Genomic DNA, 55,554 nt, shown 5'->3' with positions numbered 1-55,554 from the left:
CGCCGGGCGCGCGTCGGCCATGCCCTGGAGATGGTGGGGCTCGCCGAACATGCCGGCCGCTGGCCGCGCGAGCTCTCGGGCGGCCAGCAGCAGCGCGTCTCCATCGCCCGCGCCTTCGTGGCGAACCCGCGCGTGCTCCTCCTCGACGAGCCGTTCTCGGCGCTGGACGCCTTCACCCGCAAAGACCTGCACGCGCATCTCCTCGCCCTGTGGCAGGAGACGAAGCCGACGATCCTCATCGTCACCCACGATGTCGGCGAGGCGGTGGCGCTCGCCGACCGGGCGGTGGTGATGCGCCCCAAGCCCGGCCGCCTCGACGATGCGATCCCGCTTGCGCTGGCCCGTCCGCGCGATCCGGCCTCGCCCCATAGCGAGGCGGCGACCCGGCGCATCCTCGCCGCCCTCGACCGATCGCTGAAGCCGGCCCAGGCGGCCGCGCCCACCGAGGCGGCGCAATGGTGGTGAGGCCGTCGCTGGCGTCCGCGCCCGTCCCGCGTTAGACGCCCGGGAGAATTGCACCGAGACGGCAATCGCCCCCAGACGATCGAGGAAGCCCCCGATGGACGCCACCACCCTGCGCTCGCTCCAGGCCCCGCTGAAGGACCAGTACCGCACTACGCCCGATTCCGCGGTCATCACCCTGAAGGCCAGGGGCACCCTCGACGACACCTCCATCGCCTGCAAGGTGGAGACCGGCCGGGCGCTCGCCGTCGCCGGCCTCCACCCCGCCACCGGCGGCTCCGGCCTCGAACTCTGCTCGGGCGACATGCTGCTCGAAGCGCTGGTCGCCTGCGCCGGCGTGACGATCAAGGCCGTGTCGACCGCCCTCGAGATCGAGCTGCGCGCCGGCACCGTGAGCGCCGAGGGCGACCTCGACTTCCGCGGCACCCTCGGCGTCGACAAGGAAGCCCCCGTCGGCTTCCGCGCCATCCGCCTGAACTTCGCCCTCGACACCGACGCGCCGCAGGAGAAGCTCGACCAGCTCCTCAAGCTGACGGAGCGCTATTGCGTCGTGTTCCAGACCCTGAACCACAAGCCGGAACTGGCAGTGAGCGCATCGAAGGGCTGACGGTCGAGCCGGCGACGCGACAGGACATCCGCCGGTGAGCGGTTCGCCCGCCGCGTCGCTCCACGCATGCGGGAACGACGATCGTCGCTGGTTCCACGGCATCCTCCCGAGAACCGGTTCCCGCGTTTCGGGAGGATGCTCCGACCCTCACGGCGCTGTCGTCACCCGGTCTGCATCGTAATAGACCGCCGCGACCTCGTCCTGGTGGAGGAGGCGCCAGCCTTCGAGGCGGCGCAGGTGGTCGGCGCTCGGGCCGTCCTTCCGCACGAGCGCCCAGGTGACGCCGTGGCGCGCCAGAAGGGCGGCGAATCTCTCGGTCCCGGGCGCATCGAGCGCCTGGTTGAGGCCGTGGATGAAGCCGCCGAGGAAGAGCTGATCGCTGCGCCCGTCGATGAAGGTCGGCACGCCGGAGCGGATCAGGAAGCCGCCGAAATCATAGTCGTTATAGACCGGGCCGGAGAGGCCCTTCACGCGCGCGGCATCGAGGGCGGCGCGCGGGGTCATCGCGGCGCTCAGGCGCGGGGAGACCAGCGCCACCGTGGTCATCGCGGTCAGCGCGAAGGCCAGGATGACGAAGCTCGAGCGGCGCGAAACGGCGATGGCCGGCTCGGGCCGCAGCCTCGGGAACCGTGCCATCGCAGGCCCCGCCACCAGGATCGGCGCCGCCAGGACGAACAGGTCCGCGAACCGCGAATGGCGGATCATCATCACGCCGAGGAGAACGACGACACCGAGCCGGAACAGGTTCTTTCGGGGGGCGGTCAGCAGCACCACGACGCTGCCGACCAGCATCGCACCGGCGATCACCCCCGCTCCATCGAGGCCGAGCGGCCGCCATTCCATGATGTAGGGCAGCGATTCGCCGCTGTTGAAGAGGCCGAGATTCACCAGGAACGGCGCATAGCCGTAGGGCGTCAGGCAGGACGCCGCGGTCGCCAGCGCCAGGAACCTCGCCCACCGCAATCCCCTGCCGATCCATTCGGACCGGGGGCCGGAGAACACGCCTTCGCCCGCGAGCACGCCGGCGATGACGAGGCCGATCGGGTAGCTGCCGTGCAGGTTGGCCCAGGCCGTCATCACCAAGGCGAGCCAGGGCGACGGCGCCCTCCCCCGCTCCAGCGCCGCCACGAGGCCCGACATCCAGACGAGGAGGATCGGCAGGGTGAAGACGTGCGGCCGTGCGAGCAGATGCGGGGCGAGGACGACGAAGGCAGCCGTCACGACCATGATGGCCGCCGTGCCGGACACGCGGCGCACGAGCCACAGGTGCAGGCCGGCGAGCGAGCCGGCGATGACGAGGACGGTGAGCATGCAGACGCCCCACCAGCCGGCGCCGGCATGGGCGCAATAGAGCAGCACCTGCGAGGCCCATTCCTTGGCGATCCAGGGAGAACCGGCGAAGGTGTGCGAGAACAGGTCCGTCCACGGCACCGCCCGATGGGCGACGATCCAGCGGCCGACCGCCATGTGCCACTGGCTGTCGGGATCGTTGAGGAGCTGCCCGGCCTGGGTCGCGAGCACGACGACCAGCCCCAGGAAGACCAGGATCGAGGACGCCGCCTTCGAGCGGAGCGCGAAAGGCCGAAACGGCGGTGTGCGCGCCGCCTGCTCAGCCGGGATGAATGCCAGGTCGGAGGTCATCCGGGCTGCCCCTCTCCCGGCGGCAGTGCCGGCGCGATGAAAATGTGCCGGCTCAATATCACGTAGTTCACGGCCGGAACCGCGACGCAGACGGTGAGGATCGAGTGCCAGGGAGGTCCGCCGAACATCCCGCCGACAATGGCGGGAAGGATCGCTGCCGCGCCGTAGCCGGCGATCGTCAATGCGGAGAATCGCAAGGCCGCCCGGCGTGCCGGCTGCCTGTCGCCGAAGGTCAGCCAGCGGTGACCCGCATAGGACCAGATCGACGCGAGCCCGTAGGACAGGGGCGAGGCCAGGGTGAGGGGAAGGCCGAGCGCCGTGGTTCCCGCCAGACTCAACCCGGCATAGAGCACGGTCGCGATCCCGCCCACGACGATCATCCGCGCGAGCCGCATCGGCAGGGTGAGCGTGCTCACCGGCAGAGGCCGCACGTCCGACCGGAATGCGGATTCGGGTTCATGGATGGGACGGACCGGGCTGGCGGCAGGGAAAACCTGCCCCGATCGTTAGGCACCCGCGCTTAAAGGCGGCTTAATCGCATCGGGCCGAATTCGATCAGGCCGAATCTGATCAGGCCAAAGCGGCGATCCGCCCCTCGATCGCATCCCAGACCGAGACCGCGAGGTCGGGCCCCCCGAGCCGCTTGATCGCGCGGATGCCCGTGGGAGAGGTGACGTTGATCTCGGTGAGGTTCCCGTCGATCACGTCGATGCCGACGAGGATCAGGCCGCGACGCTTCAATTCCGGGCCGATCGTGGCGCAGATCTCGCGCTCGCGCTTGGTGAGGTCGGACGGCGAGGCGGCGCCGCCGCGAACCATGTTGGAGCGGATGTCGTTCAGCGCCGGGACGCGGTTGATGGCGCCCATCGGCTCGCCGTCGACGAGGATGATGCGCTTGTCGCCCTCGGTGATCTTGGGAAGGAAGCGCTGGACCACCCAGGGCTCGCGGAACGTCACCGAGAACAGGTCGAACATCGAGCCGAAATTCGCGTCCTCCGGCAGCACCCGGAACACCGCCGCGCCGCCATGGCCGTGGAGCGGCTTCATGACGATGGCGCCGTGCTCGGCCCGGAACGCCTCGATCTCCGCCTTGTCGCGGGTGATCAGGGTCGGCGGCATCAGCTGCGGGAAATCGAGGACGAACAGCTTCTCCGGCGCGTTGCGAACCTCGGCCGGGTTGTTCACCACGAGGGTGCGCGGATGGATCCGCTCCAGCATGTGGGTGGCGGTGATGTAGGCCATGTCGAAGGGCGGGTCCTGGCGCATCAGCACCACGTCGACATCGGCGAGATCGACCCGCTCCACGGCGCCGAGAGTCGCGTGTGCGCCCTCCACGTCCTGAACCCGGAGGGGCTCGACCCGCGCCGTCACCACCTGTCCCTGCATCGAGAGCCGGTCCGGCGTGTAGAACAACAGATCGTGTCCCCGCGCCTGCGCCTCGAGGAGAAGGGCGAAGGTGGTGTCACCGGCGATCCTGATCGCCTGGATCGGGTCCATCTGAACCGCGACGGTCAGGGCCATGGCGCACGAGCCTCGTTCATCGTCCGGGTCGGAGATCGGCCCATCGCTGCGGGAGCATGGGCCTATAGCATCGATCCGAAGATCTGATCCGGCTCGAAACCAACATCACACATTCATTCCCGACGAACCGGCGACCAGCCCGTCGGGACGCGTCTCAGTTCTCGGAGGACCCGCGCTTCTGCGACTTGCCGCCGCTGCGGCGGTCGTAATCGCCGATGGCGTTGCGGCATTCGGCGGAGAGACGGGGACGGTTGCGCTCCATGCACTTCTCGGCATCGGGGCTGTTGGGATCGACGCCGGCGCAGAGCCGGAAATAATCGTTGGCGCAGCCGAGTTGCAGGCCCTGGTCTTCACGCTGGGCTTGAGCGGGGCCGGCTGCAAGGAGGAGAAGGGCGAAGGGTACCGCTTTCAGGGCCACGGACAGGCCCTTCGAGGGGCTGGAGGATCGTGTCGTCGCCACGCGCATTCTGCGTTGTCCTTCGCTCGGATCGGATTGAGGCGGCATATCGGGCGCACCCATGGGTTAGCAAGCGCGCGGGATGCCGCCGAGGTTCCGGCCAGGCATCGTCGGACGTATGCACGGACACATGAGCGTGTCGCGTCGGTCACACCCTTGCCACTGCCTTCGGCGGGAGCGGCCGCAAAAAAAGCCCCGCTCGAACGGTGAGCGGGGCCGAGTGCAAGGGAGGAAACGCCCGCCATGGGCGGTGAAATACCAAGCAAGTTGCAAGCCAGGGCCCGTATCCCGCCCCGAATCCGATGGGCGTCGCGGTTGCGGCGGATTTGTCACGTGGGCCGGTTCTCCGACCGAAAGCCCCTCCGCTTTCCCTCGAATCGCGGGACCTCGGAAACATTCCGTTAACCACCCCGTGATGATCTCCCCCTGCATCACGATGGATTGAGAGACCGAAGGGGCCGGGCCCCGACGGGATTCAGGCGGACGATTCCGGCCGGATCGGGTGATGCAGACCGAGGATCCATGGGATCGCCAGCGATGACGCCTGACCGTAAGTCCCATAGTGCCACGACGCATCTCGGAGAGCCGCTGGTCGGACAGGGCGACCGTTCGATGTCGCGCCCGACGGCGAGCATCGTGGCGTTCCAGCAGCCCGCCGCCCGCCGCTTCCGGCGCGACGACGAGGATGGCGGAGCAGCCCGCGGCGCGATCCTGCTGTTCACGGGCGTTCGCTACGAGCGCATGCCGGAGCCTGCGGCGCCCGCTCCCCGCCAGCGCCGCCGGTCCTGACGCCTCGGACATCCGTGAGACCGAACAGGCTCTCGCAGATCGAACAGGCTCTTGCAGACTTAAGGAAGCGTGATGCCGGCGTCCCATACCGTCAGCCCGACCGGGCGCGTGGTCCGGACCGCGTCGACCGCCGCCTCGCTCCTGCTCCTGCTGGGTGCGTGCGCTCAGGAAGGCGATTTCGGGCGACCGGCCCCGAGTGCCTGGAACAGCCTCGTCGCGACCACCGGCACCGTGGCCGCGCGCTATCGCAATGCGCCGGCCTCCTATTTTCCCTTCACCGATGACGAACGCACCCTGCGCGACCGGTCCTGGCGGTTCCTGATGCCGGCCGCCGAGCGCGAGGCCTTCACCGACGCGCTGGCCAACCTCACCCGCACCCGCGTGCTGCCGCCGAATTGGCGCGACGACGACGTCACCACCTACCACGCAGCGCTGATTGCAGAGCCCTTCCGCTCGCCGGTCTCGCGCTATCGCCGTCTCTCGGACGACATCACCGTGGATGCGCGCCTGATCCCGCTCTTCGTCGCGACGGCGGCGCGGGTGGCGGAGGCCGATAGCCTGCGCCTGCGCAGCCTGCCCTTCGTGAAGACCCTCGACGACGAGAACATCCGCCAGGCCGCCATGCGCGTGGCCGAGAACCGCTGCCTCGTCGCTTGGGTCCGGCTGGAAACGGGCGTGCGCTCGGAACGCTACCGCTACGCGCTGCAGCACCTGCTCATCGAGGTTCCCTCCACGGAGGCCGTGTCGGCCGAGCGCAGCCTCGCGGCGCTGGATGGCCGCCGGGCGATGCTCGATCCGCTGCTCCCGCTGGAAGCCGAAGCCCGCTGCGGCCTGGTGGAAGCACCGGCTCCCCAGGCCGCGCTGCCCATCGTCGCGAAATACTGACGGGCGCGTCTCGGCCGCCCTACCGGACCTCGATGAGCCTGAACCATGGCTCAGTCTCGGTGGAGACCCGGTATCAGCCGCCGGATTTCGCAGCGTCCTCGGTCGGGCTGTCGATGGTGCAGGAGACGGCCTGGACCGCCTCGTTCGCCGCCTGCCGCTGGCTCGGCAGGGCCGCGACCACGCGGGCCACGACGAAACCCTCCCGCTCGGTGGCGACGATGCGCACGTCGCGACTCACGTCGTTCTCGTCCTCGTTGGCCAGCGCCTCGTCATATTGAGCGCGGGTGAGGATCACGAGATCGAGGGCGCCGCGCACCGCCGCCTGATCGGTGACGGCATAGAAGGCTCCGCGTCGTCCGTGGACCGCCAGCGACAGCATGAGCGCCCCGGTCCGGGCCGAGACCCGCATCGGGCCGTCGGCCAGATTGTAGGCACAGATGCCCACCGCCACGGAGGGGTCGGGGATCGGGAGCCACGCCTCGGCGGGGGCCGGATTGATCCCGGTGGACAGGGTGTAGACCGGCATCGCGTGGTCGAGGGTCTCGCTGGTCCGGGCCTTGGTCAGGGCATCGGATTCCGACAGGCTCGGGATCGCCAGCACCACGGCGATATGGACCAGTCCCGCCAGGACCAGACCGAAGAGGGTCGCGAAGAGGAGGCGGCCGCGCGGGTTCATTCCGCACATCCCGTGCGGGCGATCGTGGGGACCGCGGATCGCTCCACCGTGCCGGCACTGGCCGCCACCGGCGTATCGTAGAGGCGAAGCGCCAGACGCACCGGCCCGTCGGCGCGGGGCATGGGGAGCCAGTTTCCGGGTTGGACGTCCGGGGCCAGCAGGATGGAGAAGCGCCCATCCGCCTCGCGCAGCACTTCTGTCGAGGTGAAGCCCTCGCGCAGCACAGGCCGCTCGGGATCGCGCTTGCCGCGCCCGGCGACGGTGAGGGTCCAGGCCCTTGCCGGAGGCGTCGCCCCCGCGATCCGATAGGTGCAGCCGGCCTCGAGGGCACGGCCCTGGTCGTCCTGCGACGCGGTGAGAAGGAGTCCCTCCCCGACGGCGAGGGGAATCTCGCCCCGCCGCGCATTGACCGCGCGGGCGTAGGGGTCGGCGCCGAGCGAACCGGTGCGCGGCCACGCGGTCCAGCTCCCCACCGATACGCCGCCGAACGGATACCCGCCCCGCGTCGCGTAATCGGCCGTCGCCAGCCCGAGGCCCGCTCCGAGGGCGAGCGTGTAGATCACGAGCCCGACATCGGAGGTGCGGCGCAGGACGGCGCGGAGGGCGCGGCTTCCCCGGCCGGCAGCGGCCACGACGTCCAGCGACGCGCCCGGCCGGGCAGGATTGGCGGTGGTGCTCATGCGGCGACTTGGATCCTGGGGCCGTGTGGACACCGTCGTTACGGAATGCCGATCCGGCCGCCGACCGAGCGGGCGCCATCGGCGACATCGCCGGTGACCTCGCCCGACGCGGCACGGGAGCCGGCCGGTCCACCCGTCTCGACCGAACGGAACAGGCCGTTCATGCTGCCGATGACCTCGAAGGAGCGCCGCGAGAGCTTGCCGGCCGCACTGGCGGCGGCGTTGACCGGCGCCGAGGCGGCCCCGGCCTGCGCCACCGGACGGGTGTTCTCCTTCAGGCCGGGCATCGGCTTCAGCTCGATGCCCTGATGCGCGGTTTCCATCACGTCGTGCCAGGTCATGGCGGGCAGCGAACCGCCGGTCATCTTGTTGGTGGAGGTGGAATCGTCGTTGCCGAACCAGACGGCGCCGACGTAATTGCCGGTATAAGCCACGAACCACGCGTCCTTATAGGCGTTCGTGGTGCCGGACTTGCCCGCGACCTTGATTCCTTCGAGCTGCGCGCGACGGCCGGTCCCCTCCTCCACCACCTTATTCAGCATGAAGTTCATGTCGGCCACGACCTGGGGGGAGAGGATCTGCTCGGGCTTCTCGTCGGCGTGGCGGTAGATCACCTCGCCCGAGGAGTTCTTCACCTCCATGGCCGCATAGGGCTTGGCCTTGCGGCCGCCATTGGCGAACACGGCATAGGCCGCAGCCTGATCGATGACGTTCACCTCCGCCGAGCCGATCGGCAGCGAGACGGAATCGGTGAGCGGGGTGGTGATGCCCATGCGATGCGCCATGTCGATGATCTTGGCGCGCCCGGCCTTGGCGGCGGGAAAGTCGCCCTTGATGCCGATGGCCTTGCCCAGGGCGATCGAGATCTGGATCGGGATCGTGTTGATGGATTTGGCCACCGCCACCGTGAGGTTGGTGGCGCCGGAGAACGAGCGTCCGTAATTCTGCGGGCACCAGTTGCCGAGGCAGACCGGCCTGTCCACGACCTTGGTGTCCGGCCGGTAGAGGCCGGAGGCGAGACCCGCCGCGTAGACGTAGGGCTTGAACGAGGAGCCGGGCTGACGCAGGGAATCGGTGGCCCGGTTGAACTGGCTCTCGCCGTAATCGGCGCCGCCGACCATCGCGCGCAGGGCGCCGTCCGGATCGAGGATGACCATCGCGGCCTCGTCCACGTCGTACTGGTCGCCGTACTGGCGCAGCGTGTTCTCAACCGCCTGGTCGGCGCGCTTCTGGATCGCGATGTCGAGCGGGGTCTTCACGATCAGCACGCGGTCGTTGCGCAGGCGGCCGGCATCGGCCATCCCCTTGATCTCGCCGAAGGCCCAGTCGAGGTAGTAATCGGCGGTGATGTCGCGGGTGCGGGTCACCGGCGTCGCCGGGTTGCGCAAGGCCGTCTGGATCTGACCTTCGGTGACGAAGCCGGCCTCCACCATGTTGTGCAGCACGTCCACCGCGCGGGCACGCGCCGCGGGCAGGTTCACGTGCGGCGCGTATTTGGTCGGCGCCTTGAACAGGCCCGCGAGCATCGCGGCCTCGGCGAGGCTCACATCCTTCAGCGGCTTGCCGAAATAGTAATCGGCCGCGGCCACCGCGCCGAATGTGCCGCCGCCCATATAGGCGCGGTCGAGATAGAGCTTGAGGATCTCGTTCTTGCTGAGGTGGCTCTCGAGCCAGAGCGCCAGGAACGCCTCGTTGATCTTGCGCTCCAGCGAGCGCTCGTTGGTGAGGAACAGGTTCTTGGCGAGCTGCTGGGTGATCGAGGAACCACCCTGCGTATTGCCGCCGCCGCGCGAGTTCGAGACGAGGGCGCGGGCCGTGCCGATCGGGTCGATACCCCAATGCTCGTAGAAGCGCCGATCCTCGGTCGAGACCAGCGCCTTGATCATGCTGTCGGGAAAATCGTCGAGCTTGAGCGAATCGTCGTGCTTGATGCCACGGCGCCCGACCTCGACGCCGTAGCGGTCGAGGAAGGTGACGGCGAGATCCTGCTTCTTCAGCCAATTGTCGCTGGTGAGGTTGAAGGCGGGCTGGGCGAGCGCCAGCATCACCACGGCGCCGCCGGTGCCCAGCGTCACCGCCTCGCTGGTGAGGTCGAGGGCGGCGCGCTTCCAGCCGCGCACCGAGAAGACCTGCATCCGTTCCTGGAAGCGCTCGTAGAGCTCGGCGGTGGAGCGGCCGCCATCGTACAGGCCCGCATTCACCCAGGCATCGAAGCCGAGGGCGGCGCGCTTCACACGCGTCAGGAGCGAGGCGGCTTTGGGCAGGCGCACGACGTGATCTCTGTCCCTCAACGCATCGCCGGCACCGCTCGCCGATGCCGCGGGTTCAGCACTACCAAGCTCCGCGCCCGTCCGCGAGGCCCTGCAATCCACACCGCCCGCACTTCCGGAACCGGAACGAGAACGGCCGGGAGCGTGGATCGATTCCCCACCATATTGCGCTTGGCGGAGGAGAAGTCGCGGCGTCGGTGAAAATAACTCTCCGTTAACCTTGATGGCCGAATGGGGCGTGGAGGTGGCGCGGCTTGCCGATCACGCCCACATGCGGCAAGGAGCCCACACGCTCCCCCCATGATGTTCCGAACCCCGAAGGTGCTCCCGATGAGGGACCGCACATCCCCCCACCTCGCCCTGGACCGACCGCCCCGTGAGGCCGTCGCACCGTTCTGGCGCGAGAAGACCCTCGACGAGATGTCGTCGGCCGAATGGGAGAGCCTGTGCGACGGCTGCGGCCGCTGCTGCCTGCTCAAGCTCGAGGACGACGATACCGGCGAGGTCTACCACACCGATGTCGGCTGCACCCTCCTCGACGGGCTGGCCTGTAAGTGCCGCGATTACGTCAATCGCCAGAGGCGGGTGCCCGATTGCGTCCGCCTGACGCCGGAAGCGGTGCGGACGATCCCGTGGCTGCCGCCGACCTGCGCCTATCGCCTCGTGCGCGACGGGCACGACCTCTACCCCTGGCATCCCCTCGTCTCGGGCCGTCAGGCCAGCGTTCACGAGGCCGGGATCTCGGTGCGCGGCCGCGTCTCGGGCAACGAGGAGGAATTCACCACCGACGATCTCCTCGAACAGATCGTCACCTGGCCCGGCCGCACGCCGGAGACCGAGGACGAGGATTAGGCGCCGCGACGGGCGGCTCACCGGTCGAGGCGGAAGCGATCCACGTCGCGCAGGAGCGCGAGGAAGGCACGAGCGCCGTGGTCGAGGGCCGCGAGGCCGGCCTCGGATGTGCCGAGGGTCGCGTTGCCGATGGCGCCGGAGGGGTGGAGGTCCTGCGCCTTCCAGGCGAAGGCGGCCGGACGACCGGCGCGCAGCTGTGCGAAGTCGCGCTCCATCGCCACCGAGCGGGGCTCGAAATCGGCGATTCCCTCCCGCCGCACGGCGTCGGGTTTCAGCGCCAGCATCAACGCCGTCTCGACGGCGCCGGCATGGATGCCGTGCCTGATCTCGTCCTCGGGAAACAACCCCGGCGGATAGCCGAAACGGCTCCAGGCCGTGGTCACGGCGAGCATGCCGAGGCTGCGAAGGTCGCTCGCCACGAGGTCGATCAGGCCGCTATTGCCGCCATGCGAGGTGACGATGACGAGCTTCCCGCATCCGGAGCGATGGATGCTGCGCCCGATCTCGACCCAGGCGCGCAGCGCCGTCTCGGCCGTGAGCGTGAGCGTGCCGGGGAAAGCGTCGTGCTCGTCCGATTTGCCGATGCTCTGGACCGGCAGGACGAGGATGTCGAGATCGCCCGGATCCAGCTCTGCCAGACGGGCGAGATAGCCTTCCGCGATGGTGACGTCGGTGGAGAGCGGCAGATGAGGACCGTGCTGCTCCACCGCCGCCACGGGGAGAACCGCGATGGACCGACCGATGGTGGATGCGATCTCGCCGGTCGTGAGATCGAACCAGTTCCGCACCGCCATGGCTGCCTTGCCTCGCGCGGCCCCGTGCCGCGAGCGCGAGCTTTAAGCCGGATGCGCCGTCACAAGAAGACGCATCCGAGGGTGCCGTCAGCGCGAGCGGCGCATGAGCCAACCGAGGCCGAAAGCGGCGGCGGCCACGAGTGCGAGGGTCACTGCCTTGTTCTCGTCGGCGCGTGACGCCACGGCCCGGCCATGGCGCGCGGCCTCACCCCGATAATGACGGCCGCGGCGCTGGGCCTCGTCCGCGAGGGCATAGCCGCGATCGGCGATGGCGTGGCCGCGCTGCTGTGCCTCGTCGGCCAGGGCGTGGGCGCGGGCGCTCGCCTCGTCGATGAAGCGCTCGCCGTCCCGGCGCAGGTCGTTCACCGTATCGCGGGCCTCGCCATAGGCGTATTGCGCCGCGCCGGCCGCCTGATCGTAGGCGCCTTCCACCTGCTGGCGCGCACGGCCCGTCACGGCGCCGATGGCCGACTTGCCCCGCCCCTGCAGGTTGCGGACGCCGCCGTCGAAATGATCTCTGTTCATGGATGCATCTCCTTCTCGTGAGCGGAAGACGGGGTCGCCCCTCGATCCACTCCGGCCGGGCACCGCCGCGAGGAGCAATCCCGGGCGGTACTCCGTTCCGTTGTTCGGTATGAGGTTTTTCGGGCCTCAGATCTTCTTGACGGCGTCGGCGGCGCTCTGAGCCGCGCCCTTGATCCCGTCCTTGGCATCGCCCACCGTCTTCTGGGCCTCGCCCTTCAACTCCTGAGCCTTGCCTTCGGCCTGCAGCTTCTCGTTGCCGGTGACCGAGCCGATACCCTGCTTGACGTTGCCGACGGCTTCGTTGGCGAGGCCCTTGATCTTGTCCGTCGTGCTGCTCATCGAAATCGTCCCTTTCCTGGTTCGGGTCCGCCCGGACGCTGGATGCGTCGGGCACCGCGAAGTCGAAAGCTGAACGGTATCGAATGCTGAATGTTCCGCGCCGGGCGCGGCCGAGTGTATCCTTTCCGACAAAGCCGGACGCGGCCCCTGTTCAGGAAAGCCACAGCGCCAAGCATTTGAATTTTTTATACACGTGATCCAAATTTTTTGTTTCGGACCGAACCGGTCTTGCCAGCAATGTTTCTTGAATTCAAAATATTCCCGGCTAGAACTCGGCAAACAACCAACAAGACACCGAGGAAGACGGTCATGACCGTTCGCGCCGCTGCCCCTGGTTCGGGCGGGACCACCGTGCCGGCCCCGGGAGCGGCCGTCGCACCGCCGTTCGGGCGCTGGGGTCAGCTGGTGATCGGCGTGATCTGCATGGTGATGATCGCCAACCTGCAATACGGCTGGACGTTCTTCGTCCCCGACATCCAGAAGAAGTTCGGCTTCGACCGCGCCGCGATCCAGTGGGCCTTCACCCTGTTCGTGCTGTTCGAGACCTGGCTCGTCCCGATCGAGGGCTGGTTCGTCGACAAGTACGGCCCGAAGGTCGTCGTCCTGTTCGGTGGCCTGCTCTGCGGCATCGGCTGGGTCATCAACTCCTACGCCACCTCGCTCAACATGTTCTATCTCGGCCAGGTCATCGCCGGCATCGGCGCCGGCGCCGTCTACGGCACCTGCGTCGGCTCGGCCCTGAAATGGTTCCCCGACAAGCGCGGTCTGGCCGCCGGCATCATCGCCGCCGGCTTCGGCGCCGGCTCGGCGCTCACCGTCGCCCCGATCCAGTGGATGATCGCCGATCACGGCTTCCAGGCCGCCTTCTTCAACTTCGGTATCGGCCAGGGCCTCGTCGTCTGCATCCTCGCCTTCTTCTTCGCCTCGCCGAAGAAGGGCCAGGTGCCCGAGGTCGTCGCCAACGCCAACATCATCCAGACCCGGCGCAACTACACCCCCGGCGAAGTCGCCCGCCAGCCGATCTTCTGGCTGATGTACTTCATGTTCGTCATCGTCGGCGCCGGCGGCCTGATGATCACCGCCAACCTCAAGCCCATCGCCGCCGATATCGGCGTCGACAAGGTGCCCGTCACCATCATGGGCATCACCATGGTCGCGATCACCTTCGCCGCCACCATCGACCGCGTCCTCAACGGCATGACCCGCCCGTTCTTCGGCTGGGTCTCGGACAAGATCGGCCGCGAGAACACCATGTTCGTCGCCTTCGCCATGGAAGGCTTCGGCATCTACATGCTCTACCTCTGGGGCCATGACCCGCTGTGGTTCGTGCTGCTCTCGGGCTTCGTCTTCTTCGCCTGGGGCGAGATCTACTCCCTCTTCCCCTCGACCTGCACCGACACGTTCGGCACCAAGTTCGCCGCCACCAATGCCGGACTGCTCTACACCGCCAAGGGCACCGCCGCCCTCCTCGTCCCCGTCGCCAACTACCTCCAGCAGAGCACCGGAAGCTGGGACGGCGTCTTCCTCGTCGCAGCAGGCGCCAACATCCTCGCATCCCTCCTCGCCATCGCCGTCCTCAAGCCGTGGCGGGCTCGCGTCGTCGCCCGGAGCGTCTGAACCATGGCCCGCTGGATCGGATATCGTCACAACGGAATCGGCGGCTTCGGCCGCCTCGATGGCGACGAGGTCGTCGTGCACGAGGGCGACCTGTTCGACGCGCCTCGGCCGACCGGGGAAACCCTCCCCCTCGGCGCCGTCGTCCTCGATCTGCCGTGCCGGCCGAGCAAGGTCATCGCCTTGTGGAACAACTTCTCCGCCATGGCCGAGAAACAGGGCCTGACCCCTCCGGTCGCCCCGCTGTTCCTGCTCAAGCCGGCCAACACCTACCGCCCCAGTGGAGCGGAGATCGCCGTGCCGGATTGCGCCGGGCGCATCCTGTTCGAGGGCGAACTCGGCATCGTCATCGGCAAACGGGGCCGCGACCTCGATCCGGACCGGGCCCGCGACCACATCTTCGGCTACACCTGCGTGAACGACGTGACCGCGCTCGAAATCCTGAAGGCCGATCCGAGCTTCGCGCAATGGACGCGCTCCAAGGGTCTCGACGGGTTCGGTCCATTCGGCCCCGCCATCGCCACCGACATCGATCCCGAGACGCTCTCGGTGAAGGTCCGGGTGAACGGGCGCGAGCGCCAGACCTATCCCCTCTCCGACATGATCTTCCGTCCCCACGAGATCGTCGCCATGGTGTCGCGGGGCATGACACTGGAGCCCGGCGACGTCATCGCCTGCGGCACCTCCAACGGCTCCGGCCCGATCCCGAAGGGCGCTACCGTCGAGGTGGAGATCGAAGGGATCGGAATCCTGTCGAACCGCTTCTCATGAACCGCACGAACCAGACCGACACGGCATCCGGACAATTAGGAAGACCAGCATGAGCATCGCGATCGTCGGCGCAGGCGCCATCGGCGGATTTCTGGGGGTTCGGCTCGCGAATATCGGCGAGGACGTCACCTTCATCGCGCGCGGCCCCAACCTCGACGCCATCCGCTCCAACGGCATGCGGCTGATCGAGGAGAACGGCTCCGAGATCCACGTGACCAACCTCAAGGCCACGAAATCCATGGAGGAGGCCGGCGTCCATGACGTCGTGCTGCTCACCGTGAAGGCGCATCAGGTCGGGCCGATCGCGGCCGACCTCCACCACCTCATCGGCCCCGACACCATCGTCGTGACCATGCAGAACGGCATCCCGTGGTGGTACTTCTCGGGCGGCCATGGCGGCGAGCTCACCGGCACGCATCTCGAAACCGCCGATCCGGGCCGCCAGATCGCCGAGTATCTCGACCCGAAGCGCGTCATCGGCTCGGTGGTCTACCCGGCGGCCGTGCTCACCGAGCCCGGCGTCGTCCAGGTGATCGAGGGCCACCGCTTCGGTCTCGGCGAACTCGACGGTTCCATGAGCCCACGGGTGCAGGCGCTCGCCCAGCTCCTGATCAAGGCCGGCTTCCGCGCGCCGGTGACGAGCGACATCCGCGCCGAGATCTGGCTAAAGCTCTGGGGCAATCTCAGCTTCAACCCGATCTCCGCCCTCGCCCACGCCACCCTCGTGGATATCTGCCAGTTCCCGGAGACGCGGGCGCTCGCCGCCGACATGATGCGCGAGGCCGAGATCATCGCGAACAAGCTCGGCGTGACCTTCAAGCTCGGAATCGAACGGCGCATCGCCGGGGCCGAGAAGGTCGGCGCGCACAAGACCTCGATGCTGCAGGACGTGGAGGCAGGCCGTCCGATCGAGCTCGAAGCCCTCGTCGGCTCGATCATCGAACTCGGCCGCCTCACCGACACCCCGACCCCGCATATCGGCACCGTCTATGCCCTGATGCGGCTGCTCTCCCAGAGCCTGGACCGTGCGCGGGGGCGCCTCTCCATCGCAAGCGACTGACCACCGATTCCCCGGCGATTCCCGATCGCCGACACGCGTGAACATGTGCCGCTCCCCACGCGGCGGACCGCCTTCGAGACCGCGAAGGCAAACGACGATGAGGAGATTTTCGCCATGGCCGAGCCCGCCACCACCCTCCACGCCCTGATCCAGGCCGGCGCCGACGACGCCACCGCCCTGTCGAGCCCCGGTGGCGTGCCGCTGACCTTCGGCGCCCTGCGGGCCTTGACGGAGCAGACCATCGCGGCCCTCAACGCGCAGGGCATCGGCCGGGGCGACCGGGTCGCCATCGTCCTCGATAACGGGCCGGAAATGGCCGCCGCCTTCATGGCGATCGCGGCCGGGACCACCTCGGCGCCGCTCAACCCGGCCTACAAGGCGGACGAGTTCGAATTCTACCTGACCGATCTCAACGCCAAGCTGCTGGTGGCAGCGGACGGCTCGCAGAGCCCGGCGGTCGCGGTGGCCGAGAAGCTCGGCGTGCCGGTGGTGCGACTGACGCCGACGCCGGAACAGGGCGCGGGCAGCTTCACCCTCGCCTTTCCCGACCGCGCTGCGACGCCGGCGGCACGGGGCGGCCCGGCCGAGCCGGACGATATCGGCCTCGTGCTCCACACCTCGGGCACCACGTCGCGCCCGAAGATCGTGCCGCTGAAACAGTCGAATGTCTGCGCCTCGGCGCGCAACATCCGCACCACCGTCGCCTTCACCGCCGAGGATCGCGGCCTCAACATCATGCCGCTGTTCCACATCCACGGCCTGATCGCCGGCATCCTGGCGCCGCTCTCGGCAGGGGGACAGGTGTGCTGCACGCCGGGCTTCAACGCCCTGAAATTCTTCGGCTGGATGGGTGAGGTCCGCCCGACCTGGTACACGGCGGTGCCGACCATGCATCAGGCCATCCTCGGTCGCGCGGCCCGCAACAAGGACGTGATCGAGGCCAACCCGCTGCGCTTCATCCGCTCTTCCTCCTCCTCGATGCCGCCGCAGGTGATGAAGGAGATCGAGGATGTGTTCGGCGCGCCGCTGCTGGAGGCCTACGGCATGACCGAGGCCGCTCACCAGATGGCCTCGAACCCGCTGCCGCCCCGGCCGCATTACGCCGGCTCGGTGGGCATCGCCGCCGGCCCCGAGATCGCCATCGTCGACCATGACGGCGAGCCGCTTCCCGCCGGCGAGACCGGTGAGATCGTGATCCGCGGCGACAACGTGATGGCGGGCTACGAGAACAACGAGAAGGCCAATGCCGACGCCTTCACCCCCCAGGGCTGGTTCCGCACCGGCGACCAGGGCACCCTCTCGCCCGAGGGCTACCTCTCGATCACCGGGCGCCTGAAGGAGATCATCAATCGCGGCGGCGAGAAGATCTCCCCCCGCGAGGTCGACGAGATCTTGATGGACCACCCCGCCGTGTCGCAATGCATCACCTTCGCGATGCCGCACGACAAGCTCGGCGAGGACGTGGTCGCGGCCATCGTCCTGCGCGAGGGCCACGACGCCCTGTCGGAAAAGGAACTGCGCAGCTTCGCCTCGGAGCGCCTCGCCCCGTTCAAGGTGCCGGCCAAGATCATCTTCCTCGAGGAGATCCCGAAGGGCGCCACCGGCAAGCTCCAGCGCATCGGCCTCGCCCAGAAGCTCGGGCTGGTCTGATCCGACCGACGACACCCATCGCGCGCTTCGCTTCCGCCATCCGGAGGCGGGCGCCTCGCGCCGGCCGCCAAGCGATGTCCCCTACGACGGCAGCGCCATCCTCAGGGTGAAATGCGCGCCCTTCACGTCGGGCGCGACGGTGAGCGGACCACCGAGCTGGCGGCCGAGATTGTTGATGATGCGCATGCCGAGGCTCGCGCTGCGGGCCTCGGTGGGGTCGAACCCGTCCGGCAGGCCGGCGCCGTCATCGGCGACGCCGATGATCAGGCCCCCCTCGGGATGCGGGCGGGCGGTGACCCGGATCTCGCCTTCGCCGTCGGGATAGGCGTATTTGATCGCGTTGGTGACGAGCTCGTTGACGAAGAGACCCAGCGGAATCGCGAGATCGGCCGGGATGTCGAGGCGGACCGCGTCGCAGCGAATCAAGTGACGCTGGGCGTTCTCCTGCAGCTTGCCGCTGAGCGCTTCGAGGAAGCCGGCGACGTCGATGGCGCCGAGCGTCGGCTGACGCCAGAGCTGGTCGTGGACCGCGGCCACGGCCTCGACGCGGGTGCGCGCATCGACGAGAGCCTCCTTCACCTTCTCGTCGTCCGAGCCACGGGCCTGGAGGGCCAGGAACCCGGCGACCACGGCGAGGCTGTTCTTCACCCGGTGGCTCATCTCGCGGGACAGGAGATCCTGGCGTTCCAGGGCGGCCTTGAGCCTCGCCTCGCCACGCTGCCGCTCGATGGCGCCGCCGAGGAGGTTGGCGAAGCCCTGCATGAAGGCGATGTCCGCCTCCTCGAACTTGCCTTCGCGGGTGTCATCCACTTCGAGCACGCCGTAATGCCCGTCGCGGTTGGCGATGAGCACGTTGATCGCCCGCCTGATGCCGTGGTCGGCCATGATCTGGGGCGTGTGGAACCGGGTCTCCGCCTGCAGGTGGTTCGAGATCACGGGCTTGCCGGTCTTCAGGGCGTAGCCGGCCGGGGAGGCGAGGTCGGCTCCCACCGTGGCCTTGCCGACGACGTCCGCGTCCCAGCCCACACCGGCACAGACCAGCAGGCAATCCTGCTCCTTGCGATATTCCAGGGCCTTGCAGAATTCCGCCTTCATGCCTTCCGCACAGAGCTCGACGGCGCGATGCAGCAGCGGCAGGAGCTCGGTCGCCCGCAGGGCCTCGACGCCGAAATCTGAGAGGAGCGCTTGCTGACGCAGCCGCAAGGCCAAGGCGGGGGAGGGATCGGTCATGGAAAACGGTCCTGCGACCGGCTGGACATGGGAGGGTGGGGCCAACCGGTCTTTGGGACGCTGGGACGCCGGACGCAAGGGTAGCCGGTCGATCGGTGGCACGATCGTCGATGCGAGGGCGGAACGATGCCGGGCTGCATCAGGCTCCTACTCTCGCTACTCTCGCGCGCGAAAGCGGCGGGAGCCCGATATCGCAACGCCGGACGGTCAGATCTCGATCTCGGTGCCGACTTCCACGAGCTGGCGGGTGGGGATGCAGAACTGGGCGCCGGTGGTTTCCGCGTTGCGCAGGAGGAAGGCGAAGATGGTCTCGCGCCACGTCGCCATGCCCCGGTCGTCGCTCTTCGGGATGATGGTCTCGTGGCCGATGAAGATCGTCAGATCGTCGAGAAAATCCTTCGGCAGCGTGCCGCTTTCCACGGCGCAGCGCAGGCCGTCGGGAATCGAGGCATCCTCCATGAAGCCGTAATGCAGGACGAGGCGGAAGATGTCGGGCGTGATCTGCGTGACCTCGGCCCGCTTGTCGCGCGGAATGCTCGGCGCTTCCTCGTAGAGCGCGGTGACGATCAGGATGCGCTTGTGCAGGGCATGGCTGCGCTCGACGAAGCGCGACAGGTGAAGCGGAATGCCGCTCGTCGCCGAGGACAGGAAGGCGGCGTTGCCCGGCAGGGTGATCGGAGGCTCGCGGCGCAATTGCTCGATGAACTGCGCCTCGGGCTGCCGCAGCGTCACGCGGGCATCCTCCACCAGGAGGTTCCCCTTGCGCCAGGTCAGCATCAGGAAGGCGACGAAGCCGGCGAGGACCAGCGGAAACCAGCCGCCCTCGAACAGCTTCACGCTGTTGGCGCCGAGGAAGACGAGATCGATGACGAGGAAGAAGCCGTTGACGGCGACGACCGCGATGGGGTTGTAGCCCCATTTCAGCGCCACCAGGGCGGCGAGCAGGGTGGTGATCGCCATGAGCGAGGACACGGCGATGCCGTAGGCGCCCGCCAGCTTGTCGGACGATCCGAAGGTGAGGACGGCGGTCAGCGTCGCCGCCGCCATCAGCCAATTGATCACCGGCACGTAGATCTGGCCGCGCTCGTCGCGCGCGGTGTGGACCACCCGCATGGGCGGCAGGAAGCCGAGCTGGATCGATTGTTGGGTGAGCGAGAACACGCCCGAGACGATGGCCTGCGAGGCGATGACGGTGGCGAGCGTCGCCAGCGCGATCAGCGGGTAATAGGCCCAGTCCGGGCTCAGGCGGTAGAACGGGTTCTCGATGGCGCCGGGCTCCACCAGCAACAGGCCGCCCTGGCCGAAGTAATGGATGACGAGGGCCGGCAGGACGAGGCCGAACCAGGCGACGCGGATCGGCTTGGCGCCGAAATGGCCGAGATCGGCATACATCGCCTCGCCGCCGGTGACGGCGAGGAAGGCCGCGCCCAACATGGCGAAGCTCACGTGCCAGCCCGCATGGACGAGGAAATCCACCGCGCGCCAGGGGTTGAGGGCGCCGAGGATCTGAGGCGCGTGCCAGATGCCGCCCAGGCCGAGGAGGGCGAGGACGATGAACCACACCACCATCACCGGGCCGAAGATGCGACCGATGAAGGCCACGCCTTTGCTCTGCACCAGAAACAGCCCGACCAGGATCGCGATGGTGATCGGCAGGACGAGATGGTCGAGTCCCGGAGCCGCCACCTTGAGGCCTTCCACCGCGCTCAGCACCGAGATCGCCGGGGTGATGGCGCCGTCGCCGTAGAGCAGGGCGGCGCCGACGAGGCCGACCACGAGGAGTGCCGCCTGGCGCGTGCCGGGCTTGGCGTGGCGGGCGCCCAGCAACGCCAGCATGGCGACGATGCCGCCCTCGCCCTTGTTGTCGGCCCGCAGGATCAGCACGGCGTATTTCAGCGAGACGATGAGGATCAGCGCCCAGAAGATCAGCGACACCGCGCCGATGACGGCGATGGGCGCGGGCGGTGCTCCGCCGCTCGCCGCCCGCACCGCTTCCTTGAAGGCATAGAGCGGACTGGTGCCGATATCGCCGTAGACGATGCCGAGCGCCCCGAGCAGCATGGGCAGGTTGGCGCGCGGCGCCCCCCTGCTCTCTGCAGGCGCCTCATGGGCCAAATCCCGATGGGCCAATGGGCGATCCTTCCGCGAAGAGCTTGGACGCATTCGGTGTCCGCAGAACGAACTTAGCGGTGGCGCGCCCGCCGTCCAGGGATGGATGTCACGGCGGCGGACAGTTGGAGGGAACCGTGCACACCCCTCACGGTGAGGACGCCAGCCCGCTCGTCACCGACATCGGCGGCCGGAATCGGCAAAGTTGAGATGGATATCGGTGTAACGTACTGTCAAAAATCAGCTTCTTCGAACGCGACGACCGGCAGGAATGACGGACCTTCTGGAAACGCCCTCGCGGATCGAGCCGTGCTATTTCGAATCCGACATCCCGCGCATCCTCGCGGATCTGGCGACTGACATTCATGCCGCTTCCGTCGACCTCGGCAGCGCGCTTCATCCCGGTTCCGGGAAGGAGCTCGCCGAGTTCGTCCGGATGATGAACTGCTACTATTCCAACCTGATCGAGGGTCATAACACCCGACCGAAGGACATCGAGCTCGGCCCTGGCCGGAGCCGAGATCGAGGAGGCACGGCGGCCTCTCGCATTGGAGGCGAAGGCCCATTTGGCCGTTCACCGCGAGATCGAAACACCCTCCTTGTCCTTCAGGCAGTGAACCGAGCGGTAGAGCTGAGGGCATCCTCCCGAAAAGGAGGAACCGGTTTTCGGACGAGATGGTGCGTCGTCGAGAGTCTACGGCATCGTCCCGGATACGGTTTCCGGGACGATGCCGTAGACCAGCCGCGCCAACGCGTCCGGGCATTCGCCGTCGCGGGCGATGCAAAGGACCGGGGCCGGCACGTGGCGGGCGATGGCATCGGCCACCGTCTCGGGGGATGTCGGTGCGCCGAGGCTTTCGCAGACGACGATGCCGAGCAGCGTCTGGCCGTGCAGGCGCAGGGTCTCGGCCGCCGTCAGGGCGTGGCTGATCGCCCCGAGATAGCTGCCGGAGACGAGGAGGGTCGGCAGGGCGAGGGCCTTGAGCCAGTCGAGCCCGGTCGCGTCCGGCGTGATCGGGCTCATCAGCCCGCCGACGCCCTCGATGATGACGATGGGGTCGGACGTCGCCCCGGTTTTTGCGGACGCCTCCCGGAGCCGGGCCTCGCACCAGCCGACGAGGTCGGAGAGATGCAGGCTCCGCCCCTCGCGCGCGGCGGCGAGGTCGGGGCTGAGCGGCGCGGTGAAGCGCCAGGGCGAGCAGGCTTCGACGTTCGCGAGGGTCACGGCGAGCCCCTGCGCGTCCAGCAGGATCGCCGTATCGCTGAACCGGAAATCCGGATCGCCGAGGGACGGAACGCCGCTCGCCAGGGGCTTCAGGGTCGACACGCTGCGTCCCTGGCGGCGCAGGGCGCGCGTCAGGGCAGCGGTCGCGTAGGTCTTACCGATCTCGGTCCCGGCGCCGGCGACGAAGACCGCGCGGGCTCGCGCGCTCACTTCTCGACGAAGGCCTTCTCGATGACGTAGTGGCCGGCCTCGCCGTGGTTGCCCTCGACATAGCCGCCGCTGGTCAGCATCTCGCGAGTGTCGCGGATCATGTCCGGCGAGCCGCAGAGCATGAACCGGTCGTTCTCGACCGACATCGGCGGCAGGCCGATATCCTCGAACAGCTTGCCCGAGGTCATCAGGTCAGTGATCCGGCCGCGGTTACGGAATGGCTCGCGGGTGACGGTGGGATAGTAGATCAGCCCGGCGGAGATGACCTCGCCGAGGAATTCGTGATTCGGCAGATCCTGCGTGATCGTCTCGCCATAGGCGAGTTCCGAGACCTGACGGCAACCGTGGACGAGGACGACCTTTTCGAACCGCTCGTAGGTCTCCGGGTCCTTGATGATCGACATGAACGGGGCGAGCCCGGTGCCGGTGCCGAGGAGATAGAGGTTCTTGCCCGGCATCAGGTTGTCGAGCACCAGCGTGCCGGTGGGCTTCTTGCCGACCATGATCGGGTCGCCGACCTTGAGGTGCTGCAGCCGGGAGGTGAGCGGGCCGTTCTCGACCTTGATCGAGAAGAATTCCAGCTCCTCCTCGTAATTGGCCGAGACCACGCTGTAGGCGCGAAGGAGCGGACGACCCTCGACCTCGATGCCCATCATCACGAACTCGCCGTTGCGGAAGCGGAACGCGGGGTCACGGGTCGTGCGGAAAGAGAACAGCGTGTCCGTCCAGTGGTGGACGCTCAGCACACGCTCCTCGTTGAACTTGCTCATCGACGGGTCCGTCTCAAACTTCGCTGGCGAATCTCGGCCTTCAGCCGGGTCTTCTCGCACCTGCGGCATGCCCGTCAAGGCATAGCAGGGGCGCAGGTGGCGAAACCGCCAACTGTCTGGAATTGCTCTTAATACGTGAAGACGGAGTTCACAGCGGCTTCAGCCCCGCTTCGATCTCCGCGCGGCGGCCTTCGAGGAAGGGGGGAAGAGACAGGCGCTCGCCCAGAGTCTCCAAGGCCTCGTCGGCGGTGAAGCCAGGCCCATCCGTCGCGATCTCGAACAGGATGCCGTTGGGCTCGCGAAAGTAGAGGCTGCGGAAATAATAGCGGTCCACCGGCCCGCTCGAGGGCATGCGACGCTGCTTCAGCCTGTCGGCCCAGGCTGAGTAATCCGCATCGGGGATATGGAAGGCGACGTGGTGCACGGCGCCGGCACCCTGGCGCGCGGCCGGCGAGCCGGGTTCGGCGACGAGGTGGAGTTCGGCCCCGGCGCCGCCCTCTCCCATCTGCCAGACGCGAACCTCGCCTTCCGGCAGCTCATAGGTGCGAACATGGCTCATCCCGAGGACCTCGGCGAGCACGGCCTCGGTCGCCTCGATCCGCGAGAGGCTGAGGCGAATCGGCCCCAGCCCGCGGATCTGGCGCTCGGCCGGCACCGGGCTGCCGGACCAGGGATGGGCGTCGCCGAGGCCGCCATCATCCACCAGCATCAGGCGTTGGCCCTCGGCATCCTCGAAATCCAGGGTGAGCCGACCGTCGCGAACGATGGGCTCCCCATGCGCCACGCCCTGGCGCGCGAGATGCTCCCGCCACCACGCGATCGTGCCCTCGCCCGAGACGCGGAAGGCGGTCCGGACGATGCTGTCGGTGCCGCGACGCTCGGGCGGTGCCGGCCAGTCGAAGAACGTCATGTCGGTGCCGGGGGCCGCGATGCCGTCGGCGTAGAACAGGTGATAGGCCGAGACGTCGTCCTGGTTCACCGTCTTCTTCACGAGTCGCAGCCCAAGAACCCGCGTATAGAACGCCGCGTTGTCGGCGGCACGCGCGGTGATGGCGGTGAGATGATGAAGTCCGGTGAGCTGCATCGGCCTGTCCTGCGGATGGAAACCTGAGGTCTACGGCATCGTCTTTTTTCGACAACCGGTTCCCACTTTTCGGGATGATTCTCTAGATGGGTCGTCCGGCGGTGGAATGCGATGGGCACGGCCCGCGCGGGAGGTTCGACGTCGCTCGGTCGCCGCCCCTGGGCCTTGGCGCGCAGTGCGATACATTCCCGTACTTGCTCACCCCGTGTGAAGGTCTCGCGCATGCCCCATCTGCTCTATGTCGAAGCGTCGCCGCGCAAGGAGCGCTCCGCCTCGATCGAGGTGGCCCATGCCTTCCTGGATGCCTGGGGCGCCAAGCATGACGATGGGACCGTGGACGTCCTCGACGTCTGGAACACGCCGCTTCCCGAATTCGACGGCGAGGCCCTGGCCGGCAAATACGCGGCGCTGGCGGGCGAGGCCCTGAGCCCGGCACAGGAGGAGGCCTGGGTCGCGATCCGCGCCCTGGCCGAGAGGTTTCGCGCCGCAGATCTGATCCTGTTCGCGGTGCCGATGTGGAACTACACGATCCCCTACAAGCTCAAGCACCTGTTCGATCTGGTCTCCCAGAAGGACCTGCTCTTCACCTTCGACGAGCGCGGCCAGAACGGGATGCTCGATGCGACGGCGGTGGTCGTCAACGCGCGCGGCGTCGCCATCGGCGAGGATTTCCCGGCCGAGATCTACGATCACCAGTCGACCTACATGGCGACTTGGCTGCGCATGGTCGGCATCACCGACATCCACCAGATCGCCGTCGAGAAGGGATTGATGGGGGCCGACCTCGACCGGCAATCCCGCGAGCGGGGCCGTGCCGAGGCCGAAGCCCTGGCGCAGAATCTCTAGGGCGTGGCTCTCACAGCGCGCCGGCGAGGAGGCCGAGACCGGCAGCGGTGAAGGCGGCGCCGGCGATGCGCAGGGCCGGACGACCGGTCGCTCCGTCGAGACGACCCATGACGCGGCCGAGACCGAGACCTACGACATGGAGAAGAGCGGTGGCCGCAACGAAGCCGGCGCCGTAGGCGAGACCGGAGGCCGCCTCCGGCATCTCGGCGCCGTGGGCATGGCCGTGGAACACCGCGAAGACGCCCACCAGCGCCATGCAAACGGCGACCGGCATCGCCAGATGAAGGGCGACGGCGGCGCCGAGCACGGCTACCGACAGGGCGATGGCGATCTCCACTTGCGGCAATGCCACGCCGGATGCGCCGAGCGCGCCGCCGACGATCATCATGCCGAGGAACGAGAGCGGGACGAGCAGGATCGCCCGGCCGCCGACCTGAGCGGCGAGGAGGCCGACCGCCACCATGGCGAGCATGTGGTCGAGGCCGGTCAGCGGATGCAGGAACCCATGGGCGAGACCGGATGCATCACCCTGCCCGGTATGGGCGAGAGCAGGGCCGGCCATCAGGCCGAACGCCAGCCCCGGCAGATATCGAACGAAACGCGTCATCCCTGCTCTCCCGGCACCTGTTCCAGGCCGCCATCGGCCCTGAATGCAGGATGAGGCGATCCCTGGCAACGGTCGTGCCGGAAGCCTGAGAGCGGGAGGGACGCGAACGGCCTCCCGACCGGGAGGCCGCCGGGTTCCGTGTCCGGGCCGGAGGGTCAGACGAAGTCGGTGGGACGGCCCGCGGCCACGACCAGCATCTTGCCGTCGGCGAAGGTGCGGGCGCCGGCACGGCGGATATCGGCCTGGGTTACGTTCGCCACCATGTCGTTGCGGCGGCCGAAATAGTCCATGCCGAGTCCCTCGAAGGCGATCTGCACGAGCTGGTGAGCGATCTTGGTCGAGGTGTCGAAGCCGAGCGCATAGGAGCCGGTGAGATAGTCCTTGGCCTTCTGGAGTTCCTCGTCGGACGGTCCCTCGGTGATGAGCCGGCCGATCTCGTCGCCGATCACGGAGAGGGCTTCGCCGACGCGCTCGTTCTTGGTGGCGGTATAGCCCCAGGTCATGGCGCTGGCCCGGTGACTGACGAGGGAGGTGCCGACGGAATAGGCCAGCCCGCGCTTCTCCCGCACTTCCTGGAACAGGCGCGAGGTGAAGGAGCCGCCACCGAGGATATGGTTGAGCACGTAGGCCGGGATGAAGTCCGGGTCGTTCCACGGCACACCGCCCATGCCGAAGCGCAGGACGGATTGCGGAACGTCGATGTCGACGACGACGCGACGGCCGAGCTGGCCGACCTTCGTCTGCGGTATGGCGGTCAGCGGGCCGGCCTCGTCGAGGACGCCGAAGGCGCGGTTGAGGGCATCGGCCAGACGGTCGGCGTCGATGGCGCCCACGGCGGCCACTTTCAGGCCGCCGCGGCCGATGAGCCGGCGATGCATCGCCACGAGGTCGTCGCGGGTGATGGCGGCGATGCTCTCCGGCGTGCCGGACGAGGGCCGCGCATAGGGATGGCCGGCATAGGCCTCGGCGAAGAAGCGGCGCGAGGCCATCACGCCCGGATCGTTCTGCTGGTAGCGCAGGCCGGCCAGGGTCTGTGCCCGCACCCGCTCGATGGCGTCGGGGTCGAAACGGGGCTTGGCGAGCGCCAGGGCGAGGAGGTCGATGGCCTCGTCCGCGTGTTTGACCAGCATCTTGAGCGAGCCGCCGATCGCATCCGCGCCGGCATGGAACGACAATTCGATGGCCCGCGCCGCCAGGCGCTCCTGGAACGCGTCGGAGGAGAGATCGCCCGCGCCCTCGTCGAGGAGGCGCGCCAGCATCTGCGCGACGCCGCCCTTGCCCTCCGGGTCCTGCGCGGCTCCGCCCTCGAAGGTGAAGGCCAGGGCGATCATCGGCACCACGGGCGATTCCACGTGCCACGCCTCGATGCCGGCGGCAGTGGCCACCGGGAGGGCGAGCGTCGGGGCGTTCGCGCTGCGGGCGGTGGTATCGACCAGATTGGCTTCGACCGAGTTCATGAGAACCTCATTCTTCTTCTGGGCGCCCGGGCCGGGATCGTCGGATCGTGCGTGGGCTTGCCTCACGCAGCGGCGGCGTCGGGATCGCGCGTCTTGGTCAGGTATCCGGTGACGGAGCGGGCGGGGATCAGGTAGCGCTCGGCGACGGCGGCGAGCCGGGCCTGCGTCACGCCCTCGATGTCGGAGGGCCAGCGGCGGACCTCTTCGATGCTCTCGCCGATGGCCAGCGCCGACCCGTAGATGCGGGCGAGCGACGATTGGCTGTCGGAGGAATAGACCGTCTCGGCGACGAGCCGGGTCTTGGCCCGTTCGATCGCCTCCGAGCCCAGGGCCTCCGAGGGAACCCGGCGCAGGACGCGGTCGACCTCTTCCTCCAGGCGCTCCAGGCTGACGCCCTCGGCGGGGATGGCGTAGACCGAGAAGCGGGTATCGTCGATGGCCGAGCCCATGTACCAGGCGCCGGCATTCACGGCGACGCCGAGCTCCATCACCAGCTTGCGATAGAGGAACGAGGTCGAGCCGCCGCCCATCACCTCGGCGAGGAGCTCCAAGGCGTGGCACTCGCCGTCACGGGCGGTCATGCAGGAGGGGGTGAGGTAGAGCCGCTGCAGGGTCGGCTGCTCCACCTTCGGATCGGCGACGCTGAGCCGGCGGAGCGCGCGCGGCTCCGGCTCCTTGGCGCGCACCCGCACCGGCCGCGCGCCGCGCGGCGTCACGAGGCCGTAGGTGTCGTCGGCGAGGCGGCGGACCTCGTCGGGGGTCACGTCGCCGGCGACCACCAGGATGGCGTTCTCGGGCGTATAGAAGCGGTTGTAATAATCGAGGGCGTGGGTGCGGTTGAGATCCTCGATCTCGTGCATCCAGCCGATGATCGGCGTGCCGTAGGGGTGATGCACGAACAGCGAGGCGGCCATGGCCTCCGAGAGCTGGGCCGAAGGATCGGTCTCGACCCGCATGCGGCGCTCTTCCAGCACCACGTCGCGCTCGGGCGCCACCACGGCATCCTCGAGGACGAGCCCGGTCATGCGGTCGGCCTCGAACTCCATCATGGTCTTCAGGTGGTCGCGGGCGACGCGCTGGAAATAGGCGGTGTAGTCGTAGGAGGTGAAGGCGTTCTCCTGGCCGCCGAGACCGGACACGGCCTGCGAGAAGGCGCCGACGGGATGCTTCTCCGTGCCCTTGAACATCAGATGCTCGAGGAAATGCGCGATGCCGGACTGTCCGATCGGATCATCGGCCGAACCGTTGCGGTACCACACCATGTGCGTCACCACCGGGGCGCGATGATCCGGCACCACAACCACGTCGAGGCCGTTGTCGAGGGCGAAGGCGGAGACTTCGGGCCCGCCCGCCTCGGACCGGCCGAACGGCGCGGCCTCGGCCCGGCCGGCATGGCCGTAGCGGCGGTTGAGCGAGAACCCGGGCGTATCCTTCCGCAGCAGATGCATCGTCTTTTCCTTGATACGTCGGCCAATCGTGACCGCCCGTCATGAGCGCAATGCCCTTTGCGCACTCTTCGGATGCCAACCTCGGATGCCGAGACCTCAATCAGCAAGATCTCGGACGGCGAGATCAGGGCAAATCCCGTACCGGCGCCTGTCTCGCGTCGATCACTGCGCCGAACCCGACGGCGCGAGCTTCGGTCTCACGGTGTCGCCGCGAGGAAACCGGCGCGACCGTCGAAATCATGGGTCCCTTCGAACGAAACGGACCCTAGCGTCCCCGGAGGTAGGTACCCGGGTCGGCTTCCTCACGCTCGCGCGAAGGGTTGTTGATCGGATCGCTGTTGTTCCTGGCCACCGCCTTCGGAGCCTTGCGATATCCGTTGGGCGGATCGGTGAGCGTGTCGCGATCGGGCTCGGCGAGGATGGGCTCGGCCTTGGTGTCGCGCTTGCCGAAGATGTCGAAGGCGCTCCAGATCGACGACGAGGCGCCGTCGCTCTCGGGCCGGCCCGGCTCGGTGCGCACGCCCGCATCGGCACGGCGCCCGCCGCGCATCTCGTCGACGGACAGCGTCATGTTGTTGTCGTTCATGCGACCCTGCGTCCCGCGCGCGATCGGCTTCTTCGCGTCGGCGATCTCGCGGTCGCGCTGAACGATCTCGGGGTCCTTGGGCCATTGCGGAGTGGCGGTGGCGGTACGCGGCGGCGGAAGCGCCTTGCCGTCGAGCTTGGGCGGCATCACCAGGGGAGCCCGCTCGCGATAGGTGATGGTCGGCTTTTCGGGCTCGATCAGACCGATGCTGCTCAGCGTGTCGCGCATGAACACGCCCTGCTGCGCCTGTGCGCCGCTGGCCGCCAGGAGCCCGGTAAGGCCGAGGATGAACCCACGATGGCCGATCATGCTGCCCCCAAATGATGCCGGCCCGAATTCGCGCCGACCCGGAACGTTCCGGCCCTTATTGGTCGATACCGATCCTGCCCTTCTGGCCTGACGGCGGTTTCAGGCGATCGTATGGCGCCTTGGCCGCAGCGCACCAGCCTCGCGGCCACAACGATCCCCACTGTGGTTTACGGATCACAACCGAGCGGTTCTTCAGACGCCGGCCGGCGGCGCCTCGTCACGGGGCCGTCGGACGGGAATCAGGCTGTCGAGGAGCAGGCCGATCACGCCGGCGACGATGGCCGCATCGGCCACATTGAACACGTACCAGGACCAGGCACCCGCATGCAGGTGCACGAAATCGAACACCGCACCGTAGGCCGCGCGGTCGATGGCGTTGCCGATCGCCCCGCCGGCGATGAGGCCGAGGGCGGCGGCCAGGAGCCGCGAGGCGGCGCGGCGCATCCACACGATCATCCCGACGGAGGCCGCGACCGACACCGCGACCAGGATCCAGCGGCCGAGACCGCCATCCTGCTGGAACAGTCCGTAGGAGATGCCGCGATTCCAGACCACGACGAAATCGGCGAACGAGGTCAGGTGCCAGGGCTGGGTCAGCACCAGATCGGTGCCGAAATACAGCCCGAGCTTGGACGCCTGATCGAGGACGAGGGTGGTCAGCAGGACGGTGAGGCCGAGGCGGAAGGGCATCATGCGCTCGCTGTTCCCGTCTCCCACACGCTGCGGAAGCACCCTCCCCCGTTCAGGGGGAAGGGCAGAGGGAAGGGCGGGGGATCGACTCGGCTCACGCAGCGCTCGCCGTGCCGTGGAGGGCATCCCATTCGCGCAAGGCCCGGGCGTCGCGGGGGGTCACGTCCGGATAATCGGGGTCGGACCCGACCGTCTCGGAGACCCGCCAGGACCGGGCGCATTTGCGGCCCTTGGCCGGCCCCGACACGACCGCCACGCCGCGCACGTCGTCGAGACTGAAGGCCTCGGCCGGTCCCTCGCCCTCGGTGATCGTGATGCCGGAGGTGATGCAGACTTCCGAGAAATCGACCCCTTCGAGCGCCGCCAACAGGTCGGGATCGGCGACGAAGACGGTCGGCGCCGCCTCCAGGCTCGCCCCGATCCGCTTGGCCGCGCGCTCGATCTCCAGGGCGCCGGTGACCACCCGGCGGACACGGCGGATCTTCTGCCAGCGCTCGGCGAGGGCCGCATTCCGCCAGGAAGCCGGAGTCTCGGGCAGGGTCTCGAGATGGACCGAGCCGACCTCGGACGGGTAGCGGTCGAGCCAGGCCTCCTCGGCCGTGAAGGCGAGGACGGGGGCGAGCCAGATCGTGACCCGACGGAAGGTCTCGTCGATCACCTGCAGCGAGGCACGGCGGACCCGCGACGAGATCGGATCGCAATAGAGCGCGTCCTTTCTCACGTCGAAATAGAAGGCCGAGAGGTCGCCGGTCATGAAGCCGTTGAGGAGCGCCACCACCCGCTTGGTGTCGAAGGTGGCGTAGGCCTCGCGGATCTCGCCGTCGAGTTCGCACAGCCGGTGCAGGATGAGACGCTCCAGTTCCGGCAATGCGGCGAAGTCCGGCGATCCGGCATCAGGCACGACCTGACCCGCCTCGAAATGCGCCAGCGAGCCGAGCATCCAGCGAACCGAGTTGCGCAGCTTGCGATAGGTCTCGGCGAAGGTCTTGATGATCTCCGGGCCGATGCGCAGGTCGTCGGCATAATCCGAGGCCGCCACCCAGAGACGCAGGATGTCGGCGCCGGAATCCTTGATGACGCTCTGCGGCGCCACGACGTTGCCCTTCGACTTCGACATCTTCAATCCCTTGGGATCGAGCACGAACCCGTGGGTGAGGACGATGTCGTAGGGCGCGCGTCCCCGCGTCCCGCTCGATTCCAGCAGAGACGATTGGAACCAGCCGCGATGCTGGTCGGAGCCTTCGAGATACATCACCGTATCGCGGCCGCCGTCGCGCTTGCGCACCACGCCGGACAGGCCCGGGAACATCTCGGGATCGTCGAGAACGAAGGCGTGGGTCGAGCCGGAATCGAACCAGACGTCGAGGACGTCCGTCACCTTCTCGTAATCGGCCGGATCGTAGTCGGGGGCGAGGAAGCGCGCGCCGTCGGCATCGGTGAACCAGGCGTCGGCCCCCTCCGCCTTGAAGGCCGCCGCGATGCGCGCATTCACCGCCTCGTCGCGCAGGACCTCGCTGGTGCCGCGCTTGACGAAGACGGTGATCGGCACGCCCCAGGCCCGCTGGCGCGACACCACCCAGTCGGGCCGGTTGGCGACCATGCCGTTGATCCGGTTCTTGCCTTGCGTCGGCACCCACTGGGTCTCGTCGATGGCCTTCAACGCCACTTCGCGCAGGGTGCGCCCGTCGAGGGATTCCACCGGCCTGTCCAGCGCGATGAACCATTGCGGCGTATTGCGGAAGATGACCGGCTTCTTCGAGCGCCAGGAATGCGGGTAGCTGTGCTTGAGCGTGCCGCGCGCCACCAGAGTCCCGGCCCCGGTCAGGGCGGCGATGACCGCCTTGTTGGCGTCGCCCTTCTCGCCTTTCGGCGTCAGCACGAGTTTTCCCGTGAAACCGGGCGCCTCTTCCGTGAGCGCGCCGTCCGCATCGACGGTGTAGGGGATGCGAGTGTCGATGCCGCGCCCCTGAAGCGCCCGGCCATTGGCCATCCAGACCTCGAAATCCTCGCGGCCATGGCCCGGCGCCGTATGGACGAAGCCGGTTCCGGCCTCGTCGGTGACGTGGTCGCCGTCGAGAAGCGGAACCTGGAAGTCGTAGCCCGGCGTATGGCCCGCCAGCGGATGCGCCAGCGTGAGACCGGCCAGTTCGGCGGCGCTCACGTCGCGGACGCGCTCGAACGCCTCCACGCGAGCGGAGGCGAAGAGCCCGGCGGCCAGGGTATCGGCGAGGAGGTAGCTGTCGCCGACCTTCGCCCAATTCTCCTCGGCCGCCTGCGTCACCCGGTATAGCCCGTAGGCCACGCGCTTCGAATAGGCGACGGCGCGGTTGCCCGGCATCGTCCAGGGCGTCGTGGTCCAGATCACGATTCGCGCCGCGGCCAGATCGGCAGCGGCTCCGGCGGTCAGCCGGAAGGCCGCGAAGATGGTGTCGCTGACGTGGTCCTCGTACTCGACCTCGGCCTCGGCGAGCGCCGTCTTCTCCACCACCGACCACATCACCGGCTTCGAGCCGCGATAGAGCTGGCCGGTCATGGCGAAGGTCATGAGTTCGCGCGCGATCGCGGCCTCGGCCGGGAAGGCCATGGTCGCGTAGGGGTGCTCCCAATCGCCGGTGACGCCGAGGCGCTTGAACTCGGCGCGCTGCACGTCGAGCCAATGCGCGGCGAAGGTCCGGCATTCCTGGCGGAACTCGATGACCGGCACGTCGTCCTTGTTGCGGCCCTTGGCGCGGTACTGCTCCTCGATCTTCCACTCGATCGGCAGGCCATGGCAGTCCCAGCCCGGCACGTAATTGGCGTCGTAGCCGAGCGCGCCCTGGCTGCGGACGATGACGTCCTTCAGGATCTTGTTGAGCGCCGTGCCGATATGGATGTTGCCGTTGGCGTAGGGCGGTCCGTCGTGGAGCACGAATTTCGGCCGGCCGGCGGCCTTCACCCTGATCTGTCCGTAGAGGTCGGTGGCGGCCCAGCGCTCCAGAAGGTGGGGCTCGCGCACCGGCAGGCCGGCCCGCATGGGGAACTCGGTCTTCGGCAGGAACAGGGTCTGCGAATAGTCGCGGGCGGGCAGGCCGGCGTCGGGGGCTGTCGAATCGGTCATGGGGTCTTCTGCGAAACGGTGCGCTGATCTTCAAGACGGTCGGCGTCGGGCCGATGTCGGCGAACGGAGGCGGTGCGGCCGCCCTCCCGGCTCCCGCTCGGGCCGCCTCGGCGGCCTTCAGGCGGAGGCCGGGCTCGTAATTCGGAGGCGGCCGGGACCGCGCGGGACGTCATGAACGCGCATGCCCGGCTTCTAGCAGCGCCGAGCGGCGGAGACCAGCAGCCGCTCGGCCTTCGTCACCCCCGCATCGGCGGACCCTTCACTTTAATCCGAATCGCCGGCCCCGATCGATGCCACCTTTTCGAAGCTCGGCCGTTATCAGCCCACGCGTGATGGCGCGCCCCCCAAATCGGGGACGGTGCCGGCCCGAGCGCTCAGGGTCGATCCAGCCGCGAGACCGCGTCCGGTACCCGAAGAAAAGAAGAGGAAAGCCCGTCATGAAGAAGGCATTGCTTGCTGCCACCCTCGTCCTGTCCGCCTTCGCGCTGTCCGGCGCGGCCGAGGCCCAGGGCCTTCCCGGCGGCGTCCGTCGCGGTGCGGCCGAGGGTGACCGGGTCGGCGGACCGATCGGTGGCATCGTCGGCGGCGCGGTCGGCGGAGCAGTCGGAACGGTCAACGGCGCCCTCGGCATCGATCCGGGTCGTCGCGCCTACCGCACGCGGATGAACTCGCGTCGCCACTACCGTCATCGCCACCACCGCTAAGGCAGCGCCGGCCCGGCTTTCCCGCCAGTGGGAAGGCCGGCGCCATCGCATGCAACGCGACGGAATAGCTTAAGGTTGTCTTCAAGCCATTCCGGTAGTGTGAGCCCGTTCCTCCTGATCGGGCCGGCCGCACAATGGCAAAATGGGTTCCCCTAACGGCTCTTTTCGGGCTGGTCTGCCTGATGGTCATCCCGACACCGGGGGTCATCGGAATTCTGATCGGGAGCGTCTGCGCGCTCGCCATCGTCGCCAGCGCCATCTTCATCGCCGTCGACCGTCTCGCGGGCCGGCTCGCCATGGTGTTCGCACGCGGCAGGACGCAGCGCCGCGCCCCCAAGCGCGCCGTTCACGCGAATTCGGGCATGAGCCGGAAAATCTGACGCGCGAAAACGTCTAGACGCGCGGAAAACAGGTTCGCCCGAACCGGATCAGTCGAGACGGTCACCCTGGATCGGGACGACCAGCGCATCCGGCTCGTCTTCGTCGATCTCGATATCGGCATCGCCCTCGACTTCATGGCCGGTCACGCCCGACACATCGGCGAGGTTGCGGGCGGCCTTGCGCAGCAGCTTGCGCAGGCGGCGGCGCTCCTTGCCGTCGAAACCGTCGAGCATCTCCGATTCGACCTCGTCCCAGATGCGCTCGATGGCCTCCGCCTTGGCGAGACCCGCATCGGTGAGGCGGACGCGGACGATGCGACCGTCCCCGGCCTCCGCCCGGCGCTCGACGAAGCCGAGGGCCGCGAGGCGCGAAATCGTCTTCGAGGCCGTGGGCGGACGAACCCGCAGGGTGGCGGCGAGATCGCCCATCGTCATGGTGCCGGCGACCGCCAGGGCCTGAACCACCTGTTCCTGTCCGGCGAACAGATCGAGGGCGGCGAGGCGATCGCCGACCCTGGAGCGGTGCAGCCGCGCGGCCTGAACCAGCGCCCAGCCGACGCTCTTCGAACCGGGAGGACGGATACGCTTGTCGGACTTGCCCATCGTCTGTTCGGTGTCCCTGTCGGCCTTGTCGGCCTTACCCGACAATGCGGCCTTGCCGGACGATACCGCCACTCGCTCTTCAGCCGAAACCATCGCTGCCCGACTCCACGCTCAGAGAAGGCCGAGTTCCTCCGCCGCCGGAAGTCCCGGGCGGAGGAAGACGGCCATTTGCGCGCATGTGGCGTCCGGCTCGTGAAGCTGGGATGACAGTCGGCCTGAATTCCCGACGAAATCGTCGGCCGGCAAAGGAATCTTCGCCGGCCGCCCGTCCCTGTCGAGCGGGTCGGTTCAGCAGGGCATCAGGCTCTGGATCTGGTGGAGGATGTCCTCACCGGTGCAGGGACGCGAAATGAAGCGGGCGCCGGCCGGAATTCGCTCCGGGTCGGGCGCGGCGCGGCCCGATACGATGACGATCGGCAGGGTCGGCCTCGCCTCCGACACCGCGTTGGCAAGATCGAACCCGTTGACCTTGCCGGATAATTCCACGTCCGTAATCAACCCGCAGATATCGGGGCGGGCCTGGAGTATGCCGAGGGCCCGTTCGGCGGATGCGCATTGCACCGTCTCGTAACCACCATCCTCGAGGACGTCCCCGAGATCCATGATCGTCAGGGCCTCATCTTCGACGAGGAGGATCACCGGCCTGTCGTCGTCCGAGCGCGTCGTCTCATTCACCACGATGCCCACCCTTCACCGTTTGACCCAACTTGATCCAACGATAAACATCCGTTCAGGTTGCAGGGTCCATGCGGCCAGTTTTCACGCCGCGGCATCGACCTCCAAGGTTTCGCGAACGGCATCGGCGACGGCATCGCACAAGCGGTCGAGATCGTCGGGCGGTATGGTCAGGGCCGGTGTCAGGTAGACGATGTCGCCGAAGGGGCGGACCCAGACGCCCTTCTCGACGAGGCGGCCCTTGAACGCCGCGAGATCGGGCGCGCGTTCGAACTGAACCACGCCGATGGCACCGAGAACACGAATGTCGGCGAGACCGGCGAGACCGTGCAGGGCCGCGAGCCCGTCCCGCAGGCGGCGCTCGATCGCCCGCGCCTGTTCGAGGCGCGGCTCCGTCTCGAACAGGTCCAGGCTGGCATTGGCGGCGGCGCAGGCGAGGGGATTGGCCATGAAGGTCGGCCCGTGCATCAGGGCCGCCGACGGGTCGTCGGACAGGAACGCCTCGAACACCGAGCGCCGTGCGATCGTCGCGGCCAAGGCCATGGTGCCGCCGGTGAGCGCCTTCGACAGGCACAGGATGTCGGGGACGATGCCGGCCTGCTCGCACGCGAACAGGGTGCCGGTGCGGCCGAACCCGGTGAAGATCTCGTCGGCGATGAGAGGAAGTCCATGCCGCGCGGCGGCCTCCGCCACCCGCGCCAGAACCTCCGGTGCATGCATCACCATGCCACCCGCCCCCTGGACCAGCGGCTCGACGATCACCGCCGCGAGCGTGTCGCGATGGCCGGCGAGCGTCCGCTCGAGCGCGGCGGCGCTGGCCTCGTCCCTCGGCAGATCGCAGAAAACCTGCGCCGGCAGATAAGCGCCGAAGCGTCGATGCATGCCCTCCTCGGGGTCGCAAACCGACATCGCCCCCATCGTGTCGCCATGGTAGCCGTTACGGAAGGCGAGGAACCGGCTGCGTCCGGCAATGCCGCGGTTGAGCCACATCTGCGCGGCCATCTTCAGGGCCACCTCCACCGCCACCGATCCGGAATCGGTGAAGAAGACATGGTCGAGGTCACCCGGCGTCAGGGCGGCGAGGCGGGCGGCCAGGCGCTCGGCCGGCGCATGGGTGAGCCCGCCGAACATCACGTGCGGCATGGATTCGAGCTGCGCCGCCATGGACGCGCGGATGTGAGGATGATTGTAGCCATGGACCGCGGTCCACCACGAGGCGATGCCGTCGATGAGGTCGCGCCCGTCGGCGAGCGTGATGCGCGAGCCCGAGGTGCGCACGGCCTCGAGCGGAGGCGCCGCATTCTTCATCTGCGTATAGGGCCGCCAGAGGGAATTTTTCGCGTGCGCGGGGAGCGGCGGGGCAGGCATTGAGGAGGCGGGCATCGAGGGGGGATGAGCGCGCGGAGTGGAACGGTCAAGGGACCGGGCCTCTAACCCGATCTTAAAGGCGCCGGCTGCATCGTCGGCCACCTCACCCTTCAGGCGATCGAGCCGCCTTCCTCGGGGGGCTTACTTCCGGGCCTTCCTTCGGGGGGATGTCCGGGTCCGGGAACGTCCAGTGCCTGCCGAGCGCGTGTTGCCAGCCGAGAGATCCAGCATCGCCGCAGGCCGGATGTGGGGCACGTCCCCGCTGGCCGTCGCTGTCTTCGCCGTCCTGTTCGCCGTCGCCCTGTTGCCGGTGCTGGCGACGCCGATCCCGGCCATGGTGGATTATCCCAACCACTTGGCCCGCATGCACATCCTGGTGCGCGACGGGACGCCGGCGGCCCACCCGTTCTACCGGGTGACCTGGGCATTCTATCCGAACCTCGCCATGGACCTCGTCGTGCCGCGAATCGCGCGATGGACCAGCGTCGAGTTCGCGACCCGCCTGTTCCTGCTGGCGAGCCAGATCCTCACGGTCACCGGCGCCTGCGCCATCGAGCTCGCGGTGAAGCGCCGCTTTCAGGTGAGCGGCTTCCTGGCGCTGATGGTCCTCTACAGCGTTCCCTTCGCCTGGGGCTTCGTGAATTTCCAGTTCGCCCTCGGCATCGCGCTCTGGGGCATCGCCGGCTGGATCGTCCTGCAGGACCGCGCCTGGGCGCTCCGGCTCGGGGTTCACACGGGCTTCGTGGCCCTGCTGTTCGGGGCTCACCTGTTCGCCCTCGGCCTCTACGGCTTCACCCTCGGCATGCACGAACTCTGGCGCGCCCTGACCCGGCATCCGCCCTTGCGCGAGACGCTTTCGCGCTTCCTCGTCCTGGCGCTGCCGGCGCTCGTCGCCTTCGCGATCATGCGGATGTCCGGTGGCGCCGTCGGCCAGGAGGGAACCTCCTGGAACGGCCAGACCAAGCTCATGATGCTGTTCGCGACCCTGAACGGCTACGATCTGTGGCTGTCGACCGGCGGCACGGTGATCCTCGTCGGCTTCACCGCGCTCGCCGCCATGCGAGGCGCATTCCGCCCGGTTCAGTCCGGCTCCTGGCTGGCCGCCGGCCTCGCGGCCCTGTTCGTCGCGCTGCCCACGCGCCTGTTCGACACCGCCTTCGTCGATCTGCGGGTGACGGTGGCCGCCCTCCTCATCGTTCCCGGCTTCATCGTGGTATCGCCGCCGAGCCGGGCCTGGGGGCGTCTCGCCGGAACGGTGGTTCTCGGCCTGACCCTGGTGAACGTGGCGAGCGCCCTCACCGTCGCCGCGACCTATCGGGGGGAATACGCGGCGCTCATCACCTCGTTCGGGCAGGTGAAGCCCGGTGCCCGCGTGCTCGTCGGCCATAGCGGCAGCGGCCAGGATCCGCCCCTCGGCGACCTCGCCGATTATCCGATCTACAACGCGGCCACCCTCGCCGTCGCCTACGCGGATGCGTTCGTGCCGACGCTGTTCACCTCCCTCGGCAAGCAGCCGGTCACCGTCATCGACGGGCTTCGCCACCTCGCCGTCCCCTATGGTGCCCCGACGCCGATCGCGGCGCTCCGGGACGTGGCCGAGGGCCGGCCCGGCGATGGCGTGCCGGACTATGCCCGCGCCTGGACGAAGGATTTCGACTACCTCTACGTGGTCGGCCCCTCGATCCCGAACCCGATGCCGGGCCTGCTCGTGCCGCTGGCCGCATCCTCGCGCTTCGCCCTCTATCGGATCGGGACGCCCGAACCGCGGCAGTGAGCGTCGCGTTCGCTTGACTTCGCGAAGGGGCCGGCCTCCTTCCAGTCCCATGTCCAGCACCGACAGCACGACCAGCCTGGAGACGTTCGCGCGCGATCATCTCGCCCGCCTCGACGAGACCTCCCTGCGCCGGCATCTCGTCCCCACCACGCGCGGCCCGCAAGCCGCGGCGGCGCGGCACGGGCGCAGCCTCGTCTCCTTCTCCTGCAACGATTATCTCGGCCTGTCGCAGGATCCCCGGGTCATCGCGGCGGCCCGCGCCGCGACCGCCCGCTACGGCACCGGCGCCGGCGCCTCCCGCCTCGTCACCGGCAGCCACCCGGTCCTGGGCGCCCTGGAAGAACGCCTCGCCGCCCACAAGGGCGCGGAGGCGGCCCTCGTCTTCGGCAGCGGATACCTCGCCAATCTCGGCATCGTCTCGGGGCTCGCCGGCCCGCGCGACCTGATCCTCGTGGACGCGCTCGGCCATTCCTGCCTCTGGGCGGGAGCGCGGCTCTCGGGCGCGAAGGTGATGCGCTTCGCCCATAACGACGTCGGCGATCTGGAAGGTTTGCTGGCTAAGCACCGTTCCCGTCATCAGCACGCGCTGATCCTGACCGAGCGCGTCTTCAGCATGGACGGCGACCAGGGGCCGATCTCAGAGATCCTGCGTCTCGCAGAAATCCACGATGCCTGGACGCTGGTGGACGACGCCCATGGCCTCGGCGTGATCGAGGCGGATGCCCGCGCGCCCCTCGAAATGGGCACCCTATCGAAGACGCTCGGATCCTATGGCGGCTATCTCTGCGCCTCTCGCGCCGTGGTCGACCTGATGACGAGCCGGGCGCGCAGCTTCGTCTACACGACCGGCCTGCCACCGGCTTCGGCCGCCGCCGCTCTGGCCGCCCTGGAGATCGTCGAGGCCGAGCCGGATTTCGCCGCCCGCCCCCTCGCCCTCGCCCGCCGCTTCACCGCCCGGCTCGGCCTGCCCGAGGCACAGAGCCCCATCGTTCCGATCCTGGTCGGCGAGGCGGAGGCGGCGCTCGGCGTTTCCGCGGCCCTGGAGGAGCACGGCTACCTCGTCGTCGCCATCCGCCCGCCGACCGTGCCGGCCGGGACGGCGCGCCTGCGGGTGGCGTTCTCCGCCGCGCATACGGAAGCGCAGGTGGATGGGTTGGCGGAGGCGGTGGCGGGGCACATGCCGGGGTGAGGGCTCGCCCCCTTCCCCCGGCCAGCTCGCGGAAGAGAGCGGACGGTCTTGCCTAAGACCGTCGCTCCCCGGCCCTACGCCGCCGCGTTCGCTTCGCCCGATGCCCGTTCGCGCGCCAGCTTGACCACGCCGACCTGATCGATCTTGCCGGTCCCCAGCATCGGGAGCTTGTCGAGCACCACTACCTCGGCGGGGATGGCGATCTCGGTCGCGCCCTTGGCCTTGGCGAAGGCCTGGTAGGCGGGTCGGGTGGCGCCCTTGGCTTCCGTGAACAGGATCAGCCGCTCGCCCTTGCGCGCGTCCGGCACCGCGGCCACCGCGCTGGCCGTGTCGGGCCAGAGTTCGGCGGCGATCGCCTCGATCCCGGCGAGGGACACCATCTCGCCGGCGATCTTGGCGAAGCGCTTGGCGCGCCCCTTGATGGTGACGAAGCCCTCCGCGTCGATGGCGACGATATCGCCGGTGTCGTGCCAGCCCTCCGGCGGCGGCTCCAGCACGCCCGGATTCTCGGCCCGGAGGTAGCCGAGCATCACGTTCGGTCCCTTCACCGACAGGCGACCGCCGGTCTCGATGCCGGGTACCGGTTCGAGGCGGGATTCGATGCCCGGCAGGAGCCGGCCGACGGTGCCGAAGCGGTTGAACATCGGCGTGTTGAGGGCGACCACCGGCCCGCATTCGGTGACGCCGTAGCCTTCGAGGATACGCAGGCCGAACTTCTCGCCCCAGGTCTGACGCGTCGACGGCTTCACCGCCTCGGCGCCGGCCACGACGTAGCGGAGCGAGCGCAGATCGTAGGAATGGGCCGTCTTGGCATAGCCGGCCAGGAAGGTGTCGGTGCCGAACAGGACCGTGGCGTTCGACCCGTAGATGAGCTCCGGCACGATCCGGTAATGCAGCGGCGAGGGATAGAGGTAGACCGGCACGCCGGAGACCAGGGGCAGGATCAGGCCCGCCGTCAGCCCGAAGGCGTGGAACACGGGCAGGACGTTGAAGACCTTGTCCATCGGCCCGAAATCGATGCGGGCGGCCACCTGGGCGGTGTTGGCGAGCATGCAGCGATGGGCGAGCACCACGCCCTTTGGCGTTCCCTCGGAACCCGAGGTGAACAGGATCGCCGCCGGATCGTCGCCGCGCCGGGCCACCAGGGGCTTGCGCGGGGCGAGGAGACCCCGGATCTTGTCCGCGGTGGTGACGCTGGCGCGCACATCCTCCAGGTAGACGAGCTTCACCTTGCCCTGGATCGCCTCGACCAGGCTGCCGAGGCGCCCCTTCTCGATGAAGGCGCGGGAGGTGAGGATGGTGTCGACCTCGGCCGCATGGCAGGCCGAGAGGACGTTGGCGGGGCCGGCGGAGAAGTTGATCATCGCCGGTACGCGCCCTGCGCTGGCGAGAGCGAAGAAGGTCACGGCCGCGCCGTTGGCATTCGGCAGCATCAGCCCGATGGGCTTGCCCTCGCCGGCCAGCGGCATCAGCTTCCGGCCCAGGATGTTGGCGCCCATGACCAGGCGCGAATAGCTGAGCGTGCCCGTGACCGGGTCCTCCAGCGCCGTGCGGCGCCAGCCATGGTCGGTCCCTGCCTGGATCAGGGCACTCATCACGCTGCGGTCGATGAAGGCGGTGTCGAAGACGAGATCGGACATGATGTCGTAGAGCGCCGCTCCAGCCGCGCGCCGCCGGTTCTTGCCCTTGAGCGCAGGATCGACCGTAAGCGCCACCGGCGACATCACCGTGACGATCACCTTCGGCCACCAGCGGCGGCGGACCTGTTTGCGCGACAGCCGCGAGAACGCGGTCTTTTCCAAACCCTCGATCTTCACCGGCACGACCATCGCGCCGGACTTGTCGGCGATAAGGCCGGCGCCGTCATAGACCTTCATCAGGCTGCCCGTGACGGTGAGGCGCCCCTCGGGGAAGATGATCAGCGTCTCGCCGTTCTTCACGGCGTTGATGAGCGTGCGGGTGGCGAGCGGCCGGGTCGGGTCCAGCGGCATCGCCTTCGTGACCCGGAGGAAGGGCTTCACCCACCAGCGCTGCGCGATGCCGTGGTCGATGGCGAAGACCGGCTCCTTCTCCAGCAGCGAGAGGGCGAGAGGCGCGTCGAGGAACGAGACATGGTTGAGGGCGATGATGGCGTTGGGGCCGGCCTTCTCGACATTTTCCAGGCCGCGCACTTCGAGCCGGTAGAAGGCGCGGAACAGGATCGAGAGGAAGTCGCGGAAGGCGCTCGTCGGCATCACCGCGAGCACGATCACGCCGGCCGCGAGGTTGGCGACACCGATGAGGGTGAGCAGCGCGGCCATGGACCAGCCCGCCCCCTGCAGGGCGGCGAGGCCCAGCGCTCCCGTGACCATGAAGGCGGCGGTAAGCACGTTGACGGCGCCGATCACGCGGGCGCGCTTGTCCTTGTCGGTCCAGGCCTGCACGGCGGCAAAGCAGGGAACGATGTAGAGGCCGCCGGCGATGGCGAGGCCGGCAAATGCGCCCGAGACCCGCAGTCCCGTCCCGGTGGAGAGGAAGGCCGCCGCGCCGATCGCCTCGCCGGAGATGGGCGGGAGGTGCGAGACGGTCCAGGCGAGGTCGAGGCCGAACAGGCCCATGAACAGCGCGCCGATCGGCGTCGGCAGCAGGACGATGCGTCCGCTGGCGAGCCAGGAGGCCAGGGCCGAGCCGACGGCGATGCCCACCGAGAAGATCGCCAGAAGCAGGGTGACCACGGTCTCCGAGCCGTTCAGGCTCTCGCGCACCAGGACCGGCAGCAGGGCCAGCACCACCGCGCCCACCAGCCAGAACCAGCTGACGATGAGCGAGCCGCGCCACAGCCGCGTATCGGCGTAGAGATCGCGCAGCAGCGCCACGGTCGAACGAGCGACGTTGGGGTCGATCCTGAGGGTCGGCGCCGCCTCGCCGGTGGAGGGGATCTGCCTCGCCGAGAGCCAGCACAGGATCGCGAACACCATGATCAGGGCGCTGAAGGCCAGGGCATCGCCGCCGAGCGCACTGGCGAAGCCCGCCACGATGGTGCCGAGCAGGATCGCGAGGAAGGTCGCCGCCTCGACCAGCGCGTTGCCCGCCGTCAGCTCGTTGCGTTTCAGGTGGTCGGGCAGGATGCCGTACTTGATCGGGCCGAACAGGGCCGCGACCGTTCCGAACAGGCCAAGCGCCACGAACAGCACCGGAACCGAATGCAGGAAGAACCCGATCGCGGCGGCGCCGGCGGCGAAGATCTCCGCGAATTTCAGCCGCTTGGCGATGAGCGCCTTGTCGTAGCGGTCGGCGAGCTCGCCCCCGAGACCCGACAGGATGAAGAACGGGCCGATGAAGACCGCCCCGGCCAGGGTCACGAGGATGCCGGAATGGGCGGCCTCGCCGCCGGCGCCGGACACCTTGAACAGGATCAGGAAGACGAGGGCGTTCTTCAGAAAATTGTCGTTGAACGCCGAGAAGAACTGGCACCAGAACAAGGGCGCGAACCGGCGCGTGGTCATCAATGTACGGAACATCGGGGTCTCCTCGGGGCGGACCATGACTGCCCACCCTGTAACGAACCGTCAAATCCGGCGGGTCGCCGCTTTTGAACGTCGTGCAAAAATTAGCGCGCCTCTCGGAGCGCGACAACATTGATTTTGCACGCCGTGCAATCTATGCGGCGATGACGTGCCGGGCGGCACGCGAACGAGGGGACGGGGTGGCGAAGGCGACGAAACCGGCAAAGCGCGGCACCGGCCCGAGGGGCGAGCACAACCGCGAAGAATTCGCCGCCCTGGTGACCAAGGCGGCCGAGGGGCTGGTGCGGATGGAGGGCCTTCGCGGCCTCGGCATGCGCAGGCTCGCCTCGGTGATCGGCTATGCTCCGAACTCGATCTATAACGGTGTCGGCGATCTCGACGCGGTGGTGATGCGGGTCAATGCCCGCACCCTGGAGCGGCTGCATGCGGCGCTCACCGGCGCGATCCGCCCCGATGCCGCCCCGCGCGACAACGCCCTGGCGCTGGCCGATGGCTACCTCGCCTTCGTCGCCTCGGACCCTCAGGTCTGGAGCCTCGTCTTCGAGCATTCCGTCGCGCCCGACTCGGCCTTTCCCGAGTGGTACGCCGCCGCGCTCGCACGGGCGACCGATCTCGTGGACGGGGTGCTCGAGCCGCTGATCTCGGATGCGGGCGAGAGGCGGCAGGCGGTGGCGACCCTGTGGGCCGGTCTCCACGGGCTCGCCTCTCTGTCCACCTCGAACAAGCTCGCGGTGCTGACGCCCGAGCCGCCGCGCGACCTGGCGCGACTTCTGGTCGGGCGGTTCCTGCGCTAAGCAGGGTCGCGTTGGCACGCCAACGCTTCACCTCGCTGAGGCATTGGAAGTGTCGCAGGTTTCAGGACGCGAAACCGGTGACGACTTTTGCTGAACCTGCGTAGGATTCGAGGCCCGAACCCGCAGCACGGAAGCCGGCATGGCCAAGCAATTCCCGGCTCTCGACGAGCGCCATATCGATTTCATCGCCCGGCAACGGATCGTCTTCACCGCATCGGCGGCGGAGGGCACGCGGGTCAACCTGTCGCCGCGCGGCACCGACACGTTCCGGGTGATCGACGCGCGCACCGTCGTCTATCTCGATCGCACCGGCAGCGGCAACGAGACCGCCGCGCATCTGCGCGCGGACGGACGCCTGACGGTGATGTTCTGTGCGTTCGACGGGGCGCCGACAATCCTGCGGCTCTACGGGCGCGGAGAGGTACTGGCACGAGGCGGCGCGGCTTATGCCGGCCTCCTCGCCGATGCGTTCGACGGAGGGGAGCCGCCCGGCGCGCGTCAGATGGTGCGGCTCCACATCGATCTGGTGCAGACCTCCTGCGGCTTCGGCGTGCCCCTGTTCGACTACCGCGAGGACCGTCCGACCCTCGACCGCTGGGCCTCGTCGAAGACGCAAGCCGAACTCGACGATTATCGGCGCAGCAAGAACGCGCGCAGCATGGACGGATTGTCCACGGGGCTGTTCACGGCGGATGGGGCGGACTGACGCCCTACCGCGCGTTGGGCAGGTGCACCTTCACGGAGGTCCGACCCGAGGGCTCCGCCTTCGCTCCCCATTGCGTCGCCTCGATCCCCGCATTGCCCCAGCCCGTGGCCATCGAGATGGTCAGAGGCAACAGCAGCGCACCATTGGGAAGCGGCGCGAAGCGCACGCGGATCTCGTCGTTCTCGGCCATGCGGCGCACGCTGGTTCCATTGGCGCGATGTCCGGAGATCGGCACCCAGCGCACGCGGCAATCCAGCGCCGGTCCGCGATAGGGTCCTTCCTGGACGGTCACCAGCGTGCCGCGCGACAGGACGAGATCGGCGCGGGCGCTTCCGTTGAAGACGGGGATGCGCCGCTCGCACAGAGCCGGATCGAGGGCGGCGGCGCCGAGCGGGATCGCCAGCATGGTCAGGGGATCGACGACGCCGACCTTGTCCTGCGGCGCCACCGGAACGCGGTCGGGAGCCGGGGACGGGGGTGGTTCCACGCTCTCGTCGTGCGCGCGCCCGCCCGACAGGACCATCGAGACCTGGACGGGCTTGCCGCCATAGCGGCTCTCGGTCCGAAACGTGCCGGTGAGCGCACCGTTCCGCCCCCGCTCCCCCGACGCCGAGGCCGTTCCCGAGCCATCGAAGAACACACCGGCGAGGCCGCGCAGGCCCGCCTTCAGATCGTAGCCGTAGCGTCCGGCGGATTGGTCCACGGAGAGGCTCGCCTCACCGACGGGAAGGTTGAGGAAGAAGAGGCGGTAGGTGGCGGAAAATCGCTGCGGCACGGGGTCGGCCGTTGCGGGCCCGGTCGCCGCGAGGAGCAGCAGAACCGCGCAGACACGAGCAGCGGTCCGTCCCTCTGGAGCATTACCGGAACCGGCGGTCATGCACTGCCCTCTTGCCACCATCCCTCTCTGGCGGACGTCGAGACCCGTGGCGGTGCGAACCTGCACCCTCCGCGCGAGGAGGCAATCCACGAGATCGAGGATCGCCGCCTCAGAATCCTTCCGCCTCCATCTGGCGATACACCCGCCCGTGCTCGCAATAGCCGGCGACGATGCGGGTCATCATCGCTCGCTTGTCGGCATCGAGGGGGCCGAGTATGCGGGCGGGGCGGCCGCCCCAGAGCTGGCCGCTTTCGAGGAGCTGGCCCGGATCGGTGGTGGAGCCGCCGGCGAGCAGCACGTCGTCGGCCACCACCGTGCCGGGGGCGAGCACGCAGCCGATGCCGATGAGGCTGCGGGCGCCGATGCGGCAATCGGCCATGCGCACGTTGTGCGCGATCGTGGTGTCGCGGCCGATGACCACGCCCTCGGCCCGTGCGCGGATGACCGTATTGTCCTGGATGTTGGTATCGGCCCCGATCAGGATGGGGCCGATCTCGGCGTGCAGGTCGCAGGAGAACAGCACGCTCGACCCCGCTCCGAGGGCGATCCGACCGCGCAAGCGCGCCGTGCTGGCGACGTAGACGCTGGGATCCGCATCGACCTCGTCTCCGGCACCCGGCGACAGGGTATCCCCGGTGGCTTCGCGCACCCGCTCGGCCCGCTCGGCGATCTCGGCCAGGGTGACCGGCCGCTGGGGCTTTGCCGGACTGCCGGCATAGGCGAAGCCGGCGGCGAGGTGCGAGCGCGGGAAGATGGTGGCACCGGCCTCGATCAGCACCCCATCCTCCACCGTGGCACCGTCGAGGACGATCACGTCGTCCTCGATCACCACGTCGGATCCCACCGTACAGGCATGGACCACGGCGTTGCGGCCGACCGTGACCCGGTCGCCGACGAGGGTGGGCTGCGCATCGGTGGCGATGTGGACCGTGGAGCGGTGGCCGAGCCAGAAGCGTTCGCCGATCGTCACGGTCTCGCCGTCGGCGCGGATCACGCTGTCGTCGCCGAGCCAGGCCTGTGCGCCGATCGTCGCGGCGCCGATGACCGTGCTTCCGCGCCCGCACCAGACCGGACGGGCCGAGAAGACCGGCATGATGCCGTCATGGGGCAGGATCAGCTCAGGCGTCACGCGAGGGGGTGTCCTTCGAGGCCGGTGGCGTGGACCGGGTGTTTGAGGTGCCGGGCATCCGGAGGGACGGACGTCCGGAAGGCATGGACGTCCGGAGGAATGGAGCCCATGCCGATCGAGTGGTAAGGCCGGATGCCGGGGTGGCAATGGCGACAACGATGACGAACAGCGTGGAATCACCGCGCCCACATTGCAATCTCGCGCTTCCCTTAAGGGGGATCAAACCGGGTCGCGAGCGCTTTCGCGCCCGTGAGCCAAGGAAATCGCAAGGGAATCCACGGATGTCGGCAGGCGGAATCGCGGCAGGGGCGCAGAGTGCGTCCGACATCAGCATCCAGGGCGAGGCCTTCGACGCGGCCGCGGAGATCGCGCGGCTGACCGAACGTCTCCAGGGCCGTGCCGGTGCGATCGTCACCTTCACCGGCCTGTGCCGTGACGAGGGCGGTCGCCTGACCGGCCTCGAACTCGAGCATTACCCCGGCATGGCCGAGGCCGAGATCGGCCGGGTGGTGGTGACGGCGCGGGAGCGCTGGCCGCTCCAGGCGGTGCGGGTGATCCACCGGCACGGCCTCGTCGCCCCGGGCGACGGCATCGTCCTCGTGGTGACGGCGTCGAGCCACCGCGTGGCCGCCTTCGAGGCCGCGAGCTTCCTGATGGACTACCTCAAGACCACGGCCCCGTTCTGGAAGCGGGAGCACCTCGCCGATGGCACGACGGGGGGCTGGGTCGAGGCCACGGGCGCCGACGACGAGGCCGCCGCACGCTGGGCGTGACGACGGCCCGACCGGACTTCTCTCCGCAGCATCCACAGGCGAGAGCCGCCCGCCCGCCGGACGGGCCTTGCCTATGACAGGATCGGGGCGCCCGGTGGCGCCGCGCGACGCACAGCGCGCACGGGGGCAGACAGATGCAGCACGGCACGACCACGAAGGACGAACCGGGCCCTCGGCCGGCTCACTGGTCGCCGGCGGTGTCGGGAATCGCCGTGGTGGCGTTCATCGCCCTGCTGATCCTGGCCTGGACCGCGGCCTCGACCCTGCTCCTGATCTTTTCCGGCATCCTGCTCGGGGTCTTCCTCGACGGGCTCACGCGCCTGCTCGGCCAGGTGATCGGGCTCGGCCGCGGGCTCCGGCTCACCCTCGTCAGCCTGGTCCTCGGCGGGTTGACCCTCGGCTTCCTCACCTTCGGCAGCGCGACGGTGGTGCAGCAGGGTCGGGAACTCGGCCAGACCATCGCGACACAGGCGGGGTCGGTCCGCGACCGCCTGAAACAATACGGGATCGACCTGCCGGCTTTCTCGGCGGCGACCGATACGTCGGGCGGCCAGGACGCCGATGGCGACAAGGAGAAGAAGCCGGGCGGCCTCGGCGGCCTCGCCTCGGGAGCGATCAAGAGCCCCGGCTCGCTGCTCTCCGAGGCCGGCAGCATGCTGGGACCGGCGGCCGCCGTCATCACCGGGCTGTTCAGCGCCCTCGGCAACGTCCTGGTGATCGTGTTCCTCGGCCTCGCCTGCGCGGCCGATCCCGCCAGCTATCGCAACGGCGCCGTGCGGTTCGTGCCGCCGCATTACCGCCCGCGCGCCACCGCCCTCCTCGACGGGATGGGTGAGACCCTGCGCCATTGGCTGTTCGGACAGCTCATCACCATGGCGGTGATCTTCGCCTGCATCTGGGCGGGCCTGACCTTCCTCGGCATCGGCGGCGCGCTCATCCTCGGCCTGCAGGCCGGACTCCTCGCCTTCATCCCCACCATCGGGCCGCTGATCGCGGGCGTCATCATCGTGCTGGCGGGCCTCGCCTCCGGCACCAACGCGGCCCTGGGCGCCTTCGGCGTCTACCTCGTCGTGCAGTGCCTGGAGAGCTACGGGCTGACGCCGTTCATCCAGAAGCGGGCCCTGGACATCCCGCCGGCCACCATCTTCGCCGGCCAGCTCGTGTTGGGCGTCCTGTTCGGCCTGTGGGGCATCGCCCTGGCGCTGCCGCTGATGGCGGTGATCAAGGTCGTGCTGGAGCAGGTCTATATCGAGGATACGCTCGACGAGAACGCCGAGGTCTGAGCGCGCCGCCCATCGGCGAGCGTGACGACAGCCGCGACAACAGATCTGCGGGAGCGGAAAGGTCAGGCGACCCGCCGATGAGAGTGGGATGCACTTTCCGGGTAGTATGAAACGTCATCGGCTGCTGGCACTCGACATCGATGCGCAATCGCGAATGAATTCAAATGTGACGATCCGGGGAAATACGCAGATATCCGAGTTTTTGCCTCCGGATCCCATATCTGCGCAGAACATGTTGCATTTTATACAAAAATATGTACCGTTACTATACTGCTGTAATTGCAGCTCATAGTCCGAGCCTAGATGTAAGCGTCCCGTTCCTTTATGGCCTCATGATGTTGGGTGGAACTCTTCAAAACTCGCCTTACGACGTTCTAACCCTGATCGAAGACTTCGGGATCGTCGGTTACTGGGGATGGAATTTCGTCGACGACACCCATTATTGGTCGCCCGGCCTGTGCCGGATCGTGGGCATACCCGTCGAGCTCGTCAGACCCGACTATCGCCTGCTGTTCCAGCTGATCCATCCGGACGATTGCGCGATTTGGATGGATCCTCGCTACGTCAGGCATGGCGGAACGATCCCGCCCGTCACCTTCCGCATCCTGCGGCCCGACACGACGATCTGCACCGTGATGAGCCGCGTGGAGGTGAAGACCTCCCCCGGCGGAAAACGGCTCAGCGCCCGCGGCATCCTCATCGACGTCAGCGACCGCGAGACGCTGGCGCGAGCCGAGGCAGAGCAGCGGCGGCGCGACCGGGCGATCTTCGAGACGACCCGTGCGTTCACCTCGACGACGACCATCTACCCGTTCACGAAATTCTCCGACGAATGGCTCACCCTCGTCGGCATGCCTGAAGCGGAACTCCTGCACGAACCGACGCTGCCGGTTTTGAAGGACGAGCGGCGGTATTGGCGGGACCACGGGCGGGAATCGTATCTCGCCAAGCGTCTCGTCCATACGACGCCGAACATCCGACTGGCGAATGGCGAAACCGCAACCTACCGCCTGGTGATGATTCCCATGCTGGACGAAGCGGGAAGTGTCGAAAGCTGGACCAATTTCGTCAGCCCGATCCACCTGAACGTCAGGCCCACCGGCCGCCTCCTGGCCGGTCTCGAACAACGGATCGGGTGCGAGCATGTTCGCGCTGCGCGCGCGCTCCTCGACTGGTCCATGACGGACCTGAGCAAGGCTTCCGCCGTGTCTCTCTCGACGATCCGGCGCCTCGAAGGACGCACCGACGCGGTCACGGTCGCCAACCGCAATCAGGTCGTCGCCGCCCTTCGCCGGGCGGGCATCGTCTTCTCGCTCGACGAGGGGGCCAGGGTCACGGTCGGCAAGGGCAGCTGACATCGGAAGCTGACGGTTCCTTTGAAAACCGCCGCGCATCTGCGGCCCACCGCTTTGCGCCGAGCGGTCCTCTCAGCGGGACGCGGTCTCCGTTTCCGCCGGATCGTCCATGAGCGGATGGAGATCGCGGACCATGCTCTTCAGGCGTTCGTCGAGGATGTGCGTGTAGATCTGCGTCGTCGAGATGTCGGCATGGCCGAGGAGCTCCTGCACGACTCGGAGATCGGCGCCGTTCTGCAGCAGGTGACTGGCGAAGGCATGGCGCAGCACGTGCGGGCTCACGCGATCCGCGCGGATGCCCGCCGCCGAGGCCGCCGCCTTGAGGTCGCGGGCGAAGGCCTGCCGGGTCAGGTATCCGCTCTCGCTGTCGGCCGGGAACAGGAACGGGCCGTCGCCCGTGAGATGGGTCAGGTGTTCGCGCATGGCGGCGCGCGCGAGGTCGGTGAGCGGCACCAGTCGCTCCCTTCCGCCCTTGCCCTTCACCACCAGGTAGCGCTGCTTCGTGGTGGCGGCCGAGCGCGGCAGGGCGACGAGTTCCGATACGCGCAGGCCCGTGGCGTAGAGCGTTTCCAGCAGGCACAGCATCCGCACGGCGCGCCGCCGCTCGCCCGGCCCTGCCGGGTCCTCGGCATCCGCCTCCGCCGCCACGGCCCGCTCGCGGGCGGTGCGCAGAAGGTCGTCGACCTCGGCCACGGACAGCACCTTGGGCAGAACCCGCCCACGGCGCGGTCCGCCCACGGGCGCGCTCGGGTCTGTCTCGGCGAGACCTTCCGCGTAGAGGAACTTGTGGAAGCCACGGATGCAGGAGAGGCGGCGTGCGGCGGAGGAGGCCTTCAGGCCCAGCGTCTCGAGATCCGCCAGATAGGCCCGCACTTCGCCGGCATCGGTGTCGAGCGGATCGCGCCCCGAGGCGGACAACGCGGCGAGGTAATGGTCGAGATCGCGCCGATAGGCAGCGAGCGTGTTGGCCGCGGCCCCACGCTCGGCGGCGAGCATGTCGAGATAGGCGACGATGAGGTCCGGGCCTTCGGCCCCATCCACGTCCGGTCGACTTTGCCCGTCCTCCACCGCGCCCCCGCCCGTCACCGGCTCGGCGGCTGGAGTTTCGCGGCGGGAATGATGACGCTCATTTCCCGGGGCGTGGGCTGAACGAAGGTGGCGAGCGCGAACATGCCGGCGAAGACCAGGCCCCCGAGGATGGCGAGCGTGGCGAGGAAGCGAAACAGGGTCGGCACTCGGACGAACCTCGGTCGGAGGAAACTCGGCGGGACAGCGCGGCGTCGGCGGGTGGATCTGGCGGGCGAGGGTTGCACTGCCAAGCCAAGGGTTTGCATCACGCCGGGCGCGCGATGGCAAGGACTTCGGGGTCACAGTTTGCGCCGCAGGAGTTCGTGGCCGGCGAGCGGCAGGCGGCTTCGCCGGGCATGAAGCACCGGCGCCGCTTAAGAATCGTGCCGCGCCTTACAGCCTCGCTTCGCCCGGACGGTGAAACGCGCTAGGATCGGATGAAAGGGCATATCAAGATTCCAACGATGACCGAGACCGAGCCAGCGGGAGGCGACATCGCCGGCGATCCCATCGAAGTCAGGCTCCGCCGCGCGCTCGGCGCGCGCTCGATCGTGCTCGTCGGTCTCATGGGCGCGGGAAAGAGCACGGTGGGTCGGCGTCTGGCGACCCGGCTCGGGCTGATGTTCAAGGATGCCGACAACGAGATCGAGGCCGCGGCCAAGCTCACCATCCCCGATATCTTCGCCATCTACGGCGAGCCGAGTTTCCGCGAAGGCGAGGAGCGTGTCATCGCCCGTCTCATCCGTGAGGGCCCCCTGGTGCTGGCCACCGGCGGCGGCGCCTTCATGCGCGAGGCGACGCGGGCCCGCATCGCCCAGGGCGGGGTCTCGGTCTGGCTGAAGGCGGAACTCGACGTGCTGATGCGCCGCGTGCGCAAGCGCGGCAACCGCCCCCTGCTCCAGACCGAAGACCCGGAAGAGACGATGCGGCAGTTGATGGAGATCCGGCACCCCGTCTATGGCAGTGCCGACGTGATGATCCCCTCGCGCGACGTCTCCCATGATCGCGTGGTGGAGGACGTGATGGAGGCCCTCGATGCCTATCTCAACGGCCCCTCGAACCAAGGCGTCGCCGCGCAGTGAGTGACGGACAGACGGTCCACGTCCCCCTCGACCAGGGCCGTGACTACGACATCCATATCGGTCGCGGCCTCCTCGCCGAAGCCGGCGTACGCGTGGCCGCCCTCGGGGCCCGAGCCGCCGCCATCGTCACCGACGAGACCGTGTCGGCGCTCTATGGCGAGCGCCTGCGCGAGAGCCTGGAGGCGGCAGGCCTGCGCTCCGGCCTCGTCGTCGTCGCGCCCGGCGAGGCCTCGAAGAGCTACGCCACCTATGCGCAGGTCTGCGACGGCCTCCTCGCCCACAGGATCGAGCGCAACGACCTCGTCGTGGCCCTCGGCGGCGGTGTCGTCGGCGATCTCGCGGGTTTCGCGGCGGCGACCCTGAGGCGCGGCGTGCGCTTCGTCCAGGCGCCGACGACCCTGCTGTCCCAGGTCGATTCCTCGGTGGGCGGCAAGACCGGCATCAACTCGCCCCTGGGCAAGAACCTGATCGGCGCCTTCCATCAGCCGCGCCTGGTCCTCGCCGATACCAGCACCCTCGACACCCTGTCCGAGCGCGAGATGCGCGCCGGCTATGCCGAAGTGGCGAAATACGGGCTCATCGCCGATGCCGGCTTCTTCGACTGGTGCGAGGCCAACTGGTCCGGCATCTTCTCCGGCGGCCCGGAGCGCGACGAGGCGGTGGCGATCTGCTGCCGGGCCAAGGCCGGCGTGGTGGTGCGCGACGAGCGCGAGGATGGCGAGCGCGCTCTGCTCAACCTCGGGCACACGTTCGGCCACGCCCTGGAACGTCTCACGGGCTACGAATCCGCCCGCCTCGTCCATGGCGAGGGCGTGGCGATCGGCCTGGCGCTGGCGTTCCGCTTCTCGGCCCGGCTCGGACTCTGCCCGGGCCAGGATGCCGGCCGCGTCGCCAACCATCTGGCGCTGGCCGGCCTGCCCACCCGGCTCCAGGCCGTCCCCGGCGGATGCGGCAACGCCGATTCCCTCCTCGAGGCCATGGCCCAGGACAAGAAGGTCCGCGACGGAGCGCTGACCTTCATCCTCGCCCGCGGGATCGGCCGGAGCTTCATCGCACCGGGCATCGACCGAGCCGAGGTGCGGGCCTTCCTCGAAGACGAATTCCGGGCGGATTGAGCCGCGTCCGCCGTTCCCTCGCCCAGCATGACACCCGAAAGCGGGCGGCCTCGTCGCGCCGCGCGCCGAAGCAGTGCCTCCCGCGAGCAGCGGATCCGCGATCCGAACCGCAGGATCGATTCGGCCGCTCATTGGTATAAGAGAAGGCCTTCCCAAAACCGGCACCGTGCCGGGATGGCGCGGCTTGGTGCGACGACCTCCTGATGGACACGCATACCGACCTCTGGCTCGCCGCGAGCATCGTGGTGATGTCGCTGCTGCTCTCGGCCTTCTTCGCCGGGGCCGAGACCGCCTTCACCGCCGCCTCGCGGGCACGGATGCTCTCTCTGGAGAATGGCGGCGACCTGCGGGCGCGCCTCGTGAACCGCATTCTCGCCTCGCGCGAGCGGTTCATCGGCGCCATGCTCATCGGCTACAACATCGTCGCCATCGGGGCCTCCGCCTTCACCACCAGCGTGCTGACCACGATCTTCGGCAAGAGCGGCGTGCTCTACGCCACTGGGGTGATGTCGGTGCTGGTCATCGTCTTCGCCGAAGTGCTGCCGAAGACCCTCGCCATCAACAAGCCGGATCAGGCCGCCCTGGTCATGGCGCGTCCGGTCGCCTTCGCGGTGGCGCTCCTCGGGCCGGCGGCCATCGCGATCGAGAATCTGGTGCGGCTGATGCTGCGCCCCTTCGGCATCACCATCGGCGATCATCAATCGATCCTGTCGCCGACCGAGGAGATCCGTGGACAGGTCGCCCTGCTTCATCGTGAAGGCGGCGTCGCCAAAGCCGAGCGCGACATGCTCGGCGGGCTTCTCGACCTGCACGAACTGACCGTTTCCGAAGTGATGGTGCACCGCACAAAAATGCGCACCATCAACGCCGATCTTCCCTCCGAGGAGATCGTGCGGGAGGTGCTGGCCTCCCCCTACACCCGCATGCCGCTCTGGCGCGGCACGTCGGAGAACATCGTCGGGGTGCTGCACGCCAAGGATCTGCTGCGCGCGCTGGACGCCGCCGGGGGCGACGCGTCGGGTCTCAAGGTCGAGGCCTTGGCTCTGGAGACCTGGTTCGTGCCCGACACGACGTCGCTCCGCGACCAGTTGAAGGCCTTCCTCACCAAGAAGACGCATTTCGCCCTCGTCGTCGACGAGTACGGCGAGGTGATGGGCCTCGTGACCCTGGAGGACATCCTGGAAGAGATCGTCGGCGACATCGCCGACGAGCACGACGTCGCGGTCTCGGGCGTGCGGCCCCAGGGCGATGGCTCGGTGAATGCCGACGGCTCCGTCGCCATCCGCGACCTCAACCGCGCCATGGACTGGAACCTGCCCGACGAGGAGGCCACGACCATCGCCGGCCTCGTCATCCACGAGGCGCGGGCCATCCCGGATACCGGCACCGCGTTCAACTTCCACGGCTTCCGGTTCCAGGTTCTGCGCAAGGCCAAGAACCGCATCACCTCGCTGCGCATCACGCCGCTCGTGCCGATGATCACGAAAAAGGATGAGGAAGAGGGGTAGGAGGCCGGATCGCGAGGGATCGTCCCCGCGCGCGCCCTACCCCCGTGGCATCGGCCGCCAGCCGGGAGGCGCCATCTCGAAGCCTTCGAACCGGAAGGCCGGGGACACGGTACAGCTCACCAGCGTCCATGCGCCCAGGCTCGTGGCGGTCTGCCAATGGCCCGCCGGCACCACGATCTGCGGCTGCTGCCCATGGCTGAGGTCGGGGCCGAGATAGGTGGCGGCGGCGTCGTGCCCGTTCGGGCTCGTGGTGATCACCATCGGCGCGCCGGCATGCCAGAACCAGATCTCGGCGGCATCGACCCGGTGCCATTCGGAGGTCTCGCCGAGATCGAGCAGGTAGTAGATCGCGCTTCCCACCGAGCGACCGTCGATCTCCATCGGATCGCGAAAGGTCTCGCGGT

53 protein-coding genes (2 of these 53 only partly in view) are annotated in these 55,554 nt (G+C 68.5%); 22 read left to right on the top strand and 31 right to left on the bottom strand.

Features of this window, described 5'->3' with window-relative positions:
* Window positions 1–465 carry the 3' portion of an ABC transporter ATP-binding protein gene (locus A3OK_RS0118510; protein WP_019906385.1) on the top strand. 309 nt of this gene lie to the left of the window's left edge, so only the last 465 of its 774 coding nucleotides appear in the window; its start codon lies off the left edge, out of view; the stop codon is at window positions 463–465.
* Between the two features lie 94 nt (window positions 466–559).
* Window positions 560–1,069 carry an OsmC family protein gene (locus A3OK_RS0118505; RefSeq protein WP_019906384.1) on the top strand — a complete coding sequence of 170 codons (510 nt, stop codon included), beginning with the start codon at window positions 560–562 and terminating at the stop codon, window positions 1,067–1,069.
* A 147-nt stretch (window positions 1,070–1,216) separates the two neighbouring features.
* Here the strand turns inward: A3OK_RS0118505 and A3OK_RS0118500 are convergent, their stop codons facing one another.
* From A3OK_RS0118500 to A3OK_RS0118485, 4 genes are all read right to left on the bottom strand, one after another.
* A complete protein-coding gene (locus tag A3OK_RS0118500; RefSeq protein ID WP_019906383.1) occupies window positions 1,217–2,710 on the bottom strand; it encodes a hypothetical protein in 1,494 nt (497 codons plus the stop codon).
* A complete protein-coding gene (locus tag A3OK_RS0118495; RefSeq protein WP_245259382.1) occupies window positions 2,707–3,126 on the bottom strand; it encodes a GtrA family protein in 420 nt (139 codons plus the stop codon). Before A3OK_RS0118495 ends, A3OK_RS0118500 begins: the two co-directional genes overlap by 4 nt.
* Window positions 3,127–3,280: 154 nt before the next feature.
* The gene (gene gshB, locus A3OK_RS0118490; protein WP_019906381.1) at window positions 3,281–4,231 is read right to left on the bottom strand and encodes a glutathione synthase; all 951 of its coding nucleotides are present in this window, start codon (window positions 4,229–4,231) and stop codon (window positions 3,281–3,283) included.
* A gap of 154 nt (window positions 4,232–4,385) precedes the next feature.
* Window positions 4,386–4,697: a hypothetical protein gene (locus A3OK_RS0118485; protein WP_019906380.1), complete on the bottom strand. Its 312-nt coding sequence runs from the start codon at window positions 4,695–4,697 to the stop codon at window positions 4,386–4,388.
* A gap of 528 nt (window positions 4,698–5,225) precedes the next feature.
* Here A3OK_RS0118485 and A3OK_RS24175 point away from each other — a divergent pair.
* Both A3OK_RS24175 and A3OK_RS0118475 read left to right on the top strand, forming a co-directional pair.
* Window positions 5,226–5,477, top strand: coding sequence for a hypothetical protein (locus tag A3OK_RS24175; RefSeq protein WP_155912070.1), 252 nt, complete (start codon window positions 5,226–5,228; stop codon window positions 5,475–5,477).
* 108 nt (window positions 5,478–5,585) lie between these two features.
* On the top strand, window positions 5,586–6,362 hold the full coding sequence (locus A3OK_RS0118475; protein WP_026597416.1) for a hypothetical protein: 777 nt from the start codon (window positions 5,586–5,588) through the stop codon (window positions 6,360–6,362).
* 73 nt (window positions 6,363–6,435) lie between these two features.
* Here the strand turns inward: A3OK_RS0118475 and A3OK_RS0118470 are convergent, their stop codons facing one another.
* From A3OK_RS0118470 to A3OK_RS0118460, 3 genes are read right to left on the bottom strand one after another with little or no spacing between them, the layout of a single operon-like run.
* Complete coding sequence (locus tag A3OK_RS0118470) at window positions 6,436–7,047, bottom strand: hypothetical protein (RefSeq protein ID WP_196805451.1); 612 nt, start codon at window positions 7,045–7,047, stop codon at window positions 6,436–6,438.
* Window positions 7,035–7,718 carry a DUF1214 domain-containing protein gene (locus A3OK_RS0118465; RefSeq protein WP_019906376.1) on the bottom strand — a complete coding sequence of 228 codons (684 nt, stop codon included), beginning with the start codon at window positions 7,716–7,718 and terminating at the stop codon, window positions 7,035–7,037. The genes A3OK_RS0118470 and A3OK_RS0118465 overlap by 13 nt, the downstream gene beginning before the upstream one ends.
* 38 nt (window positions 7,719–7,756) lie before the next feature.
* Window positions 7,757–9,988, bottom strand: a complete 2,232-nt coding sequence (locus A3OK_RS0118460; RefSeq protein ID WP_019906375.1) for a PBP1A family penicillin-binding protein — start codon at window positions 9,986–9,988, stop codon at window positions 7,757–7,759.
* A 330-nt stretch (window positions 9,989–10,318) separates the two neighbouring features.
* Here A3OK_RS0118460 and A3OK_RS0118455 point away from each other — a divergent pair, with 330 nt between their 5' ends.
* Window positions 10,319–10,840, top strand: coding sequence for a YcgN family cysteine cluster protein (locus tag A3OK_RS0118455; protein ID WP_051093046.1), 522 nt, complete (start codon window positions 10,319–10,321; stop codon window positions 10,838–10,840).
* A gap of 17 nt (window positions 10,841–10,857) precedes the next feature.
* Here A3OK_RS0118455 and A3OK_RS0118450 read toward each other — a convergent pair whose 3' ends face one another.
* The 3 genes from A3OK_RS0118450 to A3OK_RS0118440 form a co-directional block, all read right to left on the bottom strand.
* Window positions 10,858–11,634 (bottom strand): creatininase family protein, encoded by a 777-nt coding sequence (locus tag A3OK_RS0118450; protein ID WP_019906373.1) that lies wholly within the window; start codon window positions 11,632–11,634, stop codon window positions 10,858–10,860.
* Between the two features lie 87 nt (window positions 11,635–11,721).
* Window positions 11,722–12,159 (bottom strand): CsbD family protein, encoded by a 438-nt coding sequence (locus tag A3OK_RS0118445; RefSeq protein ID WP_019906372.1) that lies wholly within the window; start codon window positions 12,157–12,159, stop codon window positions 11,722–11,724.
* Window positions 12,160–12,285: 126 nt separating this feature from the next.
* Complete coding sequence (locus A3OK_RS0118440; protein ID WP_019906371.1) at window positions 12,286–12,498, bottom strand: CsbD family protein; 213 nt, start codon at window positions 12,496–12,498, stop codon at window positions 12,286–12,288.
* Window positions 12,499–12,807: 309 nt separating this feature from the next.
* On the opposite strand from A3OK_RS0118440, the gene oxlT reads away from it, so the two are divergent.
* From oxlT to A3OK_RS0118420, 4 genes are all read left to right on the top strand, one after another.
* Entirely contained in the window at window positions 12,808–14,115 is a 1,308-nt protein-coding gene (gene oxlT, locus A3OK_RS0118435; RefSeq protein WP_019906370.1) for an oxalate/formate MFS antiporter, read from the top strand.
* A 3-nt stretch (window positions 14,116–14,118) separates the two neighbouring features.
* Window positions 14,119–14,883 carry a fumarylacetoacetate hydrolase family protein gene (locus A3OK_RS0118430; RefSeq protein WP_019906369.1) on the top strand — a complete coding sequence of 255 codons (765 nt, stop codon included), beginning with the start codon at window positions 14,119–14,121 and terminating at the stop codon, window positions 14,881–14,883.
* Window positions 14,884–14,932: 49 nt separating this feature from the next.
* Window positions 14,933–15,943, top strand: a complete 1,011-nt coding sequence (locus A3OK_RS0118425; RefSeq protein WP_019906368.1) for a 2-dehydropantoate 2-reductase — start codon at window positions 14,933–14,935, stop codon at window positions 15,941–15,943.
* 114 nt (window positions 15,944–16,057) lie between these two features.
* Window positions 16,058–17,593 (top strand): acyl--CoA ligase, encoded by a 1,536-nt coding sequence (locus tag A3OK_RS0118420; RefSeq protein ID WP_026597414.1) that lies wholly within the window; start codon window positions 16,058–16,060, stop codon window positions 17,591–17,593.
* Window positions 17,594–17,674: 81 nt separating this feature from the next.
* Here A3OK_RS0118420 and A3OK_RS0118415 read toward each other — a convergent pair whose 3' ends face one another.
* The 6 genes from A3OK_RS0118415 to A3OK_RS0118395 form a co-directional block, all read right to left on the bottom strand.
* Entirely contained in the window at window positions 17,675–18,823 is a 1,149-nt protein-coding gene (locus tag A3OK_RS0118415; RefSeq protein ID WP_019906366.1) for a histidine kinase dimerization/phosphoacceptor domain -containing protein, read from the bottom strand.
* A 207-nt stretch (window positions 18,824–19,030) separates the two neighbouring features.
* Window positions 19,031–20,884 (bottom strand): KUP/HAK/KT family potassium transporter, encoded by a 1,854-nt coding sequence (locus tag A3OK_RS0118410; protein WP_019906365.1) that lies wholly within the window; start codon window positions 20,882–20,884, stop codon window positions 19,031–19,033.
* Between the two features lie 196 nt (window positions 20,885–21,080).
* The gene (locus tag A3OK_RS24170; protein WP_155912069.1) at window positions 21,081–21,407 is read right to left on the bottom strand and encodes a hypothetical protein; all 327 of its coding nucleotides are present in this window, start codon (window positions 21,405–21,407) and stop codon (window positions 21,081–21,083) included.
* Window positions 21,408–21,626: 219 nt separating this feature from the next.
* Entirely contained in the window at window positions 21,627–22,367 is a 741-nt protein-coding gene (gene bioD, locus A3OK_RS0118405) for a dethiobiotin synthase (protein WP_019906364.1), read from the bottom strand.
* Window positions 22,364–23,137, bottom strand: coding sequence for a ferredoxin--NADP reductase (locus A3OK_RS0118400; protein ID WP_019906363.1), 774 nt, complete (start codon window positions 23,135–23,137; stop codon window positions 22,364–22,366). The genes bioD and A3OK_RS0118400 overlap by 4 nt, the downstream gene beginning before the upstream one ends.
* Window positions 23,138–23,285: 148 nt before the next feature.
* Complete coding sequence (locus A3OK_RS0118395; RefSeq protein WP_019906362.1) at window positions 23,286–24,221, bottom strand: ring-cleaving dioxygenase; 936 nt, start codon at window positions 24,219–24,221, stop codon at window positions 23,286–23,288.
* Between the two features lie 222 nt (window positions 24,222–24,443).
* Here A3OK_RS0118395 and A3OK_RS0118390 point away from each other — a divergent pair, with 222 nt between their 5' ends.
* The gene (locus A3OK_RS0118390; protein WP_026597413.1) at window positions 24,444–25,067 is read left to right on the top strand and encodes an NAD(P)H-dependent oxidoreductase; all 624 of its coding nucleotides are present in this window, start codon (window positions 24,444–24,446) and stop codon (window positions 25,065–25,067) included.
* 10 nt (window positions 25,068–25,077) lie between these two features.
* Here A3OK_RS0118390 and A3OK_RS0118385 read toward each other — a convergent pair whose 3' ends face one another.
* The 6 genes from A3OK_RS0118385 to ileS all read right to left on the bottom strand — a co-directional run bounded on the left by A3OK_RS0118385 (window position 25,078) and on the right by ileS (window position 33,261).
* The gene (locus tag A3OK_RS0118385; protein WP_019906360.1) at window positions 25,078–25,674 is read right to left on the bottom strand and encodes a HupE/UreJ family protein; all 597 of its coding nucleotides are present in this window, start codon (window positions 25,672–25,674) and stop codon (window positions 25,078–25,080) included.
* Window positions 25,675–25,829: 155 nt separating this feature from the next.
* On the bottom strand, window positions 25,830–27,131 hold the full coding sequence (locus A3OK_RS0118380; protein ID WP_036303149.1) for a pitrilysin family protein: 1,302 nt from the start codon (window positions 27,129–27,131) through the stop codon (window positions 25,830–25,832).
* Window positions 27,132–27,193: 62 nt separating this feature from the next.
* Window positions 27,194–28,579, bottom strand: coding sequence for a pitrilysin family protein (locus A3OK_RS0118375; RefSeq protein ID WP_019906358.1), 1,386 nt, complete (start codon window positions 28,577–28,579; stop codon window positions 27,194–27,196).
* Window positions 28,580–28,844: 265 nt separating this feature from the next.
* The gene (locus tag A3OK_RS0118370; protein ID WP_019906357.1) at window positions 28,845–29,474 is read right to left on the bottom strand and encodes a hypothetical protein; all 630 of its coding nucleotides are present in this window, start codon (window positions 29,472–29,474) and stop codon (window positions 28,845–28,847) included.
* Window positions 29,475–29,666: 192 nt separating this feature from the next.
* Window positions 29,667–30,167, bottom strand: a complete 501-nt coding sequence (lspA, locus tag A3OK_RS0118365; RefSeq protein ID WP_019906356.1) for a signal peptidase II — start codon at window positions 30,165–30,167, stop codon at window positions 29,667–29,669.
* A 91-nt stretch (window positions 30,168–30,258) separates the two neighbouring features.
* The gene (gene ileS / locus A3OK_RS0118360; RefSeq protein ID WP_019906355.1) at window positions 30,259–33,261 is read right to left on the bottom strand and encodes an isoleucine--tRNA ligase; all 3,003 of its coding nucleotides are present in this window, start codon (window positions 33,259–33,261) and stop codon (window positions 30,259–30,261) included.
* 437 nt (window positions 33,262–33,698) lie between these two features.
* Between ileS and A3OK_RS0118355 the strand changes: the two genes are divergently transcribed.
* Window positions 33,699–33,965 (top strand): hypothetical protein, encoded by a 267-nt coding sequence (locus A3OK_RS0118355; protein ID WP_018045876.1) that lies wholly within the window; start codon window positions 33,699–33,701, stop codon window positions 33,963–33,965.
* 182 nt (window positions 33,966–34,147) lie between these two features.
* A complete protein-coding gene (locus A3OK_RS0118350) occupies window positions 34,148–34,345 on the top strand; it encodes a hypothetical protein (RefSeq protein ID WP_245259381.1) in 198 nt (65 codons plus the stop codon).
* Window positions 34,346–34,393: 48 nt separating this feature from the next.
* Here the strand turns inward: A3OK_RS0118350 and A3OK_RS0118345 are convergent, their stop codons facing one another.
* The 3 genes from A3OK_RS0118345 to A3OK_RS0118335 all read right to left on the bottom strand — a co-directional run bounded on the left by A3OK_RS0118345 (window position 34,394) and on the right by A3OK_RS0118335 (window position 36,991).
* Window positions 34,394–35,041 carry a MarR family winged helix-turn-helix transcriptional regulator gene (locus tag A3OK_RS0118345; protein ID WP_026597411.1) on the bottom strand — a complete coding sequence of 216 codons (648 nt, stop codon included), beginning with the start codon at window positions 35,039–35,041 and terminating at the stop codon, window positions 34,394–34,396.
* Window positions 35,042–35,236: 195 nt separating this feature from the next.
* The gene (locus A3OK_RS0118340; protein WP_026597410.1) at window positions 35,237–35,626 is read right to left on the bottom strand and encodes a response regulator; all 390 of its coding nucleotides are present in this window, start codon (window positions 35,624–35,626) and stop codon (window positions 35,237–35,239) included.
* An 81-nt stretch (window positions 35,627–35,707) separates the two neighbouring features.
* Complete coding sequence (locus A3OK_RS0118335) at window positions 35,708–36,991, bottom strand: adenosylmethionine--8-amino-7-oxononanoate transaminase (protein WP_026597409.1); 1,284 nt, start codon at window positions 36,989–36,991, stop codon at window positions 35,708–35,710.
* Window positions 36,992–37,199: 208 nt separating this feature from the next.
* Here A3OK_RS0118335 and A3OK_RS0118330 point away from each other — a divergent pair, with 208 nt between their 5' ends.
* Both A3OK_RS0118330 and A3OK_RS0118325 read left to right on the top strand, forming a co-directional pair.
* Window positions 37,200–38,765: a hypothetical protein gene (locus A3OK_RS0118330; RefSeq protein ID WP_245259380.1), complete on the top strand. Its 1,566-nt coding sequence runs from the start codon at window positions 37,200–37,202 to the stop codon at window positions 38,763–38,765.
* A 49-nt stretch (window positions 38,766–38,814) separates the two neighbouring features.
* A complete protein-coding gene (locus tag A3OK_RS0118325) occupies window positions 38,815–39,954 on the top strand; it encodes an aminotransferase class I/II-fold pyridoxal phosphate-dependent enzyme (protein ID WP_019906349.1) in 1,140 nt (379 codons plus the stop codon).
* 74 nt (window positions 39,955–40,028) lie between these two features.
* Here the strand turns inward: A3OK_RS0118325 and A3OK_RS0118320 are convergent, their stop codons facing one another.
* On the bottom strand, window positions 40,029–43,454 hold the full coding sequence (locus A3OK_RS0118320; protein WP_019906348.1) for an acyl-[ACP]--phospholipid O-acyltransferase: 3,426 nt from the start codon (window positions 43,452–43,454) through the stop codon (window positions 40,029–40,031).
* Window positions 43,455–43,741: 287 nt separating this feature from the next.
* Between A3OK_RS0118320 and A3OK_RS0118315 the strand changes: the two genes are divergently transcribed.
* Both A3OK_RS0118315 and A3OK_RS0118310 read left to right on the top strand, forming a co-directional pair.
* Entirely contained in the window at window positions 43,742–44,254 is a 513-nt protein-coding gene (locus A3OK_RS0118315; RefSeq protein WP_036303146.1) for a TetR-like C-terminal domain-containing protein, read from the top strand.
* A 139-nt stretch (window positions 44,255–44,393) separates the two neighbouring features.
* On the top strand, window positions 44,394–44,960 hold the full coding sequence (locus A3OK_RS0118310) for a pyridoxamine 5'-phosphate oxidase family protein (protein ID WP_019906346.1): 567 nt from the start codon (window positions 44,394–44,396) through the stop codon (window positions 44,958–44,960).
* Between the two features lie 4 nt (window positions 44,961–44,964).
* On the opposite strand, the gene A3OK_RS0118305 is transcribed toward A3OK_RS0118310, so the two are convergent.
* Window positions 44,965–45,837, bottom strand: a complete 873-nt coding sequence (locus A3OK_RS0118305) for a DUF3108 domain-containing protein (RefSeq protein WP_026597408.1) — start codon at window positions 45,835–45,837, stop codon at window positions 44,965–44,967.
* 109 nt (window positions 45,838–45,946) lie between these two features.
* The gene (locus A3OK_RS0118300; RefSeq protein WP_019906344.1) at window positions 45,947–46,966 is read right to left on the bottom strand and encodes a gamma carbonic anhydrase family protein; all 1,020 of its coding nucleotides are present in this window, start codon (window positions 46,964–46,966) and stop codon (window positions 45,947–45,949) included.
* A gap of 281 nt (window positions 46,967–47,247) precedes the next feature.
* Between A3OK_RS0118300 and A3OK_RS0118295 the strand changes: the two genes are divergently transcribed.
* The 3 genes from A3OK_RS0118295 to A3OK_RS0118285 all read left to right on the top strand — a co-directional run bounded on the left by A3OK_RS0118295 (window position 47,248) and on the right by A3OK_RS0118285 (window position 50,377).
* Window positions 47,248–47,739, top strand: a complete 492-nt coding sequence (locus A3OK_RS0118295) for a molybdenum cofactor biosynthesis protein MoaE (protein ID WP_019906343.1) — start codon at window positions 47,248–47,250, stop codon at window positions 47,737–47,739.
* A gap of 134 nt (window positions 47,740–47,873) precedes the next feature.
* Window positions 47,874–49,022, top strand: a complete 1,149-nt coding sequence (locus A3OK_RS0118290; RefSeq protein WP_019906342.1) for an AI-2E family transporter — start codon at window positions 47,874–47,876, stop codon at window positions 49,020–49,022.
* A 332-nt stretch (window positions 49,023–49,354) separates the two neighbouring features.
* Window positions 49,355–50,377: a hypothetical protein gene (locus A3OK_RS0118285; protein WP_019906341.1), complete on the top strand. Its 1,023-nt coding sequence runs from the start codon at window positions 49,355–49,357 to the stop codon at window positions 50,375–50,377.
* Between the two features lie 72 nt (window positions 50,378–50,449).
* On the opposite strand, the gene A3OK_RS0118280 is transcribed toward A3OK_RS0118285, so the two are convergent.
* Both A3OK_RS0118280 and A3OK_RS0118275 read right to left on the bottom strand, forming a co-directional pair.
* Window positions 50,450–51,418 (bottom strand): site-specific tyrosine recombinase XerD, encoded by a 969-nt coding sequence (locus A3OK_RS0118280; protein ID WP_019906340.1) that lies wholly within the window; start codon window positions 51,416–51,418, stop codon window positions 50,450–50,452.
* Window positions 51,419–51,459: 41 nt separating this feature from the next.
* On the bottom strand, window positions 51,460–51,612 hold the full coding sequence (locus A3OK_RS0118275) for a hypothetical protein (RefSeq protein WP_019906339.1): 153 nt from the start codon (window positions 51,610–51,612) through the stop codon (window positions 51,460–51,462).
* A 297-nt stretch (window positions 51,613–51,909) separates the two neighbouring features.
* Here A3OK_RS0118275 and A3OK_RS0118270 point away from each other — a divergent pair, with 297 nt between their 5' ends.
* From A3OK_RS0118270 to A3OK_RS0118260, 3 genes are all read left to right on the top strand, one after another.
* The gene (locus A3OK_RS0118270; protein ID WP_026597406.1) at window positions 51,910–52,527 is read left to right on the top strand and encodes a shikimate kinase; all 618 of its coding nucleotides are present in this window, start codon (window positions 51,910–51,912) and stop codon (window positions 52,525–52,527) included.
* Window positions 52,524–53,642, top strand: a complete 1,119-nt coding sequence (gene aroB, locus A3OK_RS0118265) for a 3-dehydroquinate synthase (RefSeq protein ID WP_019906337.1) — start codon at window positions 52,524–52,526, stop codon at window positions 53,640–53,642. The genes A3OK_RS0118270 and aroB overlap by 4 nt, the downstream gene beginning before the upstream one ends.
* A gap of 203 nt (window positions 53,643–53,845) precedes the next feature.
* Window positions 53,846–55,150, top strand: a complete 1,305-nt coding sequence (locus A3OK_RS0118260; RefSeq protein ID WP_019906336.1) for an HlyC/CorC family transporter — start codon at window positions 53,846–53,848, stop codon at window positions 55,148–55,150.
* 36 nt (window positions 55,151–55,186) lie between these two features.
* Here A3OK_RS0118260 and A3OK_RS0118255 read toward each other — a convergent pair whose 3' ends face one another.
* Window positions 55,187–55,554, bottom strand: partial view of a cupin domain-containing protein gene (locus A3OK_RS0118255; RefSeq protein ID WP_019906335.1) — the 3' portion only. 61 nt of this gene lie beyond the right edge of the window; 368 of the gene's 429 nt are visible here — the last part of the coding sequence; the start codon falls outside the window, past its right edge; it ends in the stop codon at window positions 55,187–55,189.

Source organism: Methylobacterium sp. 77, from assembly GCF_000372825.1.
In the GTDB taxonomy this organism is placed as follows: domain Bacteria; phylum Pseudomonadota; class Alphaproteobacteria; order Rhizobiales; family Beijerinckiaceae; genus Methylobacterium.
This window is presented reverse-complemented; position numbering and strand designations above follow the sequence as displayed.

Excerpts from the sequence above, each read along its gene's own strand:
- A3OK_RS0118295 (WP_019906343.1), top strand. The coding sequence starts at position 47,248 with ATGTCGGCAGGCGGAATCGCGGCAGGGGCGCAGAGTGCGTCCGACATC.
- A3OK_RS0118355 (WP_018045876.1), top strand. The coding sequence starts at position 33,699 with ATGAAGAAGGCATTGCTTGCTGCCACCCTCGTCCTGTCCGCCTTCGCG.
- A3OK_RS0118260 (WP_019906336.1), top strand. The coding sequence starts at position 53,846 with ATGGACACGCATACCGACCTCTGGCTCGCCGCGAGCATCGTGGTGATG.
- lspA (WP_019906356.1), bottom strand. The coding sequence starts at position 30,167 with ATGATGCCCTTCCGCCTCGGCCTCACCGTCCTGCTGACCACCCTCGTC.
- gshB (WP_019906381.1), bottom strand. The coding sequence starts at position 4,231 with ATGGCCCTGACCGTCGCGGTTCAGATGGACCCGATCCAGGCGATCAGG.
- A3OK_RS0118430 (WP_019906369.1), top strand. The coding sequence starts at position 14,119 with ATGGCCCGCTGGATCGGATATCGTCACAACGGAATCGGCGGCTTCGGC.
- oxlT (WP_019906370.1), top strand. The coding sequence starts at position 12,808 with ATGACCGTTCGCGCCGCTGCCCCTGGTTCGGGCGGGACCACCGTGCCG.
- A3OK_RS0118445 (WP_019906372.1), bottom strand. The coding sequence starts at position 12,159 with ATGAACAGAGATCATTTCGACGGCGGCGTCCGCAACCTGCAGGGGCGG.
- A3OK_RS0118410 (WP_019906365.1), bottom strand. The coding sequence starts at position 20,884 with ATGCTGCTCGGGGCGCTCGGCATCGTCTACGGCGATATCGGCACCAGT.
- A3OK_RS0118370 (WP_019906357.1), bottom strand. The coding sequence starts at position 29,474 with ATGATCGGCCATCGTGGGTTCATCCTCGGCCTTACCGGGCTCCTGGCG.
- ileS (WP_019906355.1), bottom strand. The coding sequence starts at position 33,261 with ATGACCGATTCGACAGCCCCCGACGCCGGCCTGCCCGCCCGCGACTAT.
- A3OK_RS0118335 (WP_026597409.1), bottom strand. The coding sequence starts at position 36,991 with ATGCCTGCCCCGCCGCTCCCCGCGCACGCGAAAAATTCCCTCTGGCGG.
- A3OK_RS0118425 (WP_019906368.1), top strand. The coding sequence starts at position 14,933 with ATGAGCATCGCGATCGTCGGCGCAGGCGCCATCGGCGGATTTCTGGGG.
- A3OK_RS0118465 (WP_019906376.1), bottom strand. The coding sequence starts at position 7,718 with ATGAGCACCACCGCCAATCCTGCCCGGCCGGGCGCGTCGCTGGACGTC.
- A3OK_RS0118415 (WP_019906366.1), bottom strand. The coding sequence starts at position 18,823 with ATGACCGATCCCTCCCCCGCCTTGGCCTTGCGGCTGCGTCAGCAAGCG.
- A3OK_RS0118310 (WP_019906346.1), top strand. The coding sequence starts at position 44,394 with ATGGCCAAGCAATTCCCGGCTCTCGACGAGCGCCATATCGATTTCATC.
- A3OK_RS0118450 (WP_019906373.1), bottom strand. The coding sequence starts at position 11,634 with ATGGCGGTGCGGAACTGGTTCGATCTCACGACCGGCGAGATCGCATCC.
- A3OK_RS0118440 (WP_019906371.1), bottom strand. The coding sequence starts at position 12,498 with ATGAGCAGCACGACGGACAAGATCAAGGGCCTCGCCAACGAAGCCGTC.
- A3OK_RS0118350 (WP_245259381.1), top strand. The coding sequence starts at position 34,148 with ATGGTCATCCCGACACCGGGGGTCATCGGAATTCTGATCGGGAGCGTC.
- A3OK_RS0118500 (WP_019906383.1), bottom strand. The coding sequence starts at position 2,710 with ATGACCTCCGACCTGGCATTCATCCCGGCTGAGCAGGCGGCGCGCACA.
- A3OK_RS0118485 (WP_019906380.1), bottom strand. The coding sequence starts at position 4,697 with ATGCGCGTGGCGACGACACGATCCTCCAGCCCCTCGAAGGGCCTGTCC.
- A3OK_RS24170 (WP_155912069.1), bottom strand. The coding sequence starts at position 21,407 with ATGACCCTCGATCAGGTTGGAATAGTAGCAGTTCATCATCCGGACGAA.
- A3OK_RS0118305 (WP_026597408.1), bottom strand. The coding sequence starts at position 45,837 with ATGACCGCCGGTTCCGGTAATGCTCCAGAGGGACGGACCGCTGCTCGT.
- A3OK_RS0118420 (WP_026597414.1), top strand. The coding sequence starts at position 16,058 with ATGGCCGAGCCCGCCACCACCCTCCACGCCCTGATCCAGGCCGGCGCC.
- A3OK_RS0118470 (WP_196805451.1), bottom strand. The coding sequence starts at position 7,047 with ATGTGCGGAATGAACCCGCGCGGCCGCCTCCTCTTCGCGACCCTCTTC.
- A3OK_RS0118320 (WP_019906348.1), bottom strand. The coding sequence starts at position 43,454 with ATGTTCCGTACATTGATGACCACGCGCCGGTTCGCGCCCTTGTTCTGG.
- A3OK_RS0118290 (WP_019906342.1), top strand. The coding sequence starts at position 47,874 with ATGCAGCACGGCACGACCACGAAGGACGAACCGGGCCCTCGGCCGGCT.
- A3OK_RS0118325 (WP_019906349.1), top strand. The coding sequence starts at position 38,815 with ATGTCCAGCACCGACAGCACGACCAGCCTGGAGACGTTCGCGCGCGAT.
- A3OK_RS0118285 (WP_019906341.1), top strand. The coding sequence starts at position 49,355 with ATGATGTTGGGTGGAACTCTTCAAAACTCGCCTTACGACGTTCTAACC.
- A3OK_RS0118455 (WP_051093046.1), top strand. The coding sequence starts at position 10,319 with ATGAGGGACCGCACATCCCCCCACCTCGCCCTGGACCGACCGCCCCGT.
- A3OK_RS0118395 (WP_019906362.1), bottom strand. The coding sequence starts at position 24,221 with ATGCAGCTCACCGGACTTCATCATCTCACCGCCATCACCGCGCGTGCC.
- A3OK_RS0118390 (WP_026597413.1), top strand. The coding sequence starts at position 24,444 with ATGCCCCATCTGCTCTATGTCGAAGCGTCGCCGCGCAAGGAGCGCTCC.
- A3OK_RS0118380 (WP_036303149.1), bottom strand. The coding sequence starts at position 27,131 with ATGAACTCGGTCGAAGCCAATCTGGTCGATACCACCGCCCGCAGCGCG.
- A3OK_RS0118505 (WP_019906384.1), top strand. The coding sequence starts at position 560 with ATGGACGCCACCACCCTGCGCTCGCTCCAGGCCCCGCTGAAGGACCAG.
- A3OK_RS0118375 (WP_019906358.1), bottom strand. The coding sequence starts at position 28,579 with ATGCATCTGCTGCGGAAGGATACGCCCGGGTTCTCGCTCAACCGCCGC.
- A3OK_RS0118385 (WP_019906360.1), bottom strand. The coding sequence starts at position 25,674 with ATGACGCGTTTCGTTCGATATCTGCCGGGGCTGGCGTTCGGCCTGATG.
- A3OK_RS24175 (WP_155912070.1), top strand. The coding sequence starts at position 5,226 with ATGACGCCTGACCGTAAGTCCCATAGTGCCACGACGCATCTCGGAGAG.
- A3OK_RS0118400 (WP_019906363.1), bottom strand. The coding sequence starts at position 23,137 with ATGAGCAAGTTCAACGAGGAGCGTGTGCTGAGCGTCCACCACTGGACG.
- A3OK_RS0118345 (WP_026597411.1), bottom strand. The coding sequence starts at position 35,041 with ATGGTTTCGGCTGAAGAGCGAGTGGCGGTATCGTCCGGCAAGGCCGCA.
- A3OK_RS0118270 (WP_026597406.1), top strand. The coding sequence starts at position 51,910 with ATGACCGAGACCGAGCCAGCGGGAGGCGACATCGCCGGCGATCCCATC.